Below are 57,671 nucleotides of genomic sequence, written 5' to 3'. Positions count from 1 at the left end.
TATAAAGAAACGCAACATTTGACTTTTGCAATAAGCGGTAGAGAAGAGGCCGAACAGTGGAATAGTAAAAAGGGAAACGTTAATTTCTATAACCTTAAAGCTGCTGTTGATACGATTGTTAAGCGTCTAAAGATTGAGGGTATACAAATACAAGATGCGCCGAGCAATCATTTTGCCTACGGATTGAGCTATATGAAAGGTCAGAAATGTCTGGTTTCTTTCGGTGCGGTAGCTCATGCCAACCTGAAAAAAGCAGATGTTGAGGGGCAGGTTTTCTTCGCGGATTTTGACTGGGATGTCCTGATGAAAATCATTCGCAAGAATAGTATTCAATACAAAGAAGTGTCGAAATTCCCTTCGGTGCGCCGTGATTTGTCGCTGTTAATTGACGAAAATGTGAGCTTTGATAAACTCCAATTTGTTGCTCAAAAGACCGAACGCAAGCTTTTAAAGGAGGTAAATGTGTTTGATGTGTATAAAGGTGATAAAATTCCGGAAGGGAAAAAGTCTTATGCTCTGAGCTTTATCTTGCAAGATGAAGAAAAAACATTGACCGATAAACAAATTGATGCGATAGTTCAAAAATTAATTGTTAATTTTGAGAAGGAACTAAGCGCAGAGGTGCGTGGTTAAACAGAGATATAACATTAATTGGTAATATTCGATTTACGCTATGGCAACATTGTCTTCACAAATGAATCTGATCGTTGAGAAAACGAAAAACTTAATTCAAATGTGCGAAGTCTTGCAAGAAGAAAATGATTTGCTTAAATTAGAGGTACAATCCTTAAAAGTGGCTTTCGATGCGAGCAACGATAAAAGCAAGCAGCTGGAAGAGAAGGTCAAGGCACTGGCAGTAGCCCGAACCTTGGATTCGGAAACGGATAAGGAGGCAATTAATGAAAAAATACTTGACACAAAACAAAAAATTAACGATTTTGTGCGAGAAATAGACAAGTGTATTAGTTTGTTGAAGTAGTTGGAATTTGGAGATCATCGGAATTTAAACTAATACAACGTTAAAAAGCTCAAAGAAATGGGAGAGATTTCCATAAAAATAAATATCGCAGACCGTGTTTATCCCCTACGGGTGGAAAGCGCGGAGGAGGAAGTGATTCGACATGCTGCGAAATTGATAAATGAAAAAGTAAAGGAATTGCAGGAAAACTATACTGTGAGAGATAAGCAGGATCTGTTATCCATGTGTGTATTGCAGTTTGCTACGCGGATGTTAAATGCGGAGCGACAATCCCAGAACCACGAAGTGGGGCTGGAGAATTCAGTACAGGAGCTTGATCAGTTGTTGACGGATTTCTTTAAAAAATAAATTTACGTTCTTTATATTTAGAGCTTAAAACGACGAATTTGCCGCAATTAAATTCGGGTTGTCACTATTTTAAACTTAACGCTTCAATATTACAGGCGCAAAAAGATATAGGCCATTTTGCGAAAGCCATCTGGGTCATAATCTAAGCCTAATTATGTAATCACGAAGTTTAATAATACATGAGACCTGTTTAATTTAATTGCGGTTTTTTTTTGTTTGGAAATCAGCGGGCAATTGGCCGGCATGCAAGCGGAGTGAATCAGATTGGATTCAATTCCCCTGCATTTCCAATAGCGACTGCAAATAGAATACCCGATGCCAATAAGTCAGCTTATGCAAGGGTAGTGGAAGAATGGAGAGTTTTATCTGAAAAATTTAGTAATTAATAAAAACAAACATATATAATACAATTATACATACATGGACGTCGCAATTTATATCATAATTTCTCTGATTGTTGGTGTAGTTATAGGTCGTTATCTATTGGTTCTGTTATTCAAAAAACAAGAACAGGAAGCCAAAGATAAGGTAAATAGCATACTAAAAGATGCAGAGCAAGAAGGAGAACACATTAAAAAGAAACGCTTATTAGAGGCGAAAGAAAAATTCCTTCAATTAAAATCCGAACACGAAAAGGAGGTGAATCAACGTAACAATACCATCAACCAAAAGGAGAATACGTTGAGACAGAAAGAACAATCCATTAACCAAAAGCTGGAAAGCATCAATCGCGATAAGCAGGAGGTGGACGCTAAAAAGAAGCAACTGGATAAATTGGTTGAACTCAATGAAAAGAAATCCGAAGAAGTTGAGGCTTTAAAATTACAACAGATCAAACAATTGGAGAGTATCGCCGGTGTTACAGCGGACGAGGCTAAAAACCAGTTGGTGGATTCATTGCGAGAGGAAGCCCGCTCCCAGGCCATGATCCAGATCAAAGATATTGTGGACGAAGCGAAATTGACCGCGACGAAAGAAGCGAAAAAAGTCGTTATCCAAACAATTCAACGCACCGCTACCGAATCCGCAATCGAAAATACAGTGTCTATTTTCAATATCGAAAATGATGAGATCAAGGGCCGTATTATTGGTCGTGAAGGCCGTAATATCCGTGCTTTGGAAGCGGCAACAGGTGTAGAGATCATCGTTGATGATACACCAGAGGCAATTATCTTGTCTGGTTTTGATCCCGTACGTCGTGAGATTGCCCGTTTGGCCTTGCACCGCCTAGTGACAGATGGCCGTATACACCCTGCTCGTATCGAGGAGGTTGTCGCAAAAACACGTACACAAATTGAAGATGAGATCGTTGAAATTGGTGAGCGTACAGCCATTGACCTTGGGATTCATGGACTACATCCTGAACTGATCCGTATGGTCGGACGTATGCGTTATCGTTCGTCGTATGGTCAGAACCTTCTGCAGCACTCCCGTGAGGTTGCCAATTTCGCAGCAACAATGGCTGCAGAGCTTGGCCTGAATGTCAAACACGCAAAACGTGCCGGATTACTCCACGATATTGGTAAAGTGCCTGACGATAACCCGGAATTGCCACACGCAATTTTAGGTATGCAGCTTGCTGAGAAATACAAAGAACACCCTGATGTGTGTAATGCAATCGGTGCGCACCACGATGAGATCGAAATGACAGCGTTGATTTCGCCTGTTGTACAGGCATGTGACGCTATTTCTGGAGCACGCCCGGGAGCACGCCGTGAGGTGGTTGAAAGCTATATCAAACGTCTGAAAGAACTGGAGGACCTAGCATTATCCTACCCTGGTGTGGAAAAAACTTTCGCCATTCAGGCGGGACGTGAATTGCGCGTTATCGTGGAAAGCGAGAAGGTGTCTGACGCACAATCAGAGATACTTGCTGCCGATATCTCCAACCGTATCCAAACGGAAATGACGTACCCGGGACAAATTAAGGTAACGGTTATCCGTGAGACAAGATCCGTGTCTTACGCAAAATAGATCCTGAGGGATCGATCTTAAAAAAGCTCCAATCTATTATAGGTTGGAGCTTTTTTATTATCCAAAAAATTCAATTAAATCTGCAACACTGTGAAGGAGATAGGCTGGCGATTCCTGTTCGAGTTCCGCTTGGCTGCCATAACCATAAAGCACAGCAATGGCATCCATGTTTGTCTCTCTGGCGCCGATGAGATCATGTTTGCGGTCGCCGATCATGATACAGTCATGCGGGTTCGTTAGCTGAGCATTTTCCATCACATATTGAATGACACTGGTTTTTGTAGGTCTGGAATCGTCCAGGGCACTTCCCCCGGCGAAATCGAAATATTGGTCTATAGCAAAGTGCTGTAATATCCTATGCGCAAAGATTTCGGGTTTGGATGTCGCCAAGTAAACCTTATAATCTTTCGATTTGAGTCTTTCCAGTAGCTCGGGAACGCCATCAAACAGCATATTCTCATACAAACCCTGCATGGCAAAGCGCTCACGGTATTTGTCCACACAGGCCAAAGCTTCCTGTTCCCCAAATCCGTAGCTGTGCATGAACGTATCTTTCAATGGCGGCCCGATCAGCGGTTTAAGACTATCCAGATCGGGCGTAATGATTCCTTTGGCTTCGAGTGCATAAGCGATGCATTTGGTGATGCCCTCAGCAGGGTCGGTCAAGGTTCCATCAAGATCAAATAAGATGTGTTTATAAGACTTCATGCTGCAATATTACGGAATTGGATAGGAGATTGCCAGCTAAAGCCAGAAGAATGCAATTAATGACAAGCATCAGACCAAAAAAATAATATTATTATGGCGCGCAACCGTCTCGGCAGATCAATATTTATTAAATTTGCCGAATGAAACAAAAGAAGAAAGTTCAGGAAGTAGAACCGAAGCGTCCGGTAGATACCTATTTTGAGGAGTTGGATGCTAATTTTCAAGACCCGACCAATCGCATGATTCAGATTATCTTTTTGCCGCTGCTATTCTTCGGCGTGATGGGCTGTATCTGGATGATTCCTTTCCCACAGTTTGAATTCTTAGTAAAGCTCAATTGGCATACTTTTTTGAATTGGGGTTCTTTCTTTATTGCGGTTGTTATCTATTTTTACCTTAAGCTATCTGCAACCCTGTCTTATGCAATTTTATTCTCGATCGGGGCAATGAGCTATTTTATTGTGCAATTGGAATATGTGCAAAAAAATGGTGGCCCTGCAGTGATATGGGTATGCCTTGCGATTGCTTTGCTCGCACTTGCGGCATTGTACGTTGGTAAAGGAAAAGAGAAAAAAGCAATCAGCGGAAAACAGTTTCTGCAATTCCTGCTCATTGGCCCGATATGGTTATGGCATTTTGTATTTCAGAAGTTCAATATTCGGTATTAAACGTTCTATAGGATGGGTGTCTTACTAGGAAAACATGCTTTTGTAGCAAAATAAGAGAAGATTCTATCCTATACACGATATCAGAAAGGCCAGATTGCACAATGCGATCTGGCCTTTTCTATTTATTTTTTTGACTCGTTATCGTGATCAACCCGATCAATTTTTATAATTGAACCATTTGATGATTTCCTTAAGGCTTGCCTTTTTACCATAGATCAGGATGCCAACACGGTAGATTCGGGCAGCCATCCAAGTGATCAATAAGAATGTCAGGATCAACAAGGTCAATGAGGTTAATATCTGCCACATCGGCACGCCAAAAGGTATCCGAACCAACATGGCAATAGGTGATGTGAACGGAATAAAGCTCAACCAAGTGGCAATAGGCCCATTGGGATCGTTGATAATGACACCAAATGAAAGGATATATGTTAACAATAGGGGCATGGTAATGGGCATGGAAAACTGATTGGCTTCTGTTTCATTGTCTACAGCGGAACCAGCAGCGGCAAAAATAGCGCTATACAGCAGGTAGCCGGCAATAAAAAACAGAAAGAAAAAGATGATGACTTCGGTAAAATTAAAGCTTTGGATGGAGGCGAGAATGGAGGCGGATCCGCCTTGTCCGATTGCTTTGGATACCGTTCCCATATTGCCAGCTGCGGGCTGACTGGCAGCAACCTCCTGCATATCCTGCGGATTGACAAACAACAGTGTTGCCGTTATAAAAAGACCTCCTGTAAGTAGCAGCCACATCACAAATTGAGTGAGCCCGACCATCCCAATCCCAACAATTTTACCCATCATAAGCTGAAAAGGCTTGACGGAGGAAATAATAACTTCGATGATACGGTTGCTCTTCTCTTCGATGATACCACGCATCACCTGTGCGCCATACAGAAACAGGGAGAGATAAACCAGGATGGCCAGTGCGACACCAAGTCCCATAGCAATCGCCGTATTACTGTTTTTCTCTTCACCGTCAGCCGTGATCTCTTTGGCATCGATAGCGACTTTGGGTTTAATGGACTGGATAATCTGCAAGTCTATTCCCTTAGCTTTATACTCTTTTTCGCGGATGATTTCTTCCAGTTGTCCGCCGATGATCTCCTGCGTGACAAAACTTGTTTTGCCACTGGTAATCAGTTCGGCCTTCTGGCTGCTAAGAATATCCTTGGGAATGTACAAGATCGATTGTTTTCCTTCGCTCTCTGAGAGCTGCTTTTTTTGCGCCTTTAGATCTAACTTGCTGATCGTATAGCTTACGTTTTTATTGCTTTGGAGTTGCCCCGCAAATTCACCCTGCTCATCAATCACAAAGACCTCGGTGTGGGCATCTTTGAAGCTTTTTTTAGTCAGGTAAAACATGCCCGCATACAATGCAAAAAAGAATAGGGGCACGGCAAAGGTCATCACAAGAAAAGATTTTTTCTTGACGCGGGACAAATATTCCCGTTGAATAATAAGTAATATTTTATGCATGATCGTTGGCTTTAGGTGAGACTTGAGTAACTTTTTGGATGAAAATATCCGCCATGGAAGGTACGATTTCTATCAATTGATTCAGCTGTATTTGTGGTAGAAAATGCATTAATACATCATTTATATGAATATTGCTATTTAACTGAATTGTAGTGATGTATGTTTTTTCAACTCTTGTAGACGTTATGACCTCGAAGAGTGCGTCGTTGGACAGAAGAAAATTATCTTCGGTTGCTGTATATTCCAATTTGTAAGTCTGATTCCGGTATTCTTTTTTTATCGCTTGAACAGAGCCGTCCAGTATTTTCTTTGATCGGTTGATGAGTGCAATATTATCGCAAAGTTCTTCGACCGTTTCCATGCGGTGTGTCGAAAAGATAATGGTGGCCCCTTCCTTATTCAATCGTAAAATCTGCTCCTTGATGATATTGGCATTGACCGGATCAAATCCCGAAAAAGGCTCATCCAGGATAATCAATTGGGGCTGGTGAATAACAGTGGCGACAAACTGTACTTTTTGTTGCATACCCTTGCTGAGGTCTTCGATCTTCTTGTCCAACCATGAGGATATATCAAGACGTTCGCACCAGTCGTGTATCCGATGTAAAGCTTCTTTTTTAGAAAGCCCTTTCAACTGCGCCAGATAAAGCATCTGATCACCTATTTTCATTTTTTTGTAGAGCCCCCGTTCTTCGGGCAAATACCCGATTTGGGAAATATGCTGTGGTCCCAAAGCTTCGCCGTTAAAGAGGATTTGGCCGGAATCGGGAGCGGTAATCTGATTGATAATCCGTATTAGGGATGTTTTGCCGGCTCCATTCGGTCCCAATAACCCAAAAATTTTACCTTTTGGAATCTGAATGGAAACATCGTCCAATGCACGATGATTGGCGTAATCCTTAGTGACATGATTGATTTCTAGTAACATCTTTTTAGGGTTTAATTAAATTCAGTATGGCGAAAAATATAGCGTATAGCGTTTGCTATCAAATATACGCTTGTTTATTTTGACTATTAGTATGCGGCCACCCTAAAATGTTACAGATTGGCCGTTCAGTTTTTTACCCCATAGCAGGGTGAAACCTTGCCAAACGGATTCATTTAATGTACCTTTGTTCCATGGAAGTAAAAAAAGCCGAATTCGTGTGTAGCAACACGAGAGTTGACAAATTACCTGCGCCAAATTTGCCTGAGTACGCCTTTATAGGCCGTTCTAATGTAGGTAAATCTTCTTTGATCAATGCAATGACAAATAAGAAGGGGCTTGCCAAAACCTCTCAAAAACCCGGTAAGACTCAGTTGATCAATCATTTTATTATAGATGACACCTGGTATCTGGTCGATTTACCCGGTTATGGATTCGCTAAGGCGTCCAAAACAAGTCGTAATGAATGGGAAAAATTCATTCGCAGATACCTCACGCATAGAGACAATTTACAATGTGTATTTGTTTTGGTAGACAGTCGTCTCGAACCACAGAAGATCGACCTTGATTTCTGTTATTGGTTGGGTGAATGCGGTTTACCCTTTATGTTGGTCTTTACCAAAGCAGACAAACAATCAGCAGTAAAATCTGACGCGAATATTGCAAAATTTAAAAAAGAGCTGTTGCAATGGTTTGAGGAGGTGCCGCCGATCTTTTTGACCTCGGCTGAGAAGAAAGTCGGTCATGAGCCGATTCTGGAAACCATTGATGACGTCAATCGCCGATTTGTGGGGCCTGAGCCGGAAGAAAGAATGCCGTTTTAAGTAGTTCAAAAAATTAAAATTCGTTAACATCATGGCCTGGTCAACCTGATCATTGCCCAGAGTTTGGCGAACGTTTTAAAATCCATTAAGATCACCGCATGAAGAAGTATCTTTCTTTAGTTTTGTTTGCACACAGTGTATTTGCATTGCCATTTGCCCTTATAGGCTTCTTTTTGGCCCTGCATACCACTGAATATACCTTTTCCTGGAAACTGTTGCTATTGATGTTATTGTGCATGGTAACGGCCCGGAATGCAGCCATGGCCTTCAATCGGTATTTGGATCGGGACATTGATGCCATTAATCCCAGGACGGCAATGCGTGATATTCCGGCAGGGAAGATTTCGGCCCGGAATGCACTGATCTTTACCATAGTCAATTGCTTACTTTTTGTCATGGCGACTTATTTTATAAATTCCCTGTGCTTTATGCTGTCGCCCATTGCACTCTTCGTTGTGCTTTTTTATTCTTACACCAAACGCATTACACCGTTGTGCCATTTGGTCCTTGGTGCGGGGCTGGGTTTAGCACCAATAGGGGCCTATATGGTGATCACGGGACAATTTGCAACTGTCCCTGTTTTGTATGGCTTTGCTGTATTGACCTGGGTGAGTGGCTTTGATATTATTTACGCATTGCAGGATGAGGCCTTTGACCGGGCGAATAAGCTGAACTCCATTCCGGTATGGTTGGGAACAAAAGGAGCGATGCGGGTATCCGAATGTTTACACGTGATGTCTTTTATATTTGTTTTAATACCAGCGTTTTTAATGCCTGTCGGTTGGATTTATTATTTAGGAGTTGCGTTTTATGCCGCATTGCTGATCTATCAGCATACGCTGTTTTCGTCGACAAATCTAAGTCGCGTAAACCGCGATTTTATGACCACCAATGGTTACGCTTCCGTCATCTTTGCGGTCTTTTATCTTTTGGATATCTGGTTGATAAAATAAACGTTTTAGCATAAAATAAGAAAGGCTTTAGGAATTCCTAAAGCCTTTCTTATTTTTGTGTCTAATCCAATATGTATACGATGAAGAAAAATATCCTTTTTGTTTCAATGTTATGTCTGTCATTGTCCTCTTATGCCCAGAAGCTAACGAGCTATGTGATCCAGTATAATCAAAGTTTTAATGGCAATACACCTGCCAATCAGAATGGGGTAGTGGTGTATGCCAATGTGAATGAAACGTATGTCAGCTCGGAGAAAGATCTAAAAGGACAATTATCGCCGCCCTACGAGCGTGTGTTGGTGGAGCGGTCAGCCGGAAATAACCTGCTTAAAATTGCGAAACTGAAAGATGGTTCCCTCATCCTAACAGGGGATGCTCAGGCGCTTTCCAAGCAGAAATTTACACCGACCAATGAGACTAAGACCATTTTGGGCTATCCCTGTAAAAAAGTGGAAACCAGTATCAATTCCAATAAGATTGAGCTATGGTATACGGATAAACTAGGGGTAAAGGGAGCCCCGAGCGAACTAGGGCAGGATCTGGGGTTAGTATTGGAAGTAATCAGAAATGGCAATACAAGGACTTTCGCAACCAAAGTAGAGAAAGTCAATACAATCCCTGACCAATTGAAGCTAAAAGGAAGCGAAAAGCGCTATGATGAACTTTCCTATAAAGACCTTATTTGGAAAAATCGTTTTATCCGGCTTCCTATCTTTCAAAAAGAGCGCATTCGTTTTTCCGAGGATGTCAAATCTGATTCAATCCTGCGTTTTGCGAATGGTACAGTCATTGTCAAGAAAGTGAAAATACCGAAAATCAAACTTAGCGATAATGTGTTTGTTCAGCTTGTGGAGCAATCAAAAGGGGATGCCTATGACCGCACCGGATCTGTTTTTATCATCCCTGCCAATAAAGCACAAAGCTTTTTGGATGGGATGAAAAGCGGGATGTCGACCTTGCCGAAGTATGAAAATGGTAATGGGAAAAGCTACCAAGGTGTGGTAAGGACCACCACTTTCGAACCTATCGTTGAATTGATGCGGTTTTTTACTCCCTTTGGTGTTAAGCAGTTTAACTATCTTCAGTTAAAGGATAAGGTTTGGCAGGATTCAGTACTTTACAGGCAGGATGTGTCGGAGCTCGCTGGGATGTTGAGCGAGCAGGAGGTATACGTAGGCGCTTTTATTGGCAACTATGATAAGAATGGTCATGAAGTTAGCGTCGAGCTCACCATTCACCCTGGTTTTGAAGCTGGATCGGAGGGAGAATTAAAAAAGACCATGTCCTTATTTACGACGACCAATGTCATGGAAATGGGCGGTCAGGAGTATGGATCCATGTTTGATCAGGACAAAGGGCTGACGCTCTCGTTTCGTTTGGATCAGGACGCTAAAAATGTACAATTACGCTATATCACAACCGGTCATGGTGGTTGGGGAAATGGCGATGAATTTGTACCCAAAGAAAACCGTATTTTTCTAAACGATGCCCTACTGTTTAAATATACACCCTGGCGTAACGATTGCGGTTCTTACCGTCTGTCCAATCCCGCTTCGGGTAATTTTGCCACGGGATTATCTTCGTCTGATTTAAGTCGCTCCAATTGGTGTCCGGGAACGGTTACACCTCCGATTTACATCGATTTAGGTGATTTAAAAGCTGGTGATTACAAATTGCAGGTTCAGATCCCACAAGGCGCTCCGGAGGGAACAAGTTTCAGCAGCTGGAACGTCACCGGGACCTTACTGTTCGATTAGACTGAATGATACAGGTGAGGTATTGATCTTATTGAAATCAATACCTCATACTTTTTTTAGGGGGTACTTGGCCTGTCCCTAGGTATTATAGTGGATAAGCAGTTTCACTCTTTGTTTCCGATAATACAAAATAAGTCTGTACGGTATTGACCTGCGGGAGCACCGCCAGACGGTGTCTTAAAAAGATGTGATAAGCGTCCATGTCTTTGGTAGCAATACGCAACATGAAATCATAGGATCCAGCCATCTGATAGCATTCCATAACTTCGGGAAACTTCGCCACTTCTTTTTCAAATTCGTTCAAAACCTCAAAGGTATGTGCTTTCAGGAATACCTGCGAAAACGAAATCAGTCCAATCCCGATTTTGTGCCGATCCAGGATCGCTACCGTTTTTTTGATATACCCCAGTCTTTTTAATTTTTTTACCCTTTCGTGCACTGCTGCGATTGATTTATTCAATTCAAAGGAGAGTTCCTTATTACTTAACGAAGCATCGTGCTGTAATAAGCGCAATAATTTTAGATCGATATCGTCCAATTCCATAATATGAATATTTTCGGTGTTGTTGCAAAATTACAATGTTGGAATGAATAATTTATTGTTAGTTATGTCTTTTTATTGAATTTTTATTGAAATTATAGTTTTGTATTGAATAATATCTTGTTATTATCCAATTTTGCAACAGAATAATCATTTATATAAAGATGGCTGAACAAGAATTACTAAGTGCATGTTTATCGCCTGCATTGGACAAAAGATTTAAGCATTTGTGGAGATTGGTCGGTAATACGCCAATGTTGGAATTGCAGTATACCTACAAAGGTAAGCCAGGCCGGGTGTTCGTGAAATGTGAGAATTATAATTTAACAGGTAGTATCAAAGACAGAATGGCTTTATATATCCTGTATAAAGCATATATGAATTGCCAGATTAGACCGACGGATGTTGTTATTGAAGCTACGAGCGGAAATACAGGAATTGCTTTTTCGGCCATTGGTAAAGCTTTAGGCCATCAGGTAAAGATCATCATGCCAAATTGGTTGAGTAAAGAGCGTACCGATATTATCAGAAGCATGGGGGCTGATATTCAGCTGATCAGCAAAGAAGAAGGTGGTTTTTTGGGGAGCATTCGTTTGAGCGAAGAGCTTGCTGCCGCTGGTGGTGTTTTTCTTCCACGGCAGTTTGAAAATCAATATAACGCTGAAGCACACGAGAAAACGACCGGTTATGAAATTGTGAAGCAACTGGAAGAACAGGGTTTGATCGCTGACGCCTTTGTGGCAGGAGTGGGAACCGGTGGGACCGTCATGGGGGTAGGGCGCAGCTTGCGGAAGGCGAATCCAAATGTTCGTGTACATCCCTTGGAGCCAGCGGAAAGTCCAACATTAACAACAGGACATAAAGTTGGTTCACACCGCATTCAGGGTATATCCGATGAATTTATTCCGGCAATAGTGAATTTGGATGAACTGGATCGTGTTGTTTGTGCCAACGATGGCGATTCGATCATTATGGCCCAGAAGCTGTCAAGGCAATTGGGGCTTGCCGTTGGAATTTCCTCGGGAGCCAATGTTATTGGAGCAATTAAGTTACAACAGGAGTTAGGGGACGAAGCAGTTGTCGTCACGCTACTATGTGATGACAATAAAAAATATTTAAGTACGGATTTGGTGAAAGAAGAGCCTGTTAAACCGGGCTATTTATCCAGCGATGTTGATTTTCTGGGTTTTCAACCAATTTGTAGGCTGCCAAATCCTGTATTTGGAGCATAGTAAGATTCAGTTTCATATGTTTATAGTGAACTCGGGGAGTGTATTGCTCCTCGGGTTTTATTTACACAAGAACAAATGAACAGGTCTCAAAGCAAAATAAATTATGAAAAACACACGATATTCTGATGAAAACTAATTTTAAACTATTAACCCTTTTATTCCTGCTCATCTTTCCTCTTGCTATGTTTGCGCAGCAGGACAGTACGGTTAGCCCGGATGGTATCGAATTCACGGATGGTACAATCAGCCCGGATTCTTTATCTTTTGAAGAGTCACCTGACACGGTTACAGCTCAAGCTGACTCCAGTAAGACAACGGTGGCTGCCACAGCTAAAGCAGGTGGTTCGGCAGAAGGTGGAAAAAAGTCACTTTGGAGCATTTTTATCGCAGGCTTGGTCGGAGGCTTCGCAGCCTTGTTGATGCCTTGTATATTTCCGATGCTTCCTTTGACCGTAAGCTTCTTCACTAAGCAGTCCGGTAGCCGTGCCAGTGGCATTAGTAAGGCTTTATTGTACGGATTATTCATCATTGTGATCTATGTCGCTTTGGGAATGATTATTACCATTGCATTTGGTTCTGATGCACTCAATGCACTTTCGACCAATGGGATTTTTAATTTTATTTTCTTTTTGCTGTTGGTGGTATTTGCGGCCTCATTCTTTGGTGCATTTGAAATTACCTTGCCGAGCTCTTTTGTGAATAAAATGGATGCCAAGTCGGATAAAGGTGGACTTGTAGGGCTATTTTTTATGGCATTCAGCCTGTCGTTGGTGTCGTTTTCCTGTACGGGGCCGATTATCGGAACGCTCCTGGTGGAAGCTGCATCAAAAGGTGAACGATTGGGGCCTGCCATAGGTATGTTGGGATTCTCCATTGCCCTGGCTATTCCATTTGGCCTATTCGCTATGTTCCCATCGATGCTTAAATCGCTGCCAAAATCAGGTGGCTGGTTGAACAGTGTAAAAGTGGTGCTTGGTTTTTTGGAGCTGGCTTTGGCATTGAAATTTTTGTCGAATGTAGATTTGGCTTACCATTGGAACTGGTTGGACAGAGAAGTATTCCTCTCCTTATGGATCGCCGTATTTGGTTTGATGGGGCTTTATCTGATCGGTAAAATTAAGTTTTCCCACGATAGCGACCTCAAATTCCTGTCTGTTCCGAGAACAATACTCGCTATTGTTGTTTTTTCCTTCGTGGTGTATATGATTCCCGGTTTATGGGGCGCTCCCTTAAAGTCTATTTCAGCCTTTTTGCCGCCATCGGCAACCCAGGATTTTGATTTATCCACTGGAGTTGGCGGTGGTCCTGCTGCGCATACAGATGGAAAAGTCAAAAAATATGCTGAAATTTTTCACGAGCGTGGTACACCAAAAGGCTTTGATCCCTATTATGATTACGATCAGGCTTTAGCAACGGCTAAAGAGCTTAATAAACCTGTTTTGATTGATTTTACGGGCTGGAATTGTGTTAACTGCCGTAAAATGGAGGCAAATGTATGGACAGATCCTGCGGTAGCCAAGTTGTTGAAAGAAGAGTTTGTAATGGCCGAGTTATTTGTAGATGATAAAACTGAACTGCCTGTCAATGAGCAGATAGTTTCTACATACAGCAATAAAAAAATAAAGACTATCGGAAACAAAAACAGCGATTTTCAAGCTTCCGCATTCAATAGTAATTCGCAGCCATTGTATGTAATTGTTGATCCGAACGGTCGGGTGCTGGTTCCTCAAAGTGGGGCAAATTACAATGTTGAAGAATACAAAGCATTTCTACAGAGCGGTGTAGATGCATTCAAAAAGAAAAACTAACCATCGTCATATTCTAATTTTATCCTCCTTGCTGTTTGCAAGGGGGATTTTTTTTGTGTAAACCTTAGTTTTTCGACCATGCAATGCTTCTTAATATCATACTTTTCTAGGGATTCTTTCGTTCACCATCGAGTTCGCTTCGCCAACGCTTCGGCACAGTGTCGTATCTACTTCACCCTAAAGTCGGGGTGAATCCGTATTGAGTCCATGATGAGTCCGTGTTGAGTCCGAGTCTCGGACGCATTTATCAGATACTCATGGCGTAGTAAACACGCTCACACCTGGTAGCAGAGGCGAATCTGTCCCAAATCTGTCCCGAATCAGATACAAATATGCCCCGAATAACTCCCCAAACTTGGAGTCAGTGAGGGTTAAAGTTTTTGGGGTTTTTCGCCAAGCCGAACCGCAATCGGATAAATCGACAAAGAAAGATGGGGAAATATCGCGGGATAAGGATCAAATGGGAAACGCTGTAAGTAAGAAAAAAGGCCCAGTCATTCTCTCGATTGACAGGGCCTCAAATTATAATATAAATTTACGGAAACTATTAGAAGTCAAATCTGACCCGTGCACGGATCCCCCAGGCTGGAGCATCCACATGGTCAAGATAATTCAGACGTTTGACGTAGTCCACACGCAAAATTTTAAAGATGTTGGACAGACCGATACTGGCCTCCATATAAGGTTCAGAACCGAAGGTATATGAACTTTGGATATCTTGAGCATTGCGTTGCCATTCAAACACTTTAGAGCCATAATTTGGGTCGTCTGGATCATTTTCTTTACGAAGACCACCATATACACCTTTGAAACTAAATACCTCGCGTAGCTTGAGCTTTTTGATCAATGGGATCTTATTCAACAGAAATCCATTCATGTAATACTGCACATTGATAGAGGCGTTGTGATCACTGACAAATTCCAGAAAGTTCATCAAGTTATACGAGTTTAACTGATACGCATAGGTCTGGTTGGCCCGATGGATTGTCAGGAAAGGAAATGGTATCTCTTTTCCAGCGATGTAGTTGCCTTCTGCTGTAACGTCGGCAAAACCAAATTGACTTAGGTAAAAACGCTTGAATGCGCCCACGTTAAAACTATGGTAATTATATTCCCCTTTTGCCAGACCTTTAATTCCTGCTGTATAATTGAATGTGAATATGGGGTATTGATTGAAGATCGGCGTACGATAGATTTTACCTTGGTAAAATTCTTCGTGCGGAGCGTATCTAAAGTTGACCGACAATTCTGTTGTATTTAATTCGTTGAACAATTTGTTTTGTCCATTTTCATCCCGCATTTGATAGGTTAGACTACCCGCGGGAGTTTGTTTGTTAATGTTAAATCCAGCACCAATAGTCAAATGGTTCAAGAATTCTTTTTTATATTCCAGTCCGTAGTTGGTTTCGTAGATATAACGGTCGTTATCACCACGTTTGAAAGATAACAAAAAGTTATCTTCCTGAACGAATTCGAGCTTTTGTCCCGGAATCTTCGTATCTTTTTTATAAGAGGCCCTGATATAGTGCATAGGGAAGGAGTATACCGACTTGTTGTTAAAGGCATAAGTCCCACTGAAAAAGTACTTCCATTTCTGATCCTTGAATCCATAAGCCGCATAGCTCTCTGCATAGAAACGTTTGCTCAGTGATTCGGTCGTACGACCACCCACACGCAAGCGAAAGCCTTCAACAGGGTTGAAACTGTAGAATGTATTTACCGGACCAATTTCTACCGGACCGGCTTGTTTGTAACCCGAAAGAAGCAGGGCTGCGATATCCATGAAGGTTCTGAAAGAAGGAATTTTCTGTAGCGTATCTATATTGTGGTAGATATTCAGTTCATTCTGTGCCAAAGCCAACGGACGTTGTGTTTCAAATAAGGACTTTGTCGCTTTTTTATTCTCGACATTGTAAGCTATTACCGTTGATGGACCATCGTAAATGCTATCGGGTTGTTGCACGCCGACTTTATAGTTGTTGTAATTGACCGTTCGGCTTCCGCGGATACCCATTCCTTTTTCAGTTAATGAAAAATCAATTCCCAATGTACTTGTCTTCAGGTAGAATCTGCTCTTATTGTCTTTTTCGAATTTGAGCTGAACCTGAAGGTCGCGTACAAAATTTAGGTTGATATCATCCGCAACAGTCATATTGGCTCCTTGAACGGCATAATTGCCATCAAGCGTAACATATAGTTGCCCTTTAAACAACATATCTGCTTTATTGCGGGGAACGAAGCTCAATTCGACCAGCCAAGGCTGAGAAGTTTTGATGGTATCGGTAATGAAAAACTTATAAAATGTCGGTGCTGAGTTCGCAATCGGACTCAAAAACTGGTTGGTTACCAATGAAATGTTGTTGTCATAGATATCAACTTGTTCGTAGAGTTTATTAAAATAGGCTGCCAGACCATCATTATCTATAAATTTAGGGTCAAACTGCGCGCGTTGATCCCCCAAAATATATTGTTTGGTTTTGCTCGGATCTTTACGGTAGTACACTTTGGACATTTTCTCTTCGATAAAAGCCGGCAAAACATATTTATTGGCGGTTTTAGCCGAGTCATCGGTTTCGAAAAGAAATTGATAGTTCTTAAAGATCTTTTTGTTGACGAATTTTTCTGAAAGATTGCTCAATCCCAAAGACATTTTCTCGTATTGATCAAATTCAGCATATTGTTGTCCCGACAGACGGTTTTTATCTTTATTTTCAATCACCTTACGTATAAGGGCAACGGCAGGATTGTCTTTGTTGCTGTATTTTTTCTTTTTGGCTTTGACAACAACTTCCTCCAGCATGTTGTCCTGTGCATCCATCAGGATTTCCTTGGTCTGTACAGCATCGTTGGTAACGAAAGCATCCTTATTGTCATAGCCAACATAGCTTGCTCTGATTTTGACATAAGATGTCGGGAAAACCAGCTTAAACTCACCATTTGCATTGGTCGATGTTGAGGTTCCTGCAGCAGCAGGCGCGCCAACGACCGCAACAGTGGCGTAAGCAATGGGGGCCTTTGTCTTTGCATCTTTGACCGTACCCGTCACCGTTTTGGTCTGCGCGAATGCAAGAGATGCTGATAGCAAGAATGTTATCGAGAAAAAGAGTTTGTTTATGAAGGTCTGTGCGTTTATTTTAGCTTCCATTATATTGCTATAATCTTGAAAATTCAAAATTGTTTTCTTGTTTTTACTTTATTTCTGACTTTATAAGTATTAAAATCAAAAAATCAGTGAACAAAGGAAACAAAAAATTAAGAATAATTAAAATCTTATTGTAATGTAATAAAAGAAACGTAGTTCCGTCTTTTAAGGTTTAAATAGTTGTTTTTTAGCGGTTTGTCTTAAATTATTGATTTAGATCAATAATTTAACCTCCACATTTTGACTTCACGATGATTTTCCAGCCCACTATTTATTGACTTTTGTAACGATATAGTCAGTGCTGCTAAAAATCCGACGGGATTTGAAAAGAGATTTCCTGTCTGGAGCCCGGGTGAATAAATTTAATAAAAGCAGCATGCAGGTGTAACCTATTTGCTTTTCTGCCATATAGATCATCACCCAAGATCGGGGTATTTAGCCCTTCTGGGTGTACAGCGTGCATACGGAGTTGATGTGTCCGGCCTGTTAAAGGATAGAAGCGAACGCGTGTTTTACCATTTTCGACAGCAATTCTTTCCCATTTGGTCTGTGCTGGCTTTCCATAGGTATAACAGACCATTTGTCGGGGTCTGTCATCCAAATCCACACGAAGAGGCAGATCAATCAGTCCACATTCCTGTTCAATAACACCATCGAGTAAAGCAATGTACTCCTTGGTTATGGTATGTTGTATAAATTGGTCCTGTATGAATTGATGCGCCATCTTGTTTTTGGCTACCACCAAAAGCCCCGAAGTGGACATGTCCAGCCGGTGGATAATAATCGGGCCGGCATTTGGATAGCGTTTGAGAACACGAGTATAGACAGAATCTTTCACATATATACCGGGAACGGATAAAAACTCTGCGGGTTTGTTGAAGACAATAATATCTTCATCCTCATAGATCTGCGGGAGTTCCGTTTGTAAGGTGGTTTCCTGTTGCATGGGATTCGGGTCGACCGTAAGTCCCTGAAGCATGTAACCCAGAATAGGTTCACATTTTTTACGGCAGGCCGGATAGTAATTTTTATGTCTACGGATTTCGGAAGCAGGGGAACAGCCCCACCAAAATTCGGCCAGTGCTATGGGGGTAAGATTGTGGCTGTAGGCATATTGTAATAATTTGGGCGCAGCACATTCTCCGGAGCCTGCAGGAGGTGTACTTTGGTCAAAATCCTGAAAAATGGCAATCACATTCTTTTGCTGCCCTTCAGCATTTAAAAAATTATATTGTTCAAAAAGTTGTCTTTGCAGATTGCCCGATCGGGTCTTGCGCTCCTCTTTCATTGCCAAAATATCGGAAAGCAATTGTTGGAACTTAAGGTTTTCCGATTCCAGGGCCAGATGCATGTCATATTGATAGCGCTGAAGTTCTTGTTTATCCTTTAAGCTTTGGCTGCGCATATCTTCCATCAGCGTTTCATACGCTTCGTCTGACAGGATAGGACGCAATCTGGTTCGGGTTTCCTTACGTTCTTTTTTCTGATTTCTGAGTTTTGTTTTGAGCAGGTCAAGCGCTGTGTCCCATTGATCTTTTAGTCTATTGAGATTGCTTTTTGTTTGCGCCAGTTCCACGCTGTTTTCAAGAAGTTCAATTTTTCTGTTGAGCGCATTTAAGTGTACTTCTTCATTCAAAAAGAAGCCATCCTTTTCCAGCATGTCAAATATAGGGGGCACAAAGTAGCTGTGTTTGTTGCTGCCAGCAAGCTTGCCTGATACAGCCGCAAGATATCCGAGGCGATGCTGCTGATCGCGGACAACCAATATACCGAACATCTTGCCTATGGCATGACCGTCATTATTTTCTTCAAGACCAAAGTTATGTGTCCACTCGTTTTGTATCTCCAGGTAGGCCTGGAGTTGCTGCGCAGCAATAATGGCTAGCGGATGCGGTTCATAGCAAAACGGAAAAGTGAATCGCGACGGGAGTTCGATGCCCGAAATATCCTCCTTGAATGCATGAAAATAAGCGTTGTTGTCTAAAGTACCCACAGTCTTCCTCTAATAATATTTTGCTCGCAAAAATACGGTTATTATGCGATTGAAATGACATTTTAACGCCGTTTTTTTTGTTTTCCCTGCTTTTTTTGAGTAAATTTAACTAAGCGAAGAAGCTATAGTTAACAAATAAACACAATATGAAAACTTCAATTGGAATTAAAGATGCAGACTTAAAAAAAGTTGCGAAATTGCTCAATGTCTTATTGGCCGATGAACATATTATCTACATGAAAACACGCAATGCGCATTGGAATGTCGAAGGAGCTGATTTTCATGCTGCTCATTTATTTTTGGAATCCCAATACGATGAGCTGGCCGAAGTGATTGATGAAGTTGCGGAGCGTGTTCGTACCTTGGGCCATTATGCAGTGGGCTCCTTTGATAAATATCTAAAATTAACACGTTTGACAGAGTCTACTTCCGAAAAGACCGATAGCCAGTCTTATTATAAGGAGCTGTTAACGGATCATGAGTCTATTGCGATGTCCATTCGTGCAGATATTGCTGTAGTCGAAGGAACGGCAGACAATGGTACGGAGGACTTTTTGGTCGGCTTATTGGAAAAACATGAAAAAATGGCCTGGATGCTGCGCGCGCATTTCATTATGTAGCATGTAGCAATTCATCTACGGTTATTGAAAAAAATCCCGCCCATCCTGATGGGTCGGGATTTTTTTTTTCGTTTTGTTGTCGGCGCGGGATAATTTTTCTATCTTAAAGAGGAATTAAGCCTTCAGAAACATTTAATATAATACAGCTATGCTTGAAGACGACAACCTAAATCAAACCACACTAAACGAGGAAGAAAATGATGGTACTTTAGAGAGTATGCATCATGTGAATAATCCGGTATTGGATCTGCCCAAAATTGAAAAGAAATACCTCGAAAATGTTGTATCCCACAACCAAAACGATAAATCATACTATTTTTCCGACGGTAAGGCAACAGTTGAGATTAAGATCGTAACTGATGAGATTGTCCGTGTTCGATTGGCGCCACAAGGAACGTTTTTAGAAGACTTTTCCTATGCGCTGGCAAAGAAAGATCATCGCGTCAGCATCCATCAGTGTAAAGAGGAGGAAGATCACTATAGTGTGCATACGAACACGATTTCCTGTCGGATCAATAAAGAAGATTTTTTGATTTCTTTCTCGGATCGGGCCGGGAAATTGTTTAATGCGGATCAGGCACCTATGCATTGGGAGGAAAATCCGGATTTTGGCGGATATTATGTCTATAGTACAAAGATAGCTTTTGAAAACGAGGCATTTTATGGGCTAGGCGACAAGGCAACCAAGCTTAACCTCCGCGGTAAGCGATTAAAAAACTGGAATTCGGATACCTATGCATTTGCTTACGATCAGGATCCTTTATACAAAACGATCCCCTTTTACATCGGGTTGAAAGATGGGGAAGCCTATGGTATTTTCTTTGATAATACCTTTAAAACCTATTTTGACTTTGCCGCTGAAGATCAGGGTAAGACTAGTTTCTGGTCTGAGGGAGGGGAATTGCAATATTATTATATTCATGGCCCTCATATTATTGACGTAATCCGGAGGTACCATACCTTGACCGGCACACATTATTTACCACCATTATGGGCTATTGGGTACCATCAATGCCGATGGAGCTATTACCCCGAAGCGAATGTACGCAAGGTGGCCGAAGAATTCCGTAAAAGACAGATTCCATGTGATGCCATTTACCTGGACATCGACTATATGGACGGATACCGCTGTTTTACCTGGAATAAGCAATACTTTCCAAATCCGAAGAAAATGATTGCCGATCTTGCCAATGAGGGCTTTAAGACCGTGGTTATGATTGATCCGGGAATTAAGGTTGACGAAAACTACTGGGTATTTAGAGAAGGAAAGGAGAATAGATATTTCTGTCGACGGGGCGATGATTATTTTATGGAAGGATTTGTTTGGCCCGGGCGCTGTCAATTTCCTGACTTTACGAACCCTGAAGTTAGGCAGTGGTGGGGAACTTTATACCAGGGACTGGTGGAGGACGGAGTTGCGGGCTTTTGGAATGATATGAATGAACCTGCAGTTTTTGGTCGTGGGACATTTCCGGATGATGTCAGGCATCAATATGACGGCCATCGCGGCTCGCACCGAAAAGCACATAATGTATACGGCATGCAGATGGTGCGGGCTACCTATGACGGCTTAAAGAAATTGTATAAGAATAAAAGACCATTTACCATTACACGAGCGGCTTATGCCGGCACACAACGTTATTCATCGGTTTGGACGGGAGATAACTTGGCCAGTTGGGAGCATCTCAAACTAGGGACTTTACAGTTGCAGCGCTTGTCCACCTCAGGAATGTCTTTCTGTGGAACCGACATTGGCGGATTTACAGGGGAACCGGATGGTGAACTCTTTACGCGATGGATGCAGTTTGGCGTTTTTTCACCATTTATGCGTGTACATTCCGCCGGGGATACCCGTGACCGCGAGCCTTGGAGCTTTGGTGAAGATTGGGAAAAAATAAATAAAAAGTTTATTGAGCTGCGCTATCAGCTTTTGCCATATATCTACACTTGTTTTTGGGAACAAACGAAATACGGCTATCCGATCTTACGTCCTATCTCAATGGTTGAGCAGCATATTCCGACCAATTGGCAGCGGGAAGAGGAGTTCTGTTTTGGCGATAAAATATTGGTGTCGCCAGTGTTGCAACCCGGCCAGAAAAGCAAGATTGTCTACCTTCCCGCAGGAGATTGGTTCTATTATTTCAATAATGCGGTATACGTGGGCGGCAAAGAACATACCATTGCAACACCTTTGGATGAAATGCCACTATTTATTCGCGGTGGATCCGTTATTCCGGAATATCCGGTCATGCAATATACCGGAGAAAAGAAAGTGGAGGAACTGCAATTGAATATCTATTTTTCGGAGGGTGTGCATCGTTCTTACGTGTATTCCGACCATGGTGATACCTTCGCGTATGAGCAGGATATTTATCTGGAGAAATGCTTTACAGTGTCCGGATTAAAAGATTCCCTGTCAATCAAACAGACCCGTGACGGATTATTTACGGAGCGGTACGAAGAATATAAATTGCAATTGATCGGTTTGCCGTTTAGGGTAAAAAAAGTAAAAACAGATGGAATAGACACAAAAATACAACAAGATGAACAGGGGCGATATTGGATTAATGTCGCACGTGAATTTGATAACATATTGATCGAGGGTTAAACATGGCCAATCAAGTAATACCGCATAGTCTTTTTTCGGAATTTGATGTCGCACTGTTCCAGGCGGGCAGGCATTTCAAACTGTATGAAAAATTTGGTTCGCATGAACTGGAAGTAGAGGGTGAAAGAGGCGTTTATTTTGCGGTTTGGGCCCCAAATGCAAAATCCGTTTCCGTAACGGGAAACTTCAATTTTTGGGACAAGGGGAGTCATCCCTTAAATGTCCGTTGGGATACCAGTGGCATCTGGGAAGGATTTATTCCCGGAATAGCCAATGGTGAAACCTATAAATATTGTATTCAGACTTCATCGGGAGAGGAACTGGAAAAAGGTGATCCATTCGCATTCAGATGGGAGGTGGCTCCTAAGACGGCTTCCATTGTCCATTCGACCTGGTATGAATGGAATGATGGCAACTGGATGAAGGAGCGCATCGTAAAGAATAGACTGGATCAACCTTGGTCGGTCTATGAACTGCATTTAGGGTCATGGGTAAGGGATCCAGAGAGCCCGGAAACGCTGTTAAATTACCGTGAGATCGCCGTGCAGCTGGTGGCTTATGTTAAGGAAATGAATTTTACACATGTGGAATTTATGCCGCTGATGGAGCATCCTTATTATCCTTCCTGGGGTTATCAGATTACAGGTTATTTTGCAGCAAGTTCGCGGTATGGCTCCGCCCAGGATCTGATGTTCTTGATTGATGAATTACATGCTGCGGGTATTGGCGTGCTACTGGATTGGGTGCCTTCACATTTTCCGGGGGATGCCCACGGACTCTTTCGTTTTGATGGTACGAGTCTCTATGAGCATGAAGACCCGCGGAAAGGTTTTCATCCAGACTGGCAGTCCTATATTTTTAATTATGGACGCAATGAAGTGCGCTCATTTCTGATCAGCAATGCTTTCTATTGGTTGGATCGCTTTCATATCGATGGGCTTCGTGTAGATGCTGTGGCCTCGATGTTATACTTGGACTATAGCCGAAATGCGGGTGAATGGATTCCGAATGAGTTTGGTGGTAATGAAAACCTTGAGGCCGTGCATTTCCTAAAAGAATTTAACGAGGCAGTTTATGCTCATTTTCCAGATGTACAGACGATCGCTGAAGAGTCCACATCCTGGCCGGGGGTGAGTAAGCCAACTTATGCCGGTGGTTTGGGCTTTGGAATGAAATGGATGATGGGGTGGATGCATGATACACTGGATTATTTTAAGGAAGACCCGATCAATAGAAAATACCATCATGATCGCATCACTTTTGCTACAGTATATGCTTTTCATGAGAATTTCATGCTCCCTTTGTCACATGATGAAGTCGTCTATGGAAAACAGCCTCTGATTTATAAAATGCCCGGTGATGAGTGGCAAAAATTTGCCAATTTGAGGGCTTTATACTTGTTTATGTATACTTTTTCAGGAACGAAACTGCTGTTTATGGGGGGCGAGTTCGGCCAAACGTCTGAATGGAACGTGAATCAATCGCTCGATTGGCATCTGCTGGAATTTATGCCGCATCAGGGAATGAAAAAATTTGTGGCAGACTTAAATGCGACGTATCGGCAGCAGCCCAGTCTCTTTCAAAAAGCTTTTGATGCATCTGGATTTGAATGGATAGATGCCGGCGACCGGGAAAATTCGGTTTTGGTCTATTGGCGTAAAGCTTTTGATTCTTGGGATGACACGGTGATCGTAATCAACCTGACGCCTGTTGTCCGTGAAGATTTTCGAATAGGTCTGCCTTATGCCGGTGAATGGGAAGTGGTATTAAGTTCGGACGATCTCCATTATTTCGGTTCAGGAATCTGCAGCCAACATGTTGCAAGTGAACAACTGCATTGGATGAATCGAGCGCAGTCTGCTCAGGTAGACCTCCCACCGCTTGGTGGCTATATCCTCAAACGTAAGAAGGATCGGAAAGAAACCACTCCAGTGAAGTCTGCGGAACGTGTCCCTGTATAGGGCGATGCATCCATGACCGGAGAAGTTGGTGAAGTAAATTTTAATAGGATAGGTTCCATCTGAGCGATGGAGAAAAAAATATGTACGGATGAAAGTATTTCATTTAAGTGTTGAATGTTACCCAATCGCCAAGGTTGGTGGTCTCGCGGATGTCGTTGGTGCACTGCCCAAGTATCAAACTAAACTTGGGGTGGAAGCGGCGGTGATCATGCCCTGGTATGATCGCCCATTTGTTAGGGAGCATTCCTTTGATGTAATTCAAGAGGGAACTTTTTATCAAGGGTCTGAATTATTGAACTATTCTGTTTTTAAAGAAAAAGAAAACACACTTGGTTTTGAACTCTATTTAATAAAAATACCGGGTAAACTGGATCGTCAGGAGGTCTACTGTTATCCGGACGAAGGAGAGCAGTTTATAGCTTTTCAGCATGCGGTATTAAACTGGTTCAAAGCGAAAGCAATCGTACCGGATATTGTGCATTGCCATGATCATCATGTTGGCTTGATGCCTTTTCTGATGAAGTATAGCAATGAGTATAATTTCCTTTCCGGCGTGAAGACTGTTGCGACAGTACACAACGGTCAATACCAGGGCTGGACGCATTGGAGCAAGGCAATTCTATTACCCGGATTCGACAGCTGGAAATGGGGACTTTTGGATTGGGATGGTCTGATCAACCCACTTGCCGCATTGATTAAGTGCTGTGACGCCTATACGACCGTTTCGGAGGGGTATCTTGAAGAACTCTATGTGGAGGCAAATGGTCTCCAGCATCTGTTTTATGATGAGCGTCACAAGTCCGTCGGTATCGTCAATGGAATTGATTGGGATATCTGGAGCCCGGATAAAGACTATACCTTGATTGAAAATTATGATCTTGCTTCAGCCTTTGCCGGTAAACTTAAAAATAAGCAAGCATTGGCGCAGCAATATAAAATTGATCCGAAGCTCCCTTTGCTCGTCTTTATAGGACGTTTTGCGACCGAAAAAGGCGCAGATCTGTTGCCGGATATAATTTTGGATTTGACCGAAAATTTTTCGGACAGATTGAGTATATTTATATTAGGTGCCGGGGATCCGGCAATTCAGTCACGGGTAAAAATGCTCGTAGATGAAAAGATAGAAAATTTTGATGTGTTCTTTGGTTATGATGAAAATCTAGCGCACTGGCTTTATGCAAGCGCAGACTTTCTTTTGATGCCTTCGCGGGTTGAACCCTGCGGGCTCAATCAGCTTTATGCCATGAAATATGGCACTTTGCCGATCGTACACCGTGTGGGTGGTCTGAAAGATACAGTCATTGATTTGGAAAACAATGGATACGGCATTGGTTTTGAGTCGCTTGAGGTGGCTGAAATCAGAAAGGCGGTTATCCGGGCGGTCGAATACTATGAAAATAGGATTGAATTTGAGGACAACCAGCACAAAATAATGAGTTTGGATTTTTCCTGGAATAAATCCGCAGCAAAATACATAAGTCTATATAACCAATTAATTTAATTTGATATGTCACATCACAATGTAGTAGCTATCGTTCTGGGCGGGGGAAGGGGCTCGCGTCTGTATCCTTTGACCGACCAACGGTCTAAACCAGCTGTTCCTATTGCAGGAAAATATCGCTTGGTTGATATCCCCATCTCGAATTGTCTCAATTCGGGATTCAATAAGATTTTTGTGTTGACACAGTTCAATTCGTCCTCCTTGAATTCGCATATTAAGAATACGTACAACTTTAGTATTTTTAGTAAGGGTTTTGTCGACATTTTAGCGGCTGAACAAACCAATGATGGTGACAAATGGTTTGAAGGTACAGCAGATGCCGTACGCAGATCCTTCAGGAAGCTGGCAAGCATAGATTATGATTATGTCTTAATTTTGTCAGGGGATCAGCTTTATCAGATGGATTTTGATGCGCTGGTGGATTTCCACGTACAGAATGAAGGTGATTTGACAATTGCGACCATTCCCGTCAACGGTAAAGATGCAACAGGATTTGGAATTCTTAAATCGGATGAGCACAATCACATTACCTCGTTTATAGAGAAACCCAATCGGGAACAGCTGGTGGACTGGAGTTCAGAAGTGAGCGACCATTTGAAATCGGAGGGACGTGAATACCTCGCATCCATGGGTATATATGTGTTTAGTAAAGGTGTACTAAAACGTCTGCTGGAAGAAAACAGTGGGATGGATTTTGGAAAAGAGATTATCCCGGATGCGATTGAAAATATAAAAGTGCTCAGTTATCAATATGAAGGCTATTGGACAGATATCGGAACGATCGGCTCATTTTATGAGGCCAATATTGGACTGACCGATAATATCCCTGCCTTTAACCTATTTGATAAAAATACAGTTTTTACTCGACCGCGGATGCTGCCACCATCTAAGATTTCGGGGACAACCCTGCTTAACTCCGTTATTTCCGATGGATGTATTATCCATGCCGATAAGATCGACCGTTCTGTGATCGGTGTGCGTTCGCGTATCGGTATCGGTTCGGTCGTACGCGGGACCTATATGATGGGATCAGACTATTACGAGGACTTTTCGGATATGGACGAAGCCAAAAGAAAAAATATGCCTATTGTAGGAGTAGGAGAACGTTGCTATATCGAAAATGCCATTCTGGATAAGAACTGTCGCATTGGAAATGATGTTCGCATCAATGGCGGTCCTCATTTATTGGATGCTAACCACCAGACTTACACGGTTTGTGATGGCATCGTGGTTATCAAGAAAAATGCCGTTATCCCAAGTGGTACCACCATCGGGCTGACAACAGTATAAATTTATTTAAACAAGGGAGATAATATATTGTTATAATTGCGTGTTATTGTAATAAAAAAATGCAGTTAAAACAGATTATCTCCCTTCTTTTTGTGTTGATCGCGCTGGCCGCCTGTGATACTTCCCTAATGGTGCAGAGTACAGGCGTTTTGCGGGATGCATCGCGGAAATTTGAACTCCATAACGGCGATCGTCGTATCATTTACATTCCGATGCGGCATTTAGGGACTCGCGTATATTATGATCAGATACAGACTGCTGTAGATTCTCTTCAAAAATCAGGATATGTCGTTTTTTATGAAAGTATCGCCTATCAGGTGGATAGCGCGGCACAACGCGACCTTTATGATCGCAAGTTCAGAAAATTGACCGGTAACCGGCTCGGACTGCAGCAATGTATTGAGACTCCTGGAGATACCTCCCGCGTATTGAGAGCTCCTTTGTACCGGAAACTGGGACAGCGTATTATCAGCCAGCCGGATTATTCTTTTTTTCTGGTCAACTATGAAACTGCTGTCAACGCTGATATTCCTAAAAACAAATTACTGGATGATTTTGAATTCCGTTATGGTACCATACAGCTGGATGCCTGCGACTACAATACCCCATTAAATGCACCCTATAGCTGCAAACCGATAAAAACAGCGCTCAAAAATAAGTTTGACAAAGAGTTTGTTATGCAGCAAAGAGAAGAAAATCTAGCTTCCCTGGTGGCTGATGCCCCACAGCAGAAAATTTTAATCTTATTTGGTACATCTCATTTTAAAGGCTTTTTGCGTAATTTGCAAGCCAGAGACCCACGTTGGATAAAGATAAAATAATATGTTGGAAAAGATTTTTATTATACTGCTCATACCAGTAGTGATTTATGTTGTCTATTACCTATTGAACCGTACGGCTAAAAATAATACGGCAATTAAACGTGTTTTGAGTGATGAGGGGAAAAACATCCTGGAACAGGAGGTGGCCTACTATCGTCACCTTCCGCTTGCCGATAAACAGGAGTTTGAAACGCGCTGTCTGGCGTTTTTGGATACGGTCAAGATTGAAGGCGTGGGAGTAACCCTGGAATTGAAAGATTATATGCTCATTGCTGCGAGCGCCATTATTCCGATATTTGCCTTTAAGAAATGGACTTATCCCAACTTGACCAATATTATGGTCTACCCATCACACTTTAATGCAGATTACCAGTTCGAAGGACATGCAGACCGGAATATTATGGGCATGGTAGGTGAGGGCGCTATGAATGGACAGATGATTCTATCCAAATCGGCTTTGGAATATGGTTTTGAAAATCCAAATGACGGACAGAATACCGCGATCCACGAATTTGTGCATCTCATTGACAAAACAGATGGTACAGTAGATGGCATTCCAACTTATTTATTGGATAAGGCTGCCATAATTCCTTTCATGAATTTAATACGGGAGGAAATTAACAAGATTAAAGAAGATAGATCCGATATTGACACTTACGGCATGACTAATCCCGGAGAGTTTTTTGCTGTTGCTTCCGAATATTTTTTTGAAAATCCGGCAAAATTTCAAAAGAACCATCCCGAACTTTATACAGCACTTTCTAGAATTTTTGAACAAAGTTAAGTGGGGATAAATAAAATTTTAGTATTTTTAAAGCAAACAGAAAATGTTTGCTTTTTTTGTTAATTACAACTGTTATGCCTAAAACTACTATTTATTCTACTATTGCATTCGCATGTCTATTATTTTGCGGCAATAATCAAGTTTATTCTCAGGAGCGTTATGCCGTGGGGACAACTTTTACTGAAATGGCAGATCCGACAAAGGATACGCTTTCTAACTGGTCGAATGTTAAAGCAGGTCTGCATGCTTCATTTGTATCCATAGATAAACGTTATCCAAAGTCAGTGAATCCCAATGTTACTGTTCAGCACAGTGCTACATTGGATGCCTGGAAAGGAGAACAAGTATCTGCTCAAGTACTTCTATGGACCAATGCTGCAACAGCAGATGTTGTTGTTGCGCCGGGTGAACTAAAAGCAGGTAATGGAAAATCTATTGGTGCAGATGCAATTCAGGCACGATTCGTTCGTTATGTGATGACAGACGAATTTGCGAGTGGCTGTGGTCATCGTAAGCCTGAAGATTTTAAAGCTTCCCTTTCTGCGGATATGTTGGACGATCTGAAAAGTTATGATCTCGAAGCGAAGCGTGTCCGCCCTGTGTGGATTACGGTCAAAATACCTTCCGGAGCTACTGCGGGCCAATATAAAACGACAATTGCCGTTAAACAAAAAGGTAAGGTGAAGCAGAACTTGATATTGACCGTGAATGTTCAAAATCAGGTTTTGCCACCGGCCTCACAATGGTCATTTCATTTGGATCAATGGCAGCATCCATCGGCCGTGGCCCGTGTCAACAATGTTAAGATGTGGAGCGACGAGCATTTTGAAGCCTTAAAGCCAACAATGAAACAGCTTGCGGCAGCGGGACAGAAAGTGATAACAGCAACACTTAATAAAGATGCCTGGAATGTACAGACCTATGACCCTTATGCAGATATGATCAGCTGGAAGAAAGCGAAAGATGGCTCCTGGAGCTATGATTATGCTGTGTTTGACAGGTGGGTGCAATTTATGATGGACTTAGGGGTCAATAAACAAATCAATTGTTACTCTTTATTGCCATGGAATAATGAAGTTCATTATTTCGATGAAGCAAAAAATGAACTTGTGAATGTCATTGCGAAACCGGGAACACCGGTGTTTGAGGAGCTGTGGACACCTTTTTTAAAGGATTTTAGCAAGCATGTCAGTGCTAAAGGCTGGCTGAAGATTACGAATATCGCAATGGACGAAAGGAGCCGCGAGGAAATGGATCCAGCGGTAGCGCTGTTGGAGCGGGTGGCCCCTGAATTTGGAATTGCGTTTGCAGATAATCATAAAAGCTACCAACGCTATCAAAAAAGTACAGATATTAGTGTGGCTGTGGGAGATCCTTTTGACCATAATGATCTTATCGACCGACGTAAAAAGGGTTATATCACAACATTTTATGTTTGCTGTTCGGATGAATTCCCGAATCAATTTACCTTTTCTGATCCTGCGGAGTCTACTTATATGGCCTGGTATGCGCTTGCTGCAGGTTTTGACGGAGCTTTGCGTTGGGCCTTTAATTCTTGGGTAGTTGATCCTTTAAGAGATTCGAGATTTCGGACATGGCCGGCGGGGGATACTTATATTGTTTATCCGCAGGGACGAAGTTCAATTCGCTACGAACGTATGCTGGAAGGTATTCAGGATTATACAAAAGTCGGTATCCTGAAAGCGAAATTAGAAGAGGCAAATGATGCATCAAATTTAGCAAAATTGAATGCCAAAATTGCCAAATTAAATAAGTCCAAACGTTATGCGGACTGGAATAAAGACCTCAATGATGCGAAGGCGTTTGTCAATGCATTATCCAGTCAGATCAAATAAACAGATCACAGGACATTTGGATGTACAGGCTGCCCCTTTATCGTATTGGGGCAGCTTTTTTTTTGAAATTTTTTCTTGAGCCGTGATGCTCAATTTGTGGTTTCGGTCTGAAAAACGGTCAGTCCGGCGCCATTTATCTTTTTCGCGCAATGGCAGAATATCCAAAACCATTGTTTCCCAATATTGTTGTTATAAGAAGGCGGTCGCATGATTAATACATCGTCGCATTATCAACTTCTTAAATCATTATATGGGTATGAAAAATGTAGCACACCAAATCGTTGGTATTTTAAAAGATGCGGGAATCAAACGTATTTATGCCGTAACAGGAGATAGTTTAAATTTTTTCAATGAGGCTGTTCATGAGGACGGAACCATGCAATGGATACATGTTAGGCATGAGGAGGTTGGCGCATTCGCCGCGACAGCAGAAGCAGATTTACATGGAATCGCCTGCTGTGCGGGAAGCAGTGGTCCGGGACATGTCCACCTGATCAATGGCGTTTACGAGGCGCATAAGACACGTGTTCCGATGTTGGTAATTGCTTCGACCTGTGCCACCTATGAGTTTGGTACAGACTATTTCCAGGAAACCAATCCGATTAAATTGTTTGACGACTGCTCTTGTTATAATCAGATGATTACCCGCCCGGAACAGGTGCAGCGTATGGTTCAAAATGCATTACAGCAAGCGATTTCCAAACGCGATGTTGCTGTCATCGGCTTACCGGGAGATGTTTCCGAAATGGAATCCGTTCATATGAATACTTCTTCAAAAGTGTTTTTTACACAGCCACAGATCAGACCCTCTGATCTGGAAATTGGCCGTTTGGCACAATATATCAATCAGGCAGAAAAAGTGACTTTATTCTGTGGTGTTGGTGCTAAGAATGCGCAGCAACAGATTGTTCAGCTCTCCCAGAAAATTCATGCACCGGTAGGCTATTCGTTTAAGGCTAAACTGGATATCCAACGGGACAATCCCAATGAAATCGGTATGACGGGACTTTTGGGAACTGCGTCGGCTTTTCAGAGTATGCACCATTCCGATCTGATCCTGTTATTGGGAACAGATTTTCCCTATAAGGATTTTATACCTACCAATAAAACGATTGTTCAGATAGATATCGAAGGGGAGAAACTCGGCCGACGGTCAATTGTGGATTATGGTCTGGTCGGCGATATTGAGCACACGCTGAAAGCTGTCTTACCATTTGTGGAGGCAAGAAGCGATTCAAGTTTTCTTGAAAAACAATTGGCAGCTTACGAGAAAGTAAAAGAGGATTTAATGATCTATGTGGATGATTCGGGCAGTGAATGTGCTATTCAACCAGAATTTGTAGCCCATATGATCGATCAAAAGGCAAGCGACGACGCTATATTTTTGCTGGATACGGGAATGTCCTGTGTTTGGGGGGCACGCTATATCAATCAGCGGCGGGATCGCAAGATGCTTGGATCATTTAATCACGGATCCATGGCAAATGCTATGCCGATGGCAATTGGTGCAGCATTGACACATCCTGAAAGACAGATTATCGCGTTCTGCGGTGATGGAGGTCTTTCGATGCTGCTGGGGGACTTGGCTACGATAAAACAGTATAATCTGCCAATAAAACTGATCGTATTCAATAACCGTTCGCTTGGGATGGTCAAGCTGGAGATGCAGGTAGCCGGTTTGAAGGATCAGGAAACCAATATGGTCAATCCGGATTTTGCCCTGGTCGCACAGGCGATGGGAATTCGCGCATTTACCGTGACTCAACCCGAAGCGGTCGATGGTGTGCTCAGTGAAGCATTTCGCATAACGGATGAACCTGTGCTTATTGATATTTATACCAGTCCAAATGCCTTGGCCATGCCTCCTAAAATTTCCTTTAGCCAAATGAAGGGAATGACTGAAAGTATGGCGAAATTGATGCTTTCAGGTAACTTTGAAGAAGTCTGGGATACCATCAAATCAAACTATAAGCATTTGAAATCGCTCTGATAATGCTGAACAAAACGCTTAAACCATCATAAAAAAGCCTCTCCAATGCAAATAATAGTTGGGGAGGCTTTCTTTTTCAAGAAAAAAATGTTCGGACTATTAACTTAATGAATTAGAGATCAACACTGGCGCTGAACGAACCAAAGGCTTTTCAATAACTCTTCTTTACAGCGTCGAAGCTTTTCTATTTTCGATTCCGAAGAAATAGAAACGTTCTCTTTAACAATAATAGCCAAATCTGTTTCAATGGATAATTTAGTGAGGGATGTACACCCACTATCAAATTTCTTAAAGCTTACATCTTTCATACTAATATTGGTTAAGAATTCCTGAATTTTATAGAGTACAATTTACTAATAAAAATTAGCTTTACAATACGCTAGGGATAATTTTATTGTTACTAAATTGTTTATTTTTAATCTTTTATCGTATTATAACTTATAAACAATATTGGTGTGATTTTTGTTTTCTTAATTCCAGAATATTAAATGCTAGTTATTTAAAACAATAAACTGTTTTGATTTCTATTCATATTAATAAACAAAGGTAGAGGATATAAGCTGTTCCGCAGTTTCGATCGCGGTATGAATAGACTTTCCCCAACGCGTATTTCATCAGCTTTAGCTGCATACTTTAAAAGAAATTATTCACATGAAAATAATCAATTTTGGATTGTCATTACTGGTTTTTGCCACTGCCTGTCAGCAAACCGGAAAAAAGCAAATTGACCATGTACAAATGGGATCAGATACCACAAGTGCTACAGCAACAGTTGCTGAAAATGGAACTTATCAATACCTCAAAAATGGAGATACAATTTCGTTAACAATTGCTATTGATGGCGATAAAGTACAAGGTGATCTCAATTACATCTGGAAAGAGAAAGACCGAAATATAGGACATATAGATGGTGTGCTTAAAGACAGCATTTTATTGGCGGACTATACCTTTTCCTCCGAGGGACAGCAATCCATCCGTCAGGTAGCTTTCAAATTTGGTAAAAAACGCGTCGTTGAAGGGTATGGTGCAATGGAAGATAAAGGCGATAAGATGTCATTTGTTGCTCCGGACAAATTGGTGTATGATCAGAAATTTGTTTTAGAAAAGCTGAGTCAATGAGCTCATTGACAGGAGTTTTGGGATAAATATGGTCAGTCCGATCAGCAAGGCCGTTAGACTGCTTAGCAGAACCGCTGCCGCGGCAATGTCCTTGATTTTTTTGATGCTGGGATTTTTTTCCTGGCAGATAAAATCAGCGATGTGTTCGATGGCGGTATTAAGCAATTCACAAACGAGAACAAAACCGATGGAAAGAATAATGGCCAGCCATTCATAACGGCTGATTCGGAGCAGACAGGAAAGTATAATTACTAAAATTGCTGCGACGAGGTGTATCCTGAAATTATGTTCTTCTTGCCCAACAATTTTTAATCCGTTGAAGGCATGACTAAAACTTCGGATTCTATCTTTCCATGAAAAATTGCTCCTGGCCATATTCGTTCCTAAATTTAATGTAAATATAATCTTTCCCTTTGTCTTGCACTGTCTTAATTTATGTTTACCGCTGAAGTTGCTCTAATTTGCGGTAACTTTTGCCAATAGTTCACTTTACCGATCTGTAGTTTTTTTGCCGAGGGGTATACATTGTGTTTTGAGCTGGATTTAATCATTTTGGTAAGCAATTTTTCCCAATGATTTTATTGGCAATACGTTCTATTTTTGAGTAAATTGCTTAATGATCTACAATTTTGATAAAATAATCGACCGTAGGGGCACCGATTCCGTAAAATGGAACCAGCAGGACTATGTTGATTTAATCCCGCTTTGGGTTGCTGACATGGATTTTTCTGTTTCAAGGCAGGTTATGGAGGCGCTGACCGAACGTGTTCAACATGGCGTTTATGGCTATGCGAAAGTTCCGGATGTTTTTTATGAAGCGGTATCAGACTGGTCTAAACGTAAACATGGTTTTCCATTGCAGCGCGAATGGATACTTCCGGTTTTGGGTGTTGTGCCGGCTCTGTCGGCTATTGTTGCAGCATTGACCGAAACTGGAGACAAAGTGCTTATTCAGGAACCTGTGTATCACTGTTTTTTTTCATCTATCGAACGCAATGGCTGTGAGGTAGTTTCTAATGACCTGCGGTACCAAGATGGACAATATACGATAGACTTCGAAGACTTCGAAGCTAAAGCGAGCGATCCAAAGGTAAAACTTTTTATCCTCTGCAGTCCACACAATCCTGCGGGCAGGGTATGGACCAGGGCGGAGCTTGAACGCCTTGGTAAAATCTGCCTAAAGCATGATGTTCTTATTGTCTCGGATGAAATTCATTGCGACCTGGTTTTTGAAGGACATCAGCATATTCCTTTCGGAACGATCAATTCGGCCTTTCTGGCGAATACGATAACCTGCATTGCACCAAGCAAAACCTTTAATCTGGCCGGGTTACAAGTTGCCACTGTCATTGTAGCAGATCCGCTGCTGAACAAGAAGGTGCAGCATGCTTTTCTGGTCAATGAGATTGCAAGTATAAGTCCATTTGCGATCACGGGGCTAATTGCCGCTTATCAACATGGTGAGGACTGGTTGCAACAAGCGCTGGCCTATATCCATCATAACTATCGTTATTTGAAAAATTTTATGGATGAGCATTTGCCAGCGTTGAAAGTTGTTCCGTTAGAAGGGACTTATCTGGTCTGGATAGACTGTACGGCTATGAAAATCCCTAGCCGAAAGCTGGGACAGATGTTGCTAGAGCATGCTCATTTACAGGTGAATGTTGGTGCCATGTACGGTAAGGGAAGTGATTTTTTTATCCGTCTGAATATTGCCTGTGCCAGGCCTGTTTTACAGGAGGGGTTAAACAGATTGAAACAGGTACTGCTGAGTCTGCCAGGAGAATAACGTACTATTGAACTAAATTGGTTATATGCTGCTTGTAAAAAGCACCTGAACAATTGATTCAGGTGCTTTTTTATTGTGAGGTACTTTGCGGTGAGGGGGGTATGGTTATATACCCATTTCCTTTAAGATAAAATTTGCATTATCAATTTTGTCAGCTACCCAGAGCACATAACGGATATCCACACCAATGGATCGGCTATAGCTTTCATTCCAAGCAAAATCGTTGATTGTGGCATCGTAAGCACGGTCAAAGTTTACACCTATCAACTCACCATTTGCGTTCATGATGGGGGAGCCGGAGTTACCGCCCGTGGTATCCATATCATACAGTATATTGACAGGAACCGATCCTAAGTCTTTCTTGAGGTACGGACCGAAGTTTTTATTGAGATAAGCGGTCTTGATTTCCTGCGGATAGTCAAATTCGGGCAGACCGAGGTTTCCTTTTTGAATAATTCCTTCAATGGTCGTGAAAGGTTTCATATAGGTGGCATCTGCAGGAGCATATCCCTTGATGTGCCCATAGGTTAAACGCAGGGTGGAATTGGCATCCGGAACGAAGTTTTTGGCCTGAAAGATTTCCTTTACAGCAACATAGTCACCCATCAGTTTGTTGAGGACACCTTCACGTCTTTCCTGTTCAGCAGCGAAGATGACAATATCGTTATTCAGTTCATTTTGAAAAGCCAGCAGCTTATCATCAAATTGCTGTAAGGCGTTTGCATTGGCCAAAACTGTATTTAAAATATAGTTTTGATCAGCTAATTTACTGCCATTGATGATTTGTGTCGCAAAGTTATTGGCTGATTCGTTATTCAATTGAAGTTTTTGAACTGCCATAATCTGATTTTTACCCTGAAAAGCAGCAGCGTCGGCAAGCATTTTCCCAAAAATACGTTCGTCAGCCTGTTTGTTGTAGCTTTCATAAGTTTCCTGGATGCTCTTTTTAAGCTGTTCAACATTGTAATCAAACAACTGCTTGGCCATTTGTGGAGATCGCTCTTTACGCATTGCAACTTTTAAGGTATTCAGATCCCGGGCGACTTTCAGTAAACTGGTGCTATTGTAAATATTGTTAATCCAGAGCTCTTTCAACGCATCTTGATCACTGACCTGGTAGTAGGCAGCGATATCGTTCAACAGATTGCCATACTTATCTTTAAGTTCCGGTTTGCTTAAAATAAATGCGGCTAGCGCCTCATCTTCTTGCTTTTTGGTTGAGAGAAGGTCTATACCACGTAGCCCTTTTAGCTTACCGCGGTAATTTTTGAGCACATTGGCGTTACGTTTGATCCGTGTTGCCAGAGAGAGTGCGATATCCGTATTGTCTTTACCTGCTTCTTCCATTTGCCTATTCTGGAAATCGTACAGATTAGAAACATAGGGTAATAAATAATCTTGTTGGTATTTGATATACTGTGCGGGACGGTGTCGGAATGTTTTGCCCGGATAACCCAAGATAAAGGTGAAATCATTTTCTTTCACGCCATTTGGATTGACTTTCAGGTGTTTTTTTGGCTGGTAAGGCACATTATCTTTCGAAAAGGGTGCTGATTTTCCATCTTTACTAACGTAGGCTCGAAGGAAAGAATAGTCGCCCGTATGGCGTGGCCATACCCAGTTGTCGGTCTCACCTCCAAACTCACCAATATTTTGACGTGGAATATACACTAGACGAACATCTTCGATCGTTTTGTAGCGAAACAGCACGTAGCTCTTGCCGATGAACATTTCGGAGACTTCGGCTTTGATCGTTGGATCTTCCTTTTCGGCCTGTTTAACAAGTTCTTCTTGTTTTCTTTTGATCGTATTGATGCGTTCGACTGGATCGCTGATATTAGCTACAGCATTTAATATTTTGGCCGATACATCTTCGTATGAATCTGTAATTCTTATTTTTAATCCTTTTGCTTCAATCTCCTGTTCCTGATTTTGTGCCACAAAACCATTTTTAAGATAATTGTTGATGGCAGTACTGGCCAATTGAACGGCTGAAAACGCACAGTGATGATTGGTAATGATCAAGCCGCGATTGGAAACGAAAGATCCAGTACATCCGCTGACCTGAACCAAAGCGTCCACCAATCCAACTTGACCGGGATTGTAAATGTCCTTTTCACTGATCTTTAGTCCGGCTTTTTTTAATCCGGCTCTATTCAGGTCACTCAGCGGATACATCCCTTCGTCTGGATTTGCTTTACCAAGCGGGACATTTGTAGCGGATAACAATAGTGCCAATGCAATTGTAGTATGATGTCTAAACTTCATAGGATTCTTAAATGTCAACTGTTGTAAATCTCCAAATTTAAGAAAAGCTTTTTGATGATTCGACTTTTCTGTCAACTATTGTCATAATTACAGGACAATTACAGCTTTTTGGCAAGGTATTTATTGTATTATATGATAGCGCGGGCAATGGTCAAGCCTTAAAATATGGTGTATTTGCCATCGTTTTACAGGAGTATTCGTAATTTTGCGCTTTTAAAGATTTTAACATGACCTTAATCCAATTGGAATATATCATTGCTGTTGATACTTATCGTAGTTTTGTCGCTGCAGCTGAAAAGTGTTTTGTGACACAACCGACATTAAGTATGCAGATCCAGAAACTGGAGGAATCGTTGGGAGCCAAAATCTTTGACCGGAGCCGCCAGCCTGTCGTGCCTACTGAAATTGGGGAGAAAATTATTCTCCAGGCTAGATTGGTCTTGACCGAGAGCCGGAAAATCAATGAGATTGTACAGGATAAAAAGGGCGAGATCGAGGGGACGTTAAAAGTTGGGGTTATTCCGACAATTGCGCCATATCTGCTGCCCAAAGTACTGGCAACTTTTATGGAAAAGTATCCTAAGCTACAATTGCAGATCTGGGAATATACAACCGAACGAATAGTTCATGAACTGAAAGTTGGTCTTTTGGATTGTGGTGTGCTTTCGACACCGTTAAATGATCCGGGCATATTAGAATCGCCTTTATTTTATGAAAATTTTGTCGCTTATATCTCTGAAAATAGTCCCTTGTTTTCAAAAAAAGTGTTAAGTGGTGATGATATTGCTGATGACAAGCTCTGGCTGCTCAATGAAGGACATTGTATGCGTGGGCAGGTGCTCAATATCTGTCATCATAAACATAATCAGGATCTCTCCGGACGTTTTGAATATAATACCGGCAGCGTGGAAACCCTCAAAAGAATGGTGGATATCAATGATGGTATAACAATATTGCCTGAGCTTTCAATTTCGGATTACGTGGACGAGCAGCTGGATAAGATCCGGTATTTCAAATCACCGGAGCCTGTGCGGGAAATATCTTTGGTCACGACTCAGAATTATGTTAAACGGCATGCAATCCAGGCATTGGAAAAAGAAATATTAGCAGTGGTACCCGATAAATTCAAAACAAAAAAGAAAAAGGAAGTGTTGAGCTTTCAATAAGAAGACATGGCAAATCTCAGTGTACGTTTTTTTAAGAAGATAGATCAGATCAATCAATGGCGGATGAAAAAAGTTTCGAACCGGAACTTTATTATTCTCTTAGCTTTTTTAGTTGGTATTGTTGGTGGTCTGATGGCGTCTGTTTTAAAAAGACTAACGCATTTTATTGCGGCGACAATTCAGGATGACATTGATTGGAAGGTTAAGTATTCCGTTTATTTGATTTTCCCATTAATCGGGATATTACTGAGCGTGTTTTTTGTCCGGAAATTTTTGAAGGGCAAGAAGATGGAACATGGTATTACACCTATTATCTATGCCATCAGCCGCAAGGGTAGCCGATTGGATCCAAGCAATATCTATTCACAGGTTGTCACTTCGGCAATTACGGTAGGTTTTGGAGGATCTTGTGGATTGGAAGCTCCGGTTGCTTTAGGTGGTTCGTCAATTGGTTCCAATATTGCCCGCTTTTTTGGCCTGCAATATAAAGAGGTCACCATGCTTTTGGCCTGTGGGGCGGCGGCGGGAATTTCGGGAGCGTTTAACAGTCCCTTGGCGGGAATGATCTTTGCGATAGAAATATTGCTTCCCGAATTCTCCATTCCGGTTTTTATTCCACTTTTGATTTCTTCGGCGCTTGCTTCGGTCGTATCGCGGCTCCTGTACAGTGAACCTTTGTTCAGTACATTCAATTCGGACTGGCAGATCTCAGCGTTGCTGTTTTATTTGTTATTGGCGGTATTGATCGGCTTGTATACGATTTATTTTGCACGTGTCTCCAGTACGGTAGGAAAATGGTTTTCAAGAATAAAAAATCCGTACAATAAAGTTTGGGTAAGCGGAATATCCTTGGGGCTTATGATTTTTGTCTTTCCGGCCCTTTATGGTGAAGGCTATATCACGATTCAGCAGATTCTCAATGGACAATTTAACTCGATTGTAAAAAACAGCCTGTTTTCTGATTATAAAGACATGGGATTAGTCGTGCTGGGCTATACTGTTCTGACCTTATTTGGAAAATCTTTTGCCGCATTATTTACATTGAACGGCGGTGGAAACGGTGGTGTGTTCGGGCCGAGCCTGGTGATGGGTGGCCTCTTGGGTTTTGCCTTTTCGTACGGTATAAATCTGACCGGAATTGCGGAATTAAATGTGCCGAATTTTGTGGTTGCTGGCATGGCGGGCGCGCTGAGCGGTATTATGCATGCACCGTTAACGGGTATCTTCCTGATCGCAGAAGTAACGGGCGGTTATACACTGATGGTTCCCTTGATGCTGGTCTGTTCCATTTCTTATCTNNCACCGCGCCGTATTAAAACACTCGATCTATACAAAAGTATTGGCTGAATCGGGCGACTTAATTTCTTACGAAGACAAGGACCGCTCTGTGCTGAGCATGATGCGGATTAAATATGTTCTGGAAACAAATTTTGTGATTTTACGTCCTGATGAGACACCTAAAAGCCGACAGACAGATATCATCCATAGCAAACGCAATATTTTTCCCGTGGTGAGCCATGAAGGTAAATTTATTGGGCTTCTCTATAGTGAGTTTCTGTTTTCTGTTCTGCTAGGAGAGGTAGAAGGGGGGGATACTCCATTTGAAAAATTGGCTCAGAAGCCAAATGATACCGTTGGGATCAATGAGAATATGGAAATTGTCATGGCTAAGATGAACAAGGACGACACATGGATATTACCTGTGCTTGGGGATGAAAACAAATATATGGGCTTTGTATCCAAATCCAGCGTCTTTAATAAATATCGTGCACTACTTATCCGTCAGGGACATTATCTGGAGTAAAACCCTATTTTGGACCGCTAATAAGGGCGCTAGCAAAATTTTTCACGGTTCTTCTCAATTATCTTGATGCATATCAGATACTTACATGGACTTATCCATTATTTGATATTAATCCATGTAAGTATTGCTCGGGCTGAATTAGCCGCGCATCGCCATAATTTTTGTGACGTATTTTCCAATAATATCAAATTCGATATTGACTGTCGAGCCTACTTCAACCTCTTGAAGATTGGTGTGTTCGAGGGTGTAGGGAATGATCGCCACAGAAAATCGATCATCACGGGAATCGACCACAGTCAAACTGATACCATTAACGGTGATGGAGCCTTTCTCTACCGTGATATTCTGTTTGTTGGGATCGTATTGAAAAGTAAAAATAAAACTACCATTTTCATCTGTCTTGTTGATACAGGTCGCGGTCTGATCGACGTGCCCCTGGACGATATGTCCGTCAAATCTTCCGCCAGCTAAAGTACATCGTTCAATGTTAACCAAATCTCCGGTTTTCAACTGTGCCAGATTGGTTTTTTGTAAGGTTTCATCAATCGCTGTTACCTTGTGTACCTGATCATCCAATCCGACGACCGTTAGGCATACACCATTGTGGCTTACACTCTGATCTATTTTAAATTCATTGGAGATCGGGGAGCTGACATAAAAGTGGATGTTGCTTTTTTCATGTTCGATACGTTCGATTTTTCCTAAGGTTTCTATGATTCCGGTAAACATGCAATAAAATTTTGATTGAATCAAAGTTACTAAATAATCAAAGGAAACATTGTTTTTGTGGACAAAATAGACGCATGGATGACAGAATAATCTATCGTAAACATAATTCATGACCAAGATAAATACTGTAATAGAAACTGCATTAATAGGGTATGATAAATAAGGGCTTATTAGAAATAGCAAAAAGATTGTGTGTATAATGTACACTTACTAATCCTTTTGTGACAGCCATGCCAAAACAAATTTATGGGAGTTGAAAAAAAATATTACAAAATTTTTGTTTATATCATTGGAAGCACTATCTTTGTCATAGGTTTAGGTTGATTGCCTCTTACAAAGAGGTATTTATAAAAGCTTAGCAGGTCGCCCGACCGGATGCTAAGCTTTTTTTATTTTAAAGTAAATCGTTGTTTTACAAGCGCTTGTCTTCTTTTAGTGTGTTTTTTTTCCCTTAATGGTATTGGATTCTATAGATAAGCGATCTACTTAGTTTTTGAGGGTATGTAAAATAGACATTGAAATCAGGAGCAGGTATTCAAAATTCTTAGATTTGAAACGTTCTTTTAAGGCGAGTAGTGCTTTGGAACGGGCATAATAGATGTTTGACGGCGTAGTGTCCAGTGCTTTGCAGATTTCTTCGGTCTCCAGGCCTTCCAAAAAGCTCAATTTACATATTTTAGCTTGCTGTTTTGGTAGCTTATTGATTTCAGCCAGTAACAACTCAGTCAGTTCTGTTCTGAATATTTTTTTTAGAATATCGTCTTCCGGAACGGATAGGTTTTGCAGTATATCCAATTCTTCAGTATGCATTTTAAATCTGGCCGATCTTTTCATATCAATACAGGCGTTCTTTGTGGCGATATACAGAAATGCTTTGAGGCTTTCATAGTTTTCCACCTTCTGGCGGTGATGCCACAGTTTGACAAATACATCAGATACAATCTCTTCAGCATCAGTTTTGCTTCGTAGGTAGGAAAAGGCAAAATAACGTAAGGGATGACCAAAATGATCCATAAAAAAGCATAATGCGCTTTCCTGTCCCTCTTTTAATGCGTTAATATGCGACTCTAATTGAAGCATGTTTGGTTATCAATAGTTTTCTTTTATTGCCCCAAGTTGGACATGATGACAAATGTTACGGTGTTTATTGTTTTTCAATAGAATATTACGCGTCAGTTTCCCGTTTCTGATGTTAACAACGAAGTTACATAAAAAAACTTGGGTTGTTATGGTTTCAAACCAACAACCCAAGTTTTTTAACCGTTGACAAATAGGGTTTGGTAAAATTTATTTTTTAACCAATTTACTGTCTATAATTTCCCATTCTTTGATATGGGCAGGGTGATGTTCCTGTTTGACAATCTGATCAAAATGATCGAGCAGTTCGGGGTGGTTTTCAGCAATATTTTCTTGTTCCCAAGGATCTGTTTTTAGATTGTACAATTGCCATTTTGCCTTGGGATTGTTTTTCAGGTCCAGTTTGACGGCCTTCCATTGTCCTTCACGTATGGCTACCTGACCACCTTTTTCAGGATATTCAAAATATAGGTATGCATGTTTTTTCTGGTTGTTTTGTCCCAGCCAGGTAGGCAGCAGGGATAAGCCATTGGTATTGCCGGGATCCTGTTGGATCAGCTGGGCAAAGGTTGCCATCAGATCATATTGCGCGGAGATAAGATCCGTTTCGGTATTTGCTTTAATTTTCTTGGGCCAACGGACGATCAGAGGAACTTTAATTCCGCCTTCAAAGACATCCATTTTTAATCCTCTGAGTGAATCGACACTCTTAAAAAAACGATAGTCAATACCGCCATTGAAGCCTGTGCCATTATCACTGGAGAATAGGATAATGGTATTATCATCTAGACCCAACGATTGGATATGTTTCATGATCAGGCCTACCTGATCATCCAGGTAAGTAATCATACCGGCATAGGTGGCTCTTGGGTACGGTGTTGCGGTATAACCATTCTGTCCATAATACGGGCGATCATGAAAAAGATTCTTATACCGATCTACGTATTCTTGGGGTACCTGAAGGGAAAGATGGGGGAGTGTGTACGGAAGATAGAGGAAGAACGGATTGTTTCGGTTCTTGTCAATAAATGCCATCGCTTTTTCCGTCATGATTTCCGGAGCATATTGTTTGCCGCTGAATTGTCCGAAATCTTTAGCGGTTGCTTTGGTCGAGTCGAGCGGAATATGCACGAATTTTTCTTTGTTCTGAAGCGGGTATTTTTGCTCGTTTTCCCAAAGATGGCTTGGGTAGTAATTGTGGGCCTGCTTCTGGTCCAAGTAGCCAAAGAAGTAATCAAATCCCTGTTTGTTTGGGCTTCCAGTAGTATTTTGCATGCCGAGCCCCCATTTTCCGATAGCTCCGGTATGGTAACCTGCTTTTTTAAATAGATGCGCCATGGTATAGGTTCCTTCGGGTAGAGGCATTTGTCCAGCCTCCAGGCTATCGGCAAATCCACCTAATTCATAATTTCCCCGGATATAGGACTGTCCTCCGTGTTTTCCGGTCAACAACATACAGCGTGCCGGGGCACAAACCGGTGTACTGGTGTAATGATTGATAAAACGAAGTCCTTCCTGTGCGAGTTTCCGTAGGTGAGGTGTTTTGATCAACTGTTGGCCATAGGGTTCCGTCTCGGCGTAGCCTAGGTCATCCGCATAGAAAAAGATGATATTGGGCAGTTTTGTCTGCACTTGCTTTTGTTGCGCAAAAAGTGCGCCCCAGCCCAATAAGAAAAGAGCAAGACCTATTTGCTTTTTCATTTTTTCCGTTCTCCTTCCAATAACTGTTTTAACTCGGTCACTTTTTCGGGATATTTAGCTGCGACATTGTTTTTCTCACCAATATCATTTTTAAGGTCATACAATTGGTCTTCGGGGAGATTTCCGGTTTCGGTATCCGTCAATTTCATATAGGGGGTACCTTTACTTGGCGCAATATATTTCCAGTCGTCCTTGACAATGGCAAGGGTTTGGGCATGCTGAACCATGGTGCTGCGTCCTTTGGGGTCTTCACCGGTTAAGGTTTTTAATAAAGCCTTGCTGTCTTTTGCTTCGTCAGCTTTTAATCTTACGCCTACAAGTTGTGCACTTGTCGCCAGCAGATCCATTTGACTGATCAGTGCATTGGACACCTTGCCTTTTGCCACGCCCTGTCCACTGACGATAAAAGGAACACGTGTGCCGCCTTCAAAGATGCTATATTTACCGCCTCTGAGCGGTCCTGCCGGCTGATGTCCATTGAGCTGCGCCACGGCACCGTCCACGTAGCCATCATCCAATACAGGGCCATTGTCGCTGCTAAAGATAATAATGGTGTTTTTGTCCATGCCCAGTAGCTGTAATTGCTGTTGGATCTGTCCGACCGTCCAATCCAATTGGAGAATGGCATCACCGCGGTAACCGAGCTTGCTTTTGCCTCTAAACTGTGTGGCTGGCATACGGGGCACATGGGGCTCTGTCAAACAGAAGTACAGGAAAAAAGGTTTATTCTGATGTTGTGAAATAAAGTCCTGTGCTTTATGTAGAAAGGTTGTGGAAACTTCTTCGTCTACCCAGCGAGCACGTGTACCGCCGCTCATGTAGCCAATTCGTCCGATGCCGTTGACAATCGTCTGGTTGTGGCCTTGACCGGGGGAGGATTGCATTTTGAGTAACTCTGGGTGTTCTTTTCCGGTAGGATCATTCCCTATTTTTTTCTCATAATCGACCAGGATAGGGTCATTTGCTTCGGCCGCAACAACCTGATCATTTTCTAAGAATACGGTCGGAACGCGATCTGCTGTTGCTGGAAAGATAAAAGAATAATCAAAACCGACATCGTTAGGGCCGGGTTTGATGGCTGCATTCCAATCTTTTTTGACTTCGCTCCCAAGTCCCATGTGCCATTTACCGACAATTGCTGTTGCATAACCTGCATTTTTAAAGACTTTGGGCAGTGTAATTTTGTCTGTCGGAACAATCAGTTTGGCATCACCGGGCAGAATCCCGGTTCCATCCTGACGCCAGGGATAGGTCCCTGTCATCAACGCAAAGCGGGAGGGAGTACAGGTCGCCGAAGTACTATGTGCATTGGTAAAGCGTGTGCCGCTTTGCGCCAATTTGTCCAAGTGGGGCGTTTCAATCTGTTTGGCACCATAGCTGCTCAAATCACCAAAACCAAGATCATCCGCATAGATATAGATGACATTTGGTTTACTCATTTTTTGGGCTAGTAAGGTCATGGGCAGGGTTATCGCCAGACTTGAGGAAAGAAGAATTGGAAGAAATAAGGTCTTTTTCATATTGTGCAAATACGTTGATAGGGATCCATCATAAAAATGACAGATCCCAATATACTATTTTAAATTTGGATTGATATCAATTTCATTTTGCGGAATCGGCCAATGGTTGTCCTGACCGGCTCTAAAGGATTTTTTTGTTACATACCAACGGCTATAGCTGTCTCTGATGCCGCCGGACTTTACGCGGATATTTTTGGCATCGGGATATGGTGCGCCGTAGAAATCACCATTTAAGACATCTTTTGCGGTATCCCAGCGCAGGAGATCCCAATAGCGAATGCCCTCTAAAGCTAATTCCACCCGTCTTTCATTCCGTAATGCGGAGCGAACTGTAGCGACACTAGCAACACTGATTGGCGGCATATTGACACTGCTGCGCCGTCTTACAGTATTGATGGTTTTATCCAAAAGTTCGGCCGTTAGAGGATCACCATTTTCAAGTTTGGCCTCCAGGTAGCTCAATAGGACTTCAGCATAACGGATAATGGGGAGATCAGTTCCGGAGTTCTGTAAGTTGCCGCTAAAATTTTCATCGTTAAATTTACGGAGGCCATAGCCCGTGCGTGTCGCTTGCTTGGTTGTTGTGAGCTGGTCAATGGACAAGGTTGAATCCGGATGTGAAATATAACGAAGGTTCTTGAAACGGTCTCCATTGCTGATGACTGTAAAGCCCAGTCTCGGATCCCGATTTTGAGTGATGTTCTGCGCATTATATCGAGGATCCGTATAGGAAAACGCTGTACCATCCGAGAAGGAATAGCTCTCTACTAAGCTTCCCAATGGACAGTGCAGATGCCAACCGCCGGCGATTGCCGGGAAGTTATGTTGGAACATACCATTTCCCGCCAAATCTACGAGGTATTGTGTGGCAAAAATAATTTCTTTGCTGGACTCGTTGCTGCCGTTAAAAAGGCTTGCATAGTTGGGGTCAATACTATTTTCGTTGGCATTTATGATATTCTCATAGGTCTTAATCGCCGCGGCATAAGATTTTTCAGCCAGTTGTAAACGCCCCAAAAATGCATAAGCGGCCTGTTTCGTGGCACGGCCCCGTTCTGCTGCAGGTAATTTGCCGTAGCTTGGAAGATCATTTGCAGCTTCTTGCAGTTCACGTTCGACAAAGGCAACCAATTCCTGTTTTTTATTTTTCGAGACATGATTGGCTTCGTCAGGTGTCAATGTTTTAGTCACCAAAGGGGCATCCCCCCAGTACTGTGATAGGTAGAAGTACTGACAGGCACGAATAAAACGTGCTTCAGCCTTAAAACGGGCCAGCATTTCAGCTGAAACAGGCGTTTTGTCGACATTTTCCAAGAAGAAATTTGCACGGGCAATCCGTTTGTAGGAGAGTCCCCAATAGTCAGACAAAATGCCGATATTACTGGTGAGTGTGCCATCTGATAATTTATTGAAGGCAGAATTATCCCCACGACGGTCATAGGCATTGTCAGAGGCAAACTCCATGTAAAGCAGACCATGATAAGACCACCAGTCTGTGGGACTGAATTCGGCAAGACCATTCATCTGGATCTCACCTTTGTAGAGACCTGTTATTGCAAGGCGTGTATTTGTTTCACTGCTCCAGAAAGTATCATTGGCGAATTTGTCCAGTGGGTTTGTATCCAATTGTTTTTTGCAGCTTAAGGTTAGACTGGAAGCAAAAAATATACAAAGGGCCAGTTTTATATTTTTATAGGTTATATGTTTCATGTTATGGTTGTTGAAAGATTTAAAAACTAAGATTTACACCGAATGTGAAATTGCGCATAATCGGGTAGTATGCGCCGCTTGAATTGATTTCTGGATCCCAGCCTTTTCTATAACTGCTGCTTGTAAATATATTTTCGGCATTCGCGTAGACGCGCAAGCCTGATAATTTCCATTTGGCAAGAAGGCTTTTGGGAATGGCATAGCCCAATTGTACATTTTTCAAACGGATATAGCTTGCATCCAACAACCAATAGTCTGATAATTGTGTATTGGGGCTTCCGGTGCTCGGTAATTGCTCAAATCGTGGATACACTGCATTTCGATCTGGATTTGCGGTAGTCCATCGCCCATCGGCCTGCCAACGTTGGATATTACCATTTTGATTTAGCGCAAATCCGGCATAATTATTTAATAAACCCTGCACGCCACTGACACCTTGGAGTAGAAGACCTAAGTCAAAACCTTTATAATTAAATCCAAGGTTCATTCCATAGGTATATTTGGGGATACGGGATCCGATAACGGTCTTGTCATAAGTTGCATCCACTTTACCATCGGGAACCCCATTAGGTCCACTGATGTCCTTGTACCGGATATCGCCGGGCTGTGATTGTGGATTGATACTTTTTTGATCGACCCATGAGGTTACATCAGCCGCATCAACAAATAAACCGTCGGTCTGGTAACCGTAATAAGTCTGTATTGGATAACCGATAAACAAATCAGATCCATTACCAATCATACCGTTGGATTGGTTGATATTGCCAACTCCTAGATCGACCACTTTGTTTTTAACCGTGGAGAAGTTCAGATTGATATTATAGGAGAGCTCATTGATCTTATGTTGGTGACCTAAAGTAAACTCCCAGCCTGTATTTCTGAGTTTACCTGAATTTTGTATACCCACTTCAAAACCCAATACCTTTGATACACTTGAGCCCGGACTGACCAAAATATCGTACGTAAAACGATTGTAGTAGGTGCTGCTAAAGGTCAATAGATTTTTTAATAATGCGATTTCGAGGCCGGCATCAGTGGTCCGGGTGGATTCCCAGCGTAAGTTTGGATCTACAATCTTGGTGCGTGCTACCCCGGGCGATATGGTATTCCCGAAGGGATAGTTATAGCCGGTATTTAAGATGTTTTGGTAAGGATAATTTGAAACTACTCTTGAGGTAAGATTATCGACAATATTTTGATTGCCTAAAACACCAAAAGAGCCTTTTAATTTCAATTCAGTAATCCAGTCAAATTTCTCTTTTATAAACGATTCTTCACTGATCAGCCATCCCGCCGCGAGTGAAGGGAAAATAGCATATCTTTTGCTCGTCGGGAAGCGAGATGAACCATCGTATCGGATGACCCCTTCGAGAAGGTATTTTTTTGCGTAGTTATACTGAATACGACCGAAGAGCGATTCCAATGCCCATTCTTCCGCCGTGCCCGAATTAGTTTGTCCATCTGGCGATCCAATATTTAGTTCTGTAAGCTCATTGCCCGGGAAGTTTTGGCGAAAAGCGGTGAGTCCTTCACTATAACCTTTTTCAAAGGAATATCCTGCAAGGATTTTCAGTGAATGGTTATTGAATGATTTGGTATAATCGGCCAATGCCTGAAAGGTCTTATATGTCGTATAAGGGGCGCTTTGGCTCAGCGTAGAAGGAGCGAGGGTGATTGCGCTATTGATCCGTTGTGAAGCGCGAAACAATTTGGAACGGCCATTGGTCTGCGCATAGCCACCGATTGCAGATAGTGTCAAATCGGATATCGGGGTCCAGTCGAAACGAGCATTTCCGGAGAGATCAGACACTTTCTCTTTGTAAAAAGATTCGCTCTCAAGAAAAGAAACAGGTGTTCCTTTTAAGTTATTTCCGGCTCCCCAGTCGCCATTGCTCATACGGATCGGAAAAGTCGCGGGATAGCGGATGACTTGGGAGATGATATCTGTCATTCGCGAAAAGTCAAGTGTTGCCGGTGCTGCGGGTTCGTCGGTGTTGGTCTGTATTGCGGAGACCCTTGTTGTTAATTTAAGTTTATCGTTCAGGTTTGAAATCAGGTTAAGGCGGACGTTGTACTTGTCAAAATTGTTTTTGATAACAATACCTTTCTGATTGAGGTAGCCGGCAGATACGGTATACTGTATCTTTTCGGTTGTATTGGAAATATTTAGGTTGTGTCCGGTCTGGCTTGCCTGCGATTTAAATGTGCTACCGATGTAGTCGCTGTTGGGGTAATTGTCCGGATCGGATCCGTCCTTAAATTTCTGGATTTGTTCTTCGGTATACCCGCCGCCCCCAGTTGTGGTTTCATTGAGCATGCTGGCATATTCCCAGGAGTTGACAAATTCAGGAAAGGCTGTTGGTTTTTGAATACCAAAATAGCCGTTATAATTAACAGCGAGTTTTCCGGCTGTTGAACCAGTTTTCGTAGTGACGAGAATGACACCATTGGCTGCTCTGGCACCATATATTGCTGCCGATGATGCATCTTTTAAGACAGAGATGGAGGCAACGTCATTGGGGTCAATATCATTGAACGAATTGGTCGGAATACCGTCTACCAATATAAATGCATCGGTGGTGGCACCAAAGGAGCCTACACCTCTGATCTGTATGCTATTGTTGGCCGCACCGGGTTGCCCCGAACGTTGGATAACCGTCACGCCCGGCATCTGCCCAGTCAGTGCCTGCGCCAGCTGGGGAACGGTACGTTTTGCAAGCTGTTTGCCGTCTATCTGAGAAACTGAACCGATCAGCTCTTTCTTTTTTGTTGCTCCGTAACCGACAATTACCACCTCTTCTAACGCGTCAATCTGCTGGCTGAGCGCAATGTCGAGATAGATCTGCGTAGTTAAGGCGATTTCTTGTGGCTGGAATCCGATCATTTTAACGACAAGTGAGGCATTACGGTCATTGACATCAATCTGGAAATTTCCACTGATATCTGAGGTGGTGGCCTTGTTTGTTCCTTTAATGCTGATAGTCGCTCCGGAGATTGCGCGTCCTTGACTGTCGTGGACATTTCCCTTAACGGTTCTTGTCTGCAACATAAAGGCATAGTTTGTTGGACTAATGACAGCGGAGCTGTTTGTTTTCACTGCCGTGACGACCAGCATATTGTCTTTGAAACTCCAGCTAATGGGTTTGTCTTTTAACAATACTGACATAGCCTTTTCTAAGGGCATATTTTTTACATGCCCTTCGATTTTTATTTCGGCGAGTTCTTTACCGTTTAACAGAAAAGGAACACCGCTCTGCTTTTGGATGGTTCGCAGCACTTGTATAAGCGATGTTTTATTTGCGTCTATGGTAATCGATTGTGCGTATCCAGCTGCTGAGAGTTTGACAACACATGCAAGCGTAAAAAAGGCGCTAAGCTTCATTTTGGTCTTCCATTGTTTGGGGATGTCCATAGCAATAGGTTTTCTATGGACAAGAAATTTAAAATTCATAAATTTGTTGAATTAGGGACATAATCTGTTTGTACACTGATTGGGTGAATCGGTTAAAAATGGGGTCGCTAATAGATTGGCCGATTAATGTTGGAAGCATTATTCGGCTTTTTTAGTGGCGCCGTTCCGTTTGGTTAAGTTGGCTTTTTCATCTGTATAATTTAATTATGGTTATATAATGGGTTAATTGGATATCAGGAGCTTACGGATACCATTTTCTTGGACCAATTCAAACTGGATATTACTTCTTTTTAAAATTTCCAATACGGCGGATAAGCTTTTTGTTCGCTGAATTTCCCCGTATAAATAGGTCTCTTTGATGGTGTTTTTGTAAATAATCTGTAGATCATACCATTGGCCGATTGTCTGAAGCGCGGTATGGAGGTCTGTCTCATTGAAATAGAATTTATTGTCAATCCAGGCAGTGTAATTGTGCGGGTCTACGCTTTTCTGGGAAAGTCGTCCTGCTGAGAGGATGGCCTGTTGATTGGGTTTGAGCTGTATTTGCTGTCCATTTGCCGATAAATTGATGGAACCTTCGACAAGTGTCGTACTGCTTTTTTGTTTTGAATAGGTGTTGACGTTAAATTCGGTACCCGTTACTTCAATCAATTGGCCATTGGATTTTACACGGAAGGGAACTTTTTTATTTTTGGCGACTTTAAAATAAGCTTCCCCATTCACTTCAACAAGCCGTTGGTCTTTAGGGAATTGCAATGGGTATCTGAATGATGTCTTAGCATTGAGCGTAACCTGTGATCCATCTGCCAGGGTAATTTGGAGCATGTTGCCTGCGGGTGTATTGACAGTGGCGACCAGATCTGTATTTGGATCCGTCGATTGAATCAGGGTACCATCGGCATATTTCAGTTCGCCAGATGTAACCAATGCGCCTTTTCCATTGTCCAGTTGGATTACTTTGCCGTTGGAGAGTCGTATTTCAGCATGGTTATTCGGTAATTCGACATCGTGTAAGACGATTCTATTGGTATTGGGCGCTGAAGGTTTCCAAACAAATCGGTAGATCAAACCAGCGAGAACAAAACTACATAAGACTGCAGCAAAAGGTATAATTCGCCTGATCCTACGGAAACGATTGGGGCTCTCCTGTGCATGGATCGATGCTAGGGTTTTTGTTTTGAGACGTTCAGTCCAATCTGTTGTATCAGATTCCTGAACAAGAATCCATTGCTTCAAATCTACCATCAGTTCTTCTTTTTGCAATAGATCATCAAGATAATTGCGATGTGCCGGAGATTCCGCTAGCCAGGAGGTCAAAGCATCTTTTTCGACAGGCGATAAATCGTCGTGCATGCATTTTACAATCAGTTGCTTGATATCCTCCGTTAGTCTCATGGTTTATAATTTTAGATAGATACGTAGCATGAAGAGGAAATCTTAGTAAAAAAATAAAAAATTTGTATTAAGTGTTCGAATAGGACATATCTTGTGTGCAAATAGTTAAATATGAGTTCTATATCTGCGAATGTTTGTTGTTGCTTTTTAATTTTGGATTAGTTTGCACCTTTAGGAAAAGTTTATCTTTTGTACCGATTTGTTGTTCTAAAGGACAAAGAACAAAATCATGCATAAAATGGTTATGAACGTAGTATGAAAAAACAATTGGCTTATATCTTCTTAAGAATTACAGGTTTCAGTGTCTTGACGACCTTTATCTTGACGGCGATACTTCAGGCTAATAATGAATCTGCAAAACGGGCCCGTTGCTATATGCCTTTGTTTACTGAATTGCTGTTATCATTTAGTGTTCTGTGCATTTGCCTGCTTACATTGGGGATCTTTTTGAATAACAATTCACGCTTTAGAAGCAATCGCGTTTGTGTGTTTCTATCCTTTACTTTGTTGCCTTTTGGGGTGATCCTACTGTTTACTTATCTATTTATCACGGAAGATGGAAGTCCAACTTTATTTGGGTTCTTGCATCTACTGGCCACATCGGTGCCGGTCTGCAGTTTGATTTTGTGGGAGTATTATAAATTTAATAAATCATTGCGCGACGGGAGCTGAAAAAGATGCTCCATGTGCTTATCTTGAAAAACAACATGGAGCATCCTTTAATTATTTTCGGAGATTGATAACGGTGACCGCAAGTAGGATGAGCACTATGCCGGTCCACTGAATCCCTGAGACAGTTTCGTGCAGTAATAAGACTGCGGAGATGGTAGATATGGGAATCTCCAGGCTGGAAATGATATTTCCCAAAGCGATACCGGTCCTGGGAATACCCCGGGTAAAGAATAGGGGTGGAAGAACAGTGCCAAACAAGGCAATGATCAGTCCCCAAGGTAAGGCTTTCAGCGTCATCTGTTGAACAATTTGTATATTCCAGAAAATAATGATCAGGAGGAGCCCGNNGAGCCCGCCGAGTACCAAAAACAGGCTTCGGACAGGACTTGGTAGCTGATTGGCGATATTGCTGGATGAAAAAATGGCAACGGCATAACTGATGCCGGCCCCAAAACCGAGTAATAGGCCTCTTGTGTCCAAAGCCTTTGTTTCTGAGAAGATATCGGTTGAAAGAGCGGTTCCCAATAAGACGGTGACAACACCTATTATTTTTGCTTTTGAAGGCATTTGTTTTTTGATCAGCGCTTCAACTATTAAGCTGATCCAAATGGATTGCATGAGTAGGATAATTCCCACAGATACAGGGATATATTGTATGGCGAGGTAGTACAGCGTTGACGTCAATCCGAGGGACATTCCCCAGGCAGTTAGTTTTAATTTTACGGGAAGGCTTGCTTGTTCCTGTATTTTTGATTTTGAAAAATAATTGAATCCCAGCAAAAACAGGAATCCTATCAAGAATTGCAAAAAAGTCAATACGCCTGTATGAATCCCCAGCTTATTGGCATATTTGACCAGTGTAGCGAGCAAACCGTAGCTGCAGGCCCCCGCGGCGACGTAAAGAATAGATTTATAATCCTTCATGGCCAAAATAATTTTGAAAAAGGACCAATTGATTGACTAGCGATTTATTCCAATAAGCGGTATCGTGTCCCCCGGGAGACTCTATGTACAGATGCTCTATATTTTTGTCCGTTAGCTGTTGATGCAAGGAGCGGTTCATTTCCAGCATTTGGACATCTTCAGTGCCACAATCCAGTATATATCGCTGCTCATTATGGATCATTTTATCCACATTGTTATAGATTCGGAAACTTGGGGATAGGTCTTTTAAATCGCCGAGTACTTTGTCCACTTGGTAACCTTGGTATCCTTTGCCAAAGCGGTTAAAATCAATGGCGCCACAGGAGCTACCGATGATGGAAAAGACCTTGGGATAAGCAACACCGATATGCAATGCACCATATCCCCCCATGCTCCAGCCGAGTAAGCCTCTTGCATTTCTATTTTCCTGTGTGGGAAAGTTCAGATCGATATAACGGATCAGCTCATCTCCGATAAAGGTACTGTACTGCAGTTGTGCATCCAAGGGACTATCTACATACCATGAGTTATAATTTCCGTCCGGGATAATATAAATCGTTTGGAATTCAATTGCTTTTTGAGATAAATTAGGAATATCCTGTTCAATTGTTCTCGTGGGATTACCACTGTAACCATGTAAGATATACACGGTTTTATAACGTACACCTTTTTGGATATCAGGCGTTACGATGATCACATCTACATTTTTATGCATTTTGGCACTGTAGACTTTCCGATGGATGTTGTGTTGGGCACTAACAGAGAAGTAGAGTGCCAATAAAAGAAAGGTGATTCCTATTTTCATTGCTTAAGAATTTATTGTTATACTGCAAAATTCTCAAGGATATTGTTTAAAAACATGTACAAATGTTGATGGAATTATTGTTTTAATTCTTTACGAATACGACTTAGCTGGGTAGGGGTCACACCTAGGTATGAAGCGATATGGTGTTGTTTGAGGCGTTTAAAGAGAGATTGATTGCTGTAGAGCTCAAGGTAACGTTCTTTAGCAGATTCCCATTTCAGATTGATTTCAAGCGGCTCTTTTTTTACTACCCAGTTTTTTTCGAGATAGGCGATTTGGAAGAGTGCTAAATCATGGTGTTGTATCACCAGTTCACGGAAAAGCCTTGCTGAATATTGTATCAACAGCACATCTTCAAGGGCAACAATATTGAAATTACTTGGTTTTTCTTCAATGATAGCTGCTGTAGATGCACAAAAGCTGTTTTCTTCAAAAAATAATTTGTAAATAATATTACCTGCTGTGTCTAATTTATAATAGCCTAATAACCCGGTGTTTACGAAGTAATAATATTTTGCATAATCGCCAGCGCGTAGGATCAGCTCATTTTTCTTAAAGCTTTTAGGTTGACAGATCTTTCTCAACGCTGCCATCGTCTGCTCACTGAGCGGGAAGTATCTGTTCATTTCGGATAGCAGCTTTTCCATCTTAATTTCTCTGAATGTCGTCCGTATTGACTGGTTGATTTCCATCAATAATGGCTAAAGTTAACAAAATAAATGCTGTGCTGTTGTCGATAAAAAATATCGTTGGATTCGACATTGTTTATTGATCCTGGCAATGGGCATTCATTTCTTGCCGAGCAAAAAAGCGGAAGCAGATCCCACAAGCAGCCTGTGCATTGAGGAACAGATGGAGCAACTGCAGGTACCACCTTTTTTGTTTATTCCTTTTGTTGAAAATGTCGTCAAACATGGCGCGCATCAGGCGATGGAAGGCGGGCAACATGTACAGATGGGTTTTTCGCTCAGGGAATAAATCTAATGGGTTTCTATTTGAGCTGAATACAGTACATATTCGGTTCCGTTGAGTCCCACATATATGTATTTATTGAGATCCCCACGATAAGCAACAAACAACGGATATTGATGTACCCGTAAGGGATTATTATAGTATTCTTCGATGGAAGCATACTTTGCTTTGATCAGAATTTCACCTGTTTCCTTATTTTTTATGCCCTGGAGTAGCGTTTGTTCGTTGGAAAAATAGGTGCATGGTATTTCTGTGAATTTAGGATAATAAATCAATCGAATCCCTTCGTCGATAAACATTTTATTTTTTTCTTTAAAGTCAGCCATGGACTGATCATCAGGGAATGCGATTTGACCCGTTTGATTGTTCTTTATTTGTTGAAATAGGGTAGTATCGTCCACTTTATTTATCGTATGTGATGTAGAATTTTTAAAAAGCTGAATGAGTGTTTCTCCAGTTTTAAAATCTGCGGCATCGTACTTGTAAACTGGATCGCCATGTTTGTTGATGCGGTACCGCTCACCATTACGTTGGACCCACGCATATTCAGCTGATCCATATTTTATAATTTCCGGTTTGTTGACATGGAAGATCTGGAAATTAAAATCTTCTTCAAATAGTTCTGCGCTTTCGTAAACAGGAGGCAGTTTTATGTCCAGAAGATTGTCACAGTAACCATATAGACTATCGTTTACCAAGACCGGAATTAAATCGGGGTATGGCAAATTGTTGATTATTGGCTTAGTTTGTGCATAAGTGAAAGCACATATTAATGTCAAAAGGAGAGTGAAAGAGGTGCGCATCTGTTTATGTTTTGTCTAATATATCAAAGATACGGCAACCTAAGCGGATTTAATATCCATGAAATCAGGGGTTTTTAATCTCTCTTTCGTTTACTTAATTATTTTGCTTCTGTCTTAAAGAACTGCACTTAAACTTTTATAACAGACACGCAAAAATTGAAATCGCTGATCAGCAATAGTTCTTATGCTATGGTGAGATTCTAGCAATTACCTGATCTCTTCGATTGGGTAAAATGCCACTTACTTCAATCACTGATATTCCAAAATCGGCAATCCAGTTACGGATTACATGATCAACCTGTTTTCTAATTTTTGACAACTCTATCTGATGGCTCGGTATTAGATCCGGCTCTTCAATAGGAACAAACACAAAAAGATCAATTTCTGAAATAAGTTCCTGAACGGTCTGATAGAGCTGTTGAATATTTCTATCTGGATCAAGAACATGAAGATAAGCTAAGATGTCAATGACACATCGGTCAAAGATTACATCGTCTCCGCTTTCTAAAATCAGTTTGGCAGAACAGTTAAATTGTTCAAAGAAATCCTCCGGAGTGGGGGTTTCTAAAAATTCATAGCCTGAAAGTTCCAGTTGATAATATGGTTCTTGTTCAAGCGTATATCTCGAAAGATTTTCCAGAAGCTCTTCTGCCAATGTTGTTTTGCCAACTTTGTGGGCCCCAAATATTGCAATTCTCATATTTCAGTTTAAACTTCTTTGATTTTTGTTATTGTAGATTTAATAAGATGTCACTCAATGCTTTACTGTCTAGTGCGCCTTGATAGAGCAACTTTCTTTCTCTATCCAGTAACATAACAAATGGATATCCAAAGACCCCTAGAGATTTGGAGAGTGATTTGTCAGAATCCCAAAAGCTTGGGTACTCTGGGATATTTTTGCGTATAAAGCTGTGATCGCGCTGGGATTGGCTCAGCCCCACAGTTCCCGTACACATCCCTGAGCCTCCGACGGATCGAACCCGGCCCGCCCTTCTTTCGAATCCTAATCTCTTTAAACAAAAGAGGCTGTCTCAAAAAGA

At 41.8% G+C, this 57,671-nt stretch carries 46 protein-coding genes (1 of these 46 running past the window's edge); 26 read left to right on the top strand and 20 right to left on the bottom strand.

The window, feature by feature from the left end:
• The 4 genes from pheT to rny all read left to right on the top strand — a co-directional run.
• On the top strand, positions 1-633 hold the 3' portion of the coding sequence (gene pheT, locus B4G94_RS16615) for a phenylalanine--tRNA ligase subunit beta (RefSeq protein WP_286860217.1). Its footprint begins 1,764 nt before the window's first position; 633 of the gene's 2,397 nt are visible here — the last part of the coding sequence; the start codon falls outside the window, past its left edge; its stop codon occupies positions 631-633.
• Between the two features lie 40 nt (positions 634-673).
• Positions 674-979 carry a hypothetical protein gene (locus B4G94_RS16610; RefSeq protein ID WP_077432703.1) on the top strand — a complete coding sequence of 102 codons (306 nt, stop codon included), beginning with the start codon at positions 674-676 and terminating at the stop codon, positions 977-979.
• A gap of 57 nt (positions 980-1,036) precedes the next feature.
• Complete coding sequence (locus B4G94_RS16605) at positions 1,037-1,327, top strand: cell division protein ZapA (protein WP_046675831.1); 291 nt, start codon at positions 1,037-1,039, stop codon at positions 1,325-1,327.
• Positions 1,328-1,747: 420 nt separating this feature from the next.
• Positions 1,748-3,301, top strand: coding sequence for a ribonuclease Y (gene rny / locus B4G94_RS16600; protein WP_108633238.1), 1,554 nt, complete (start codon positions 1,748-1,750; stop codon positions 3,299-3,301).
• 57 nt (positions 3,302-3,358) lie between these two features.
• Here rny and B4G94_RS16595 read toward each other — a convergent pair whose 3' ends face one another.
• Positions 3,359-4,009: an HAD-IA family hydrolase gene (locus B4G94_RS16595; protein WP_286860215.1), complete on the bottom strand. Its 651-nt coding sequence runs from the start codon at positions 4,007-4,009 to the stop codon at positions 3,359-3,361.
• A 140-nt stretch (positions 4,010-4,149) separates the two neighbouring features.
• On the opposite strand from B4G94_RS16595, the gene B4G94_RS16590 reads away from it, so the two are divergent.
• Positions 4,150-4,677 carry an Mpo1-like protein gene (locus B4G94_RS16590; RefSeq protein WP_286860213.1) on the top strand — a complete coding sequence of 176 codons (528 nt, stop codon included), beginning with the start codon at positions 4,150-4,152 and terminating at the stop codon, positions 4,675-4,677.
• A 156-nt stretch (positions 4,678-4,833) separates the two neighbouring features.
• Here the strand turns inward: B4G94_RS16590 and B4G94_RS16585 are convergent, their stop codons facing one another.
• Positions 4,834-6,159 carry an ABC transporter permease gene (locus B4G94_RS16585; RefSeq protein WP_286860211.1) on the bottom strand — a complete coding sequence of 442 codons (1,326 nt, stop codon included), beginning with the start codon at positions 6,157-6,159 and terminating at the stop codon, positions 4,834-4,836.
• A complete protein-coding gene (locus B4G94_RS16580; protein WP_286860209.1) occupies positions 6,152-7,087 on the bottom strand; it encodes an ABC transporter ATP-binding protein in 936 nt (311 codons plus the stop codon). Before B4G94_RS16580 ends, B4G94_RS16585 begins: the two co-directional genes overlap by 8 nt.
• Before the next feature lie 191 nt (positions 7,088-7,278).
• Between B4G94_RS16580 and yihA the strand changes: the two genes are divergently transcribed.
• The 3 genes from yihA to B4G94_RS16565 all read left to right on the top strand — a co-directional run bounded on the left by yihA (position 7,279) and on the right by B4G94_RS16565 (position 10,618).
• On the top strand, positions 7,279-7,908 hold the full coding sequence (yihA, locus tag B4G94_RS16575) for a ribosome biogenesis GTP-binding protein YihA/YsxC (RefSeq protein WP_165308090.1): 630 nt from the start codon (positions 7,279-7,281) through the stop codon (positions 7,906-7,908).
• A gap of 98 nt (positions 7,909-8,006) precedes the next feature.
• A complete protein-coding gene (locus B4G94_RS16570) occupies positions 8,007-8,861 on the top strand; it encodes a UbiA-like polyprenyltransferase (RefSeq protein ID WP_286860208.1) in 855 nt (284 codons plus the stop codon).
• Between the two features lie 80 nt (positions 8,862-8,941).
• Entirely contained in the window at positions 8,942-10,618 is a 1,677-nt protein-coding gene (locus B4G94_RS16565) for a PNGase F N-terminal domain-containing protein (RefSeq protein ID WP_286860207.1), read from the top strand.
• Between the two features lie 85 nt (positions 10,619-10,703).
• Here B4G94_RS16565 and B4G94_RS16560 read toward each other — a convergent pair whose 3' ends face one another.
• Positions 10,704-11,165, bottom strand: a complete 462-nt coding sequence (locus B4G94_RS16560; protein ID WP_104381061.1) for an Lrp/AsnC family transcriptional regulator — start codon at positions 11,163-11,165, stop codon at positions 10,704-10,706.
• Positions 11,166-11,323: 158 nt separating this feature from the next.
• Between B4G94_RS16560 and B4G94_RS16555 the strand changes: the two genes are divergently transcribed.
• Together B4G94_RS16555 and B4G94_RS16550 are read left to right on the top strand one after the other, a co-directional pair.
• Positions 11,324-12,391 (top strand): PLP-dependent cysteine synthase family protein, encoded by a 1,068-nt coding sequence (locus tag B4G94_RS16555; protein ID WP_108633246.1) that lies wholly within the window; start codon positions 11,324-11,326, stop codon positions 12,389-12,391.
• Between the two features lie 125 nt (positions 12,392-12,516).
• On the top strand, positions 12,517-14,199 hold the full coding sequence (locus B4G94_RS16550; RefSeq protein ID WP_108633247.1) for a protein-disulfide reductase DsbD family protein: 1,683 nt from the start codon (positions 12,517-12,519) through the stop codon (positions 14,197-14,199).
• Between the two features lie 547 nt (positions 14,200-14,746).
• Here the strand turns inward: B4G94_RS16550 and B4G94_RS16545 are convergent.
• Positions 14,747-17,344 (bottom strand): DUF5686 family protein, encoded by a 2,598-nt coding sequence (locus B4G94_RS16545; RefSeq protein WP_286860205.1) that lies wholly within the window; start codon positions 17,342-17,344, stop codon positions 14,747-14,749.
• 301 nt (positions 17,345-17,645) lie between these two features.
• On the bottom strand, positions 17,646-19,334 hold the full coding sequence (locus tag B4G94_RS16540; protein WP_286860204.1) for an RluA family pseudouridine synthase: 1,689 nt from the start codon (positions 19,332-19,334) through the stop codon (positions 17,646-17,648).
• A 146-nt stretch (positions 19,335-19,480) separates the two neighbouring features.
• Between B4G94_RS16540 and B4G94_RS16535 the strand changes: the two genes are divergently transcribed.
• The 10 genes from B4G94_RS16535 (at position 19,481) to B4G94_RS16490 (ending at position 33,884) form a co-directional block, all read left to right on the top strand.
• Positions 19,481-19,954: a Dps family protein gene (locus B4G94_RS16535; protein ID WP_108633250.1), complete on the top strand. Its 474-nt coding sequence runs from the start codon at positions 19,481-19,483 to the stop codon at positions 19,952-19,954.
• 148 nt (positions 19,955-20,102) lie between these two features.
• Positions 20,103-22,562, top strand: coding sequence for a glycoside hydrolase family 31 protein (locus tag B4G94_RS16530; RefSeq protein ID WP_108633251.1), 2,460 nt, complete (start codon positions 20,103-20,105; stop codon positions 22,560-22,562).
• 2 nt (positions 22,563-22,564) lie between these two features.
• Complete coding sequence (gene glgB, locus B4G94_RS16525) at positions 22,565-24,523, top strand: 1,4-alpha-glucan branching protein GlgB (RefSeq protein ID WP_286860202.1); 1,959 nt, start codon at positions 22,565-22,567, stop codon at positions 24,521-24,523.
• An 88-nt stretch (positions 24,524-24,611) separates the two neighbouring features.
• Positions 24,612-26,024: a glycogen synthase gene (locus B4G94_RS16520; protein WP_286860200.1), complete on the top strand. Its 1,413-nt coding sequence runs from the start codon at positions 24,612-24,614 to the stop codon at positions 26,022-26,024.
• 6 nt (positions 26,025-26,030) lie between these two features.
• On the top strand, positions 26,031-27,314 hold the full coding sequence (locus tag B4G94_RS16515) for a glucose-1-phosphate adenylyltransferase (protein WP_108633253.1): 1,284 nt from the start codon (positions 26,031-26,033) through the stop codon (positions 27,312-27,314).
• 59 nt (positions 27,315-27,373) lie between these two features.
• The gene (locus B4G94_RS16510; protein WP_165308077.1) at positions 27,374-28,135 is read left to right on the top strand and encodes a hypothetical protein; all 762 of its coding nucleotides are present in this window, start codon (positions 27,374-27,376) and stop codon (positions 28,133-28,135) included.
• Between the two features lies 1 nt (position 28,136).
• On the top strand, positions 28,137-28,919 hold the full coding sequence (locus B4G94_RS16505; RefSeq protein WP_286860199.1) for a zinc-dependent peptidase: 783 nt from the start codon (positions 28,137-28,139) through the stop codon (positions 28,917-28,919).
• 74 nt (positions 28,920-28,993) lie between these two features.
• Positions 28,994-30,775 carry a DUF4091 domain-containing protein gene (locus B4G94_RS16500; protein ID WP_219929343.1) on the top strand — a complete coding sequence of 594 codons (1,782 nt, stop codon included), beginning with the start codon at positions 28,994-28,996 and terminating at the stop codon, positions 30,773-30,775.
• A 256-nt stretch (positions 30,776-31,031) separates the two neighbouring features.
• Complete coding sequence (locus B4G94_RS16495) at positions 31,032-32,765, top strand: thiamine pyrophosphate-dependent enzyme (protein ID WP_241254775.1); 1,734 nt, start codon at positions 31,032-31,034, stop codon at positions 32,763-32,765.
• A gap of 651 nt (positions 32,766-33,416) precedes the next feature.
• Positions 33,417-33,884 (top strand): hypothetical protein, encoded by a 468-nt coding sequence (locus B4G94_RS16490; protein ID WP_286860198.1) that lies wholly within the window; start codon positions 33,417-33,419, stop codon positions 33,882-33,884.
• Here the strand turns inward: B4G94_RS16490 and B4G94_RS16485 are convergent.
• The gene (locus tag B4G94_RS16485; protein ID WP_286860197.1) at positions 33,864-34,259 is read right to left on the bottom strand and encodes a diacylglycerol kinase family protein; all 396 of its coding nucleotides are present in this window, start codon (positions 34,257-34,259) and stop codon (positions 33,864-33,866) included. The genes B4G94_RS16490 and B4G94_RS16485 overlap by 21 nt on opposite strands.
• Before the next feature lie 241 nt (positions 34,260-34,500).
• On the opposite strand from B4G94_RS16485, the gene B4G94_RS16480 reads away from it, so the two are divergent.
• On the top strand, positions 34,501-35,673 hold the full coding sequence (locus tag B4G94_RS16480; protein ID WP_286860196.1) for a MalY/PatB family protein: 1,173 nt from the start codon (positions 34,501-34,503) through the stop codon (positions 35,671-35,673).
• Positions 35,674-35,778: 105 nt separating this feature from the next.
• On the opposite strand, the gene B4G94_RS16475 is transcribed toward B4G94_RS16480, so the two are convergent.
• Positions 35,779-37,941, bottom strand: a complete 2,163-nt coding sequence (locus tag B4G94_RS16475; protein ID WP_286860194.1) for a S46 family peptidase — start codon at positions 37,939-37,941, stop codon at positions 35,779-35,781.
• A 227-nt stretch (positions 37,942-38,168) separates the two neighbouring features.
• Between B4G94_RS16475 and B4G94_RS16470 the strand changes: the two genes are divergently transcribed.
• From B4G94_RS16470 to B4G94_RS16460, 3 genes are all read left to right on the top strand, one after another.
• Positions 38,169-39,107, top strand: a complete 939-nt coding sequence (locus B4G94_RS16470) for a hydrogen peroxide-inducible genes activator (protein ID WP_108633259.1) — start codon at positions 38,169-38,171, stop codon at positions 39,105-39,107.
• Positions 39,108-39,113: 6 nt separating this feature from the next.
• The gene (locus tag B4G94_RS16465; protein WP_286860193.1) at positions 39,114-40,454 is read left to right on the top strand and encodes a chloride channel protein; all 1,341 of its coding nucleotides are present in this window, start codon (positions 39,114-39,116) and stop codon (positions 40,452-40,454) included.
• Positions 40,447-40,911 carry a CBS domain-containing protein gene (locus B4G94_RS16460; protein WP_286860192.1) on the top strand — a complete coding sequence of 155 codons (465 nt, stop codon included), beginning with the start codon at positions 40,447-40,449 and terminating at the stop codon, positions 40,909-40,911. The genes B4G94_RS16465 and B4G94_RS16460 overlap by 8 nt, the downstream gene beginning before the upstream one ends.
• A gap of 138 nt (positions 40,912-41,049) precedes the next feature.
• Here the strand turns inward: B4G94_RS16460 and B4G94_RS16455 are convergent, their stop codons facing one another.
• From B4G94_RS16455 to B4G94_RS16425, 7 genes are all read right to left on the bottom strand, one after another.
• Positions 41,050-41,640, bottom strand: a complete 591-nt coding sequence (locus B4G94_RS16455) for a riboflavin synthase (protein WP_286860190.1) — start codon at positions 41,638-41,640, stop codon at positions 41,050-41,052.
• Between the two features lie 486 nt (positions 41,641-42,126).
• Entirely contained in the window at positions 42,127-42,720 is a 594-nt protein-coding gene (locus tag B4G94_RS16450) for an RNA polymerase sigma factor (RefSeq protein WP_108633262.1), read from the bottom strand.
• Positions 42,721-42,927: 207 nt separating this feature from the next.
• Complete coding sequence (locus B4G94_RS16445) at positions 42,928-44,418, bottom strand: arylsulfatase (protein WP_286860188.1); 1,491 nt, start codon at positions 44,416-44,418, stop codon at positions 42,928-42,930.
• Positions 44,415-45,938 (bottom strand): sulfatase-like hydrolase/transferase, encoded by a 1,524-nt coding sequence (locus tag B4G94_RS16440; RefSeq protein ID WP_108633264.1) that lies wholly within the window; start codon positions 45,936-45,938, stop codon positions 44,415-44,417. Before B4G94_RS16440 ends, B4G94_RS16445 begins: the two co-directional genes overlap by 4 nt.
• A 54-nt stretch (positions 45,939-45,992) precedes the next feature.
• The gene (locus tag B4G94_RS16435; RefSeq protein ID WP_286860187.1) at positions 45,993-47,648 is read right to left on the bottom strand and encodes a RagB/SusD family nutrient uptake outer membrane protein; all 1,656 of its coding nucleotides are present in this window, start codon (positions 47,646-47,648) and stop codon (positions 45,993-45,995) included.
• A 19-nt stretch (positions 47,649-47,667) separates the two neighbouring features.
• Entirely contained in the window at positions 47,668-51,099 is a 3,432-nt protein-coding gene (locus B4G94_RS16430) for a SusC/RagA family TonB-linked outer membrane protein (protein WP_286860185.1), read from the bottom strand.
• 183 nt (positions 51,100-51,282) lie between these two features.
• Positions 51,283-52,455 (bottom strand): FecR family protein, encoded by a 1,173-nt coding sequence (locus B4G94_RS16425; RefSeq protein ID WP_286860183.1) that lies wholly within the window; start codon positions 52,453-52,455, stop codon positions 51,283-51,285.
• Between the two features lie 255 nt (positions 52,456-52,710).
• Here B4G94_RS16425 and B4G94_RS16420 point away from each other — a divergent pair, with 255 nt between their 5' ends.
• Positions 52,711-53,127 carry a hypothetical protein gene (locus B4G94_RS16420; protein WP_108633269.1) on the top strand — a complete coding sequence of 139 codons (417 nt, stop codon included), beginning with the start codon at positions 52,711-52,713 and terminating at the stop codon, positions 53,125-53,127.
• Between the two features lie 51 nt (positions 53,128-53,178).
• Here the strand turns inward: B4G94_RS16420 and B4G94_RS16415 are convergent, their stop codons facing one another.
• The 3 genes from B4G94_RS16415 to B4G94_RS16405 form a co-directional block, all read right to left on the bottom strand.
• The gene (locus tag B4G94_RS16415) at positions 53,179-54,051 is read right to left on the bottom strand and encodes an EamA family transporter (RefSeq protein ID WP_286860182.1); all 873 of its coding nucleotides are present in this window, start codon (positions 54,049-54,051) and stop codon (positions 53,179-53,181) included.
• On the bottom strand, positions 54,038-54,856 hold the full coding sequence (locus tag B4G94_RS16410) for an alpha/beta hydrolase (protein WP_286860180.1): 819 nt from the start codon (positions 54,854-54,856) through the stop codon (positions 54,038-54,040). The genes B4G94_RS16415 and B4G94_RS16410 overlap by 14 nt, the downstream gene beginning before the upstream one ends.
• Before the next feature lie 74 nt (positions 54,857-54,930).
• Entirely contained in the window at positions 54,931-55,548 is a 618-nt protein-coding gene (locus tag B4G94_RS16405) for a Crp/Fnr family transcriptional regulator (protein WP_286860179.1), read from the bottom strand.
• 88 nt (positions 55,549-55,636) lie between these two features.
• On the opposite strand from B4G94_RS16405, the gene B4G94_RS16400 reads away from it, so the two are divergent.
• Positions 55,637-55,834 carry a hypothetical protein gene (locus B4G94_RS16400; RefSeq protein ID WP_286860177.1) on the top strand — a complete coding sequence of 66 codons (198 nt, stop codon included), beginning with the start codon at positions 55,637-55,639 and terminating at the stop codon, positions 55,832-55,834.
• A gap of 2 nt (positions 55,835-55,836) precedes the next feature.
• On the opposite strand, the gene B4G94_RS16395 is transcribed toward B4G94_RS16400, so the two are convergent.
• Both B4G94_RS16395 and B4G94_RS16390 read right to left on the bottom strand, forming a co-directional pair.
• Positions 55,837-56,631 carry a hypothetical protein gene (locus tag B4G94_RS16395; RefSeq protein ID WP_286860175.1) on the bottom strand — a complete coding sequence of 265 codons (795 nt, stop codon included), beginning with the start codon at positions 56,629-56,631 and terminating at the stop codon, positions 55,837-55,839.
• Positions 56,632-56,818: 187 nt separating this feature from the next.
• Positions 56,819-57,331 carry an AAA family ATPase gene (locus B4G94_RS16390; RefSeq protein WP_286860173.1) on the bottom strand — a complete coding sequence of 171 codons (513 nt, stop codon included), beginning with the start codon at positions 57,329-57,331 and terminating at the stop codon, positions 56,819-56,821.
• Positions 57,332-57,671: the final 340 nt, after the last annotated feature.

Source organism: Sphingobacterium sp. UBA7625, assembly GCF_002484085.1.
Classification (GTDB): Bacteria; Bacteroidota; Bacteroidia; order Sphingobacteriales; family Sphingobacteriaceae; genus Sphingobacterium; species Sphingobacterium athyrii.
The sequence above is the reverse complement of the archived record's forward strand: the minus strand, read 5'-3'. Positions and strand labels throughout refer to the sequence as shown.

Excerpts from the sequence above, each read along its gene's own strand:
- B4G94_RS16610 (WP_077432703.1), top strand. The coding sequence starts at position 674 with ATGGCAACATTGTCTTCACAAATGAATCTGATCGTTGAGAAAACGAAA.
- B4G94_RS16605 (WP_046675831.1), top strand. The coding sequence starts at position 1,037 with ATGGGAGAGATTTCCATAAAAATAAATATCGCAGACCGTGTTTATCCC.
- rny (WP_108633238.1), top strand. The coding sequence starts at position 1,748 with ATGGACGTCGCAATTTATATCATAATTTCTCTGATTGTTGGTGTAGTT.
- B4G94_RS16595 (WP_286860215.1), bottom strand. The coding sequence starts at position 4,009 with ATGAAGTCTTATAAACACATCTTATTTGATCTTGATGGAACCTTGACC.
- B4G94_RS16590 (WP_286860213.1), top strand. The coding sequence starts at position 4,150 with ATGAAACAAAAGAAGAAAGTTCAGGAAGTAGAACCGAAGCGTCCGGTA.
- B4G94_RS16585 (WP_286860211.1), bottom strand. The coding sequence starts at position 6,159 with ATGCATAAAATATTACTTATTATTCAACGGGAATATTTGTCCCGCGTC.
- B4G94_RS16580 (WP_286860209.1), bottom strand. The coding sequence starts at position 7,087 with ATGTTACTAGAAATCAATCATGTCACTAAGGATTACGCCAATCATCGT.
- yihA (WP_165308090.1), top strand. The coding sequence starts at position 7,279 with ATGGAAGTAAAAAAAGCCGAATTCGTGTGTAGCAACACGAGAGTTGAC.
- B4G94_RS16570 (WP_286860208.1), top strand. The coding sequence starts at position 8,007 with ATGAAGAAGTATCTTTCTTTAGTTTTGTTTGCACACAGTGTATTTGCA.
- B4G94_RS16565 (WP_286860207.1), top strand. The coding sequence starts at position 8,942 with ATGAAGAAAAATATCCTTTTTGTTTCAATGTTATGTCTGTCATTGTCC.
- B4G94_RS16555 (WP_108633246.1), top strand. The coding sequence starts at position 11,324 with ATGGCTGAACAAGAATTACTAAGTGCATGTTTATCGCCTGCATTGGAC.
- B4G94_RS16550 (WP_108633247.1), top strand. The coding sequence starts at position 12,517 with ATGAAAACTAATTTTAAACTATTAACCCTTTTATTCCTGCTCATCTTT.
- B4G94_RS16545 (WP_286860205.1), bottom strand. The coding sequence starts at position 17,344 with ATGGAAGCTAAAATAAACGCACAGACCTTCATAAACAAACTCTTTTTC.
- B4G94_RS16535 (WP_108633250.1), top strand. The coding sequence starts at position 19,481 with ATGAAAACTTCAATTGGAATTAAAGATGCAGACTTAAAAAAAGTTGCG.
- B4G94_RS16530 (WP_108633251.1), top strand. The coding sequence starts at position 20,103 with ATGCTTGAAGACGACAACCTAAATCAAACCACACTAAACGAGGAAGAA.
- glgB (WP_286860202.1), top strand. The coding sequence starts at position 22,565 with ATGGCCAATCAAGTAATACCGCATAGTCTTTTTTCGGAATTTGATGTC.
- B4G94_RS16520 (WP_286860200.1), top strand. The coding sequence starts at position 24,612 with ATGAAAGTATTTCATTTAAGTGTTGAATGTTACCCAATCGCCAAGGTT.
- B4G94_RS16515 (WP_108633253.1), top strand. The coding sequence starts at position 26,031 with ATGTCACATCACAATGTAGTAGCTATCGTTCTGGGCGGGGGAAGGGGC.
- B4G94_RS16510 (WP_165308077.1), top strand. The coding sequence starts at position 27,374 with ATGCAGTTAAAACAGATTATCTCCCTTCTTTTTGTGTTGATCGCGCTG.
- B4G94_RS16505 (WP_286860199.1), top strand. The coding sequence starts at position 28,137 with ATGTTGGAAAAGATTTTTATTATACTGCTCATACCAGTAGTGATTTAT.
- B4G94_RS16500 (WP_219929343.1), top strand. The coding sequence starts at position 28,994 with ATGCCTAAAACTACTATTTATTCTACTATTGCATTCGCATGTCTATTA.
- B4G94_RS16495 (WP_241254775.1), top strand. The coding sequence starts at position 31,032 with ATGAAAAATGTAGCACACCAAATCGTTGGTATTTTAAAAGATGCGGGA.
- B4G94_RS16490 (WP_286860198.1), top strand. The coding sequence starts at position 33,417 with ATGAAAATAATCAATTTTGGATTGTCATTACTGGTTTTTGCCACTGCC.
- B4G94_RS16485 (WP_286860197.1), bottom strand. The coding sequence starts at position 34,259 with ATGGCCAGGAGCAATTTTTCATGGAAAGATAGAATCCGAAGTTTTAGT.
- B4G94_RS16480 (WP_286860196.1), top strand. The coding sequence starts at position 34,501 with ATGATCTACAATTTTGATAAAATAATCGACCGTAGGGGCACCGATTCC.
- B4G94_RS16475 (WP_286860194.1), bottom strand. The coding sequence starts at position 37,941 with ATGAAGTTTAGACATCATACTACAATTGCATTGGCACTATTGTTATCC.
- B4G94_RS16470 (WP_108633259.1), top strand. The coding sequence starts at position 38,169 with ATGACCTTAATCCAATTGGAATATATCATTGCTGTTGATACTTATCGT.
- B4G94_RS16455 (WP_286860190.1), bottom strand. The coding sequence starts at position 41,640 with ATGTTTACCGGAATCATAGAAACCTTAGGAAAAATCGAACGTATCGAA.
- B4G94_RS16450 (WP_108633262.1), bottom strand. The coding sequence starts at position 42,720 with ATGCTTCAATTAGAGTCGCATATTAACGCATTAAAAGAGGGACAGGAA.
- B4G94_RS16445 (WP_286860188.1), bottom strand. The coding sequence starts at position 44,418 with ATGAAAAAGCAAATAGGTCTTGCTCTTTTCTTATTGGGCTGGGGCGCA.
- B4G94_RS16440 (WP_108633264.1), bottom strand. The coding sequence starts at position 45,938 with ATGAAAAAGACCTTATTTCTTCCAATTCTTCTTTCCTCAAGTCTGGCG.
- B4G94_RS16435 (WP_286860187.1), bottom strand. The coding sequence starts at position 47,648 with ATGAAACATATAACCTATAAAAATATAAAACTGGCCCTTTGTATATTT.
- B4G94_RS16430 (WP_286860185.1), bottom strand. The coding sequence starts at position 51,099 with ATGAATTTTAAATTTCTTGTCCATAGAAAACCTATTGCTATGGACATC.
- B4G94_RS16425 (WP_286860183.1), bottom strand. The coding sequence starts at position 52,455 with ATGAGACTAACGGAGGATATCAAGCAACTGATTGTAAAATGCATGCAC.
- B4G94_RS16420 (WP_108633269.1), top strand. The coding sequence starts at position 52,711 with ATGAAAAAACAATTGGCTTATATCTTCTTAAGAATTACAGGTTTCAGT.
- B4G94_RS16410 (WP_286860180.1), bottom strand. The coding sequence starts at position 54,856 with ATGAAAATAGGAATCACCTTTCTTTTATTGGCACTCTACTTCTCTGTT.
- B4G94_RS16405 (WP_286860179.1), bottom strand. The coding sequence starts at position 55,548 with ATGGAAATCAACCAGTCAATACGGACGACATTCAGAGAAATTAAGATG.
- B4G94_RS16400 (WP_286860177.1), top strand. The coding sequence starts at position 55,637 with ATGGGCATTCATTTCTTGCCGAGCAAAAAAGCGGAAGCAGATCCCACA.
- B4G94_RS16395 (WP_286860175.1), bottom strand. The coding sequence starts at position 56,631 with ATGCGCACCTCTTTCACTCTCCTTTTGACATTAATATGTGCTTTCACT.
- B4G94_RS16390 (WP_286860173.1), bottom strand. The coding sequence starts at position 57,331 with ATGAGAATTGCAATATTTGGGGCCCACAAAGTTGGCAAAACAACATTG.